Below are 40,467 nucleotides of genomic sequence, written 5' to 3'. Positions count from 1 at the left end.
TTAACCGTAACAAAGATTCACAGAAATCCCAGCTTATCGCCGCAGAGGCAGCTCCATAGAATTGCGCCGATCCCTGTAGGAGCTGCCGAAGGCTGCGATCTTTTGATGTTGTCTTTAAAAAGATCAAAAGATCGCAGCCTTCGGCAGCTCCTACACAAGTCCCCTCGATTGATCCCTCTCTCAGGAATTCGCAGCTGTGCCGCGTCGCATCAACAGAGCGCTTTTGCCGCTCAGTGTTCTGGCTTTAACCCTGGCTCTCGGCGGCTGCATCTCTACCCAAGGCATTGCCCCTCACGGCGAGGCACTCGCGGCCGATTCACTGGCCACCGACGCGGCCATTGCCGAGGCCGCCAAAGACGCCCATTGGCCCAGCGCCCAATGGTGGCAGGCGTTTGGTGACGCGCAACTTGATCGCTGGATCGACCTCGCCGTGCAAGGCAGCCCGAGCATGGCCATGGCCGCTGCGCGGGTGCGTCAGGCCAAGGCTATGGCCGGTGTTGCCGAAGCGGCTGAGGCGTTGCAGATCAATGGCGAATCGACCCTCAAGCGCCACAACTGGCCGACCGATCAGTTCTACGGCCCCGGCGATCTGGCCAACACCACCACATGGGACAACAACGCCGCGCTCGGCTTCAGCTACGCCCTCGATCTCTGGGGCCGCGAGCGCAATGCCAGTGAACGCGCAGTGGATCTGGCCCATGTGAGTGTGGCCGAGGCGCGCCTGGCGCAACTGGAACTGCAGAACAACATCGTCCGCGCCTACATCGAGCTGTCGCTGCATTACGCCCAGCGCGACATCGTTGCCGCAATGCTCAAACAGCAACAGCAGATTCTCGATCTGGCGCAGAAGCGTTTGAGCGGTGGCATCGGCACGCATTTCGAAGTCAGCCAGGCCGAAACGCCGTTGCCGGAAACCCATCGCCAACTCGATGCGCTGGACGAGGAAATTGCCCTGAGCCGCAACCAGATTGCTGCGCTGGCCGGTAAAGGCCCGGGCGCCGCTGCGCAACTGCAACGGCCGACGCTGTCCCTCGCGGCACCGTTGAAGTTGCCCTCGGCATTGCCCGCCGAACTGCTCGGCCAGCGTCCGGACGTGGTCGCCAGTCGCTGGCAAGTGGCGGCGCAGGCGCGCGGCATCGATGTCGCCCACGGCGGTTTCTACCCCAACGTCGATCTGGTCGGTAGCCTCGGCTACATGGCCACGGGCGGCGGCGCGCTGGAGTTTCTGACCGGCAAGAAACTCAACTATAACGTCGGCCCGGCGATCTCGTTGCCGATCTTCGACGGCGGTCGACTGCGTGGCGAATTGGGCGAAGCGGCGGCCGGTTATGACATCGCCGTGGCGCACTACAACCAGACCCTGATCAACGCGCTGAAGAACATTTCCGATCAGTTGATCCGCCGCGAGTCGATGGACAAGCAGCAGGACTTCGCTGCCGAGTCCGTTGCCGCAGCGCAGAAGACTTACGACATCGCGATGATCGCCTATCAACGCGGCCTCACCGATTACCTCAATGTGCTGAATGCGCAGACCTTGCTGTTCAAGCAACAGCAAGTGCAGCAGCAGGTCCAGGCGGCGCGCTTGAGTGCGCATGCCGAATTGGTGACGGCATTGGGTGGCGGCCTCGGTGCCGGTGATGACGTGCCGACAGCCGAGCAGACCCAAGCCCCGAAAACCCCGGCGCTGCTGCGGTGAACACAGCGTCCATTGTGGGAGCGAGCCTGCTCGCGAAGAGGGCGTATCAGTCAATGAACATGTTGCCTGACACGCTGCTTTCGCGAGCAGGCTCGCTCCCACAGGTTTCGAGTCCGCATTGCATGCCTGAGTATTTTCAATGACCTCCTTGCCCGCCCCTCTACGCTGGCTCCACTCCCTGGAATGGCGTCGCGGTTTTTTCGACTGGGCACGCAGCGATGGCGTGACCTGGGTGTATATCTTCAAGGTGTTGCTCGCCGCGTTTCTCACCCTGTGGCTGGCGATGCGTCTGGAACTTCCGCAACCGCGTACGGCGATGATCACGGTGTTTATCGTCATGCAGCCGCAGAGCGGTCAGGTGTTCGCCAAGAGTTTCTATCGCTTGCTCGGCACGCTGGCCGGGTCGGCGATGATGGTCACGCTGATCGCTTTGTTCGCGCAGAACACCGAATTGTTTCTCGGCTCGCTGGCGATCTGGGTCGGCATCTGCTCGGCCGGTGCCGCACGTTGCCGCAATTTTCGCGCCTACGGTTTTGTGCTCGCCGGTTACACCGCAGCGATGGTCGGTCTGCCGGCGCTGGCGCACCCGGACGGCGCCTTTATGGCGGCGGTGTGGCGGGTGCTGGAGATCTCGCTGGGGATTCTCTGTTCGACGCTGATCAGCGCGGCGATTCTGCCGCAGACCGCCAGCGCGGCGATGCGCAATGCCTTGTATCAGCGCTTCGGTGTGTTCGCCCTGTTCGTCACCGACGGCTTGCGCGGGCGCAGCAAAGCCGAGGCGTTCGAAGCCAGCAACGTGCGCTTCATTGCCGAAGCCGTCGGCCTGGAAGGGCTGCGCAGTGTGACCGTGTTCGAAGACCCGCACATGCGCCGGCGCAACGGTCGTCTGAGTCGTTTGAACAGCGAGTTCATGGGCATCACCACGCGCTTCAACGCCTTGCATCAGTTGCTTGAACGCCTGCGCGGCAATGGCGAAGAGCATGTCGTGGCGGCGATCAAACCGGGCTTGCAGGACCTCGCCGAAGTGCTCGACAGCTTCAGCGGTCGCGCCCTGACCAGTCCCGATGCGGCACGTTTGGCGACCGCGTTGGCCACCTACAAGGAAGGTCTGCCGGCACGTGTCCGAACCCTGCGCGGGATCTTTCAGGACACTGCTCCGAGCGAAGCCGAACAACTGGATTTCCACACCGCCTACGAATTGCTCTACCGCTTCGTCGATGACCTGCACAGCTATGCACAGACCCACGCGTCCCTGGCCGAGCACCGCCACGAACGCGAGCGCTGGGACGAGCCCTTCACCCCGCAAACCAACTGGTGGGCCGCAGCCGCGTCGGGAATTCGTGCCTCGTTCATCCTGATTGTGTTGGGCAGTTATTGGGTCGCCACCGCGTGGCCGAGCGGGGCGACCATGACCCTGATCGCCGCCGCCACCGTCGGCCTTTCCGCCGCCACACCGAACCCCAAACGCATGGCCTTTCAAATGGCCTGCGGCACGTTTCTCGGTGCACTGATCGGCTTCGTCGAGATGTTTTTCATCTTCCCGTTGATCGACGGTTTCCCCTTGCTCTGCGTGATGCTCGCGCCGGTGATCGTGCTCGGTTCGTTCCTCGCTTCACGACCGCAATACGCCGGTGTCGGCCTCGGGTTGTTGATCTTTTTCAGCACCGGTTCAGTGCCGGACAATCTCACGATTTACAACCCCTACACCTTCATCAACGACTACATCGCCATGGTCATGGGCATGCTCGTCTGTGCCGCAGCGGGGGCGATCATTCTGCCGCCGAACAGTCGCTGGCTGTGGCAGCGCCTGGAGCAGGACTTGCGTGGCCAAGTGGTCTACGCGATCAGCGGCAAACTCAAGGGCCTGGCCTCGCGTTTCGAGAGCCGCACCCGCGATCTGCTGCATCAGGCCTATGGCCTCGCGGCAGGGCAACCGAAAGTGCAAAAAAGCCTGCTGCGCTGGATGTTCGTGGTGCTCGAAGTCGGCCACGCGATCATCGAATTGCGCAAGGAACAGGCGATCCTGCCGGTGCACCCGGCGTATGCCGAATCGCAGCCGTGGCGCCAGGCAATCCGCGTGATGGGGCGTGCGCTGGTGCGCCTGTTTCTGCAGCCGAACGCGAGCAATCTCGAACGCGCACTGGTGGCCGTCGACCACGCGATCAGCCGCGTCGCCGCCACCGACGAGCCGTTCGCGCCGCACTTCGATACCTCCGCGTTGCGCCGGGTGAAAAGCTACCTGCACTTCATCCGCACCTCGCTGCTCGACCCGCAATCACCCCTCGCCGAATTCGCTACTGCCAGGCCCGAAGGACTCGCCCATGCCTCGTGAAATCGCCTTCCACGGCGTGTACATGCCGACCATGACCCTGATGTTTTTCATTGCTGCGGGACTGGCCTGGGCAGTTGACCGCTTCCTCTCGGGGTTCGACATGTACCGTTTTTTCTGGCACCCGGCGCTGCTGCGTCTGAGCCTGTTTACCTGTCTGTTCGGCGCCATGGCGCTGACTGTCTACCGTTGAGAACATCTTGATGAAAAAGTTTTTCAGCCTGCTCGCGACCCTGCTGGTTCTGGCCCTGGCGCTGTGGATCGGCCGCACGTTGTGGGAGCACTACATGAACACGCCGTGGACCCGCGATGGTCGCGTGCGTGCCGACATCATCAACGTCGCCGCCGACGTCACCGGCGAAGTGGTCGAAGTGCCGGTGCGCGACAACCAGTTGGTGAAGAAGGGCGATCTGCTGATGCGCATCGACCCCGAGCACTATCGCATCGCAGTCAAGCAGGCGCAGTCCCTGGTGGCTTCGCGCAAGTCGACCTGGGAAATGCGCAAGGTCAACGCGCACCGCCGCGCCGACCTCGACAATCTGGTGATCTCCAAAGAGAACCGCGACGACGCCAGCAACATCGCCGACGCTGCGCTGGCCGATTACCAACACGCCCAGGCGCAATTGGAAGCCGCCGAACTCAACCTCAAACGCACCGAAGTGCGTGCGGCGGTGGACGGCTACGTGACCAACCTCAATGTGCATCGCGGCGACTACGCGCGCATTGGCGAGGCGAAGATGGCCGTGGTCGACATGAATTCATTTTGGGTTTACGGCTTTTTCGAAGAAACCAAACTGCCTCACGTCAAAGTGGGTGACCAAGCCGACATGCAATTGATGAGCGGCGAAGTGCTCAAGGGCCATGTCGAAAGCATTTCGCGCGGGATTTACGACCGCGACAACCCTGAAAGCCGCGAGCTGATTGCCGATGTGAATCCGACGTTCAACTGGGTGCGGTTGGCTCAGCGGGTGCCGGTAAGGATTCACATTGATGAGGTGCCGGCGGGGGTGTTGCTGGCGGCGGGAATTACTTGCACGGTAGTGGTGAAGCAGGACCTGGCAGACAATTGATTGACCGGGTCGCCCTTGAACCGGGCGACGCGGTGATCCTGCCACCTACTGAGCAATGTTGTAGCGATACAGACAACCCAGAGGATTTTCTGGATTGATGTTGAGGGCAACAATCAATTTGCCAGGGTCCTGCTGATAATGAAGCCTGGAGAGAGAGTCGGTGGTCTCCTCGCGAGGGATGACGCCACCCGCGTCTGAAAAATCGGAGTTGTAGCCACCGCTGCGTGCTTTCACACAGGCAATATAATTGCCCTTCTCGTCTCCACCAGAAACTACGATGTTATCAGCGAAAGGAACATGGTCCGCCCAGTTGACTCGCCTGTCGCTGCCGAGATCTGCTGGAAGCGGCATGATATTCGGACTGCCGAAAACGTCGAAATCGGGCTTACCTTCTTCATCGAAGGCGATCAACATGCCGTATCGCTCACTCAAGGCGTTGCCCATGTTGGTGTAGCCGGATGCCGTGAACCTATTGGGGGCTCGCTGTCTCACAGTATTGAGTTCGGCACCCCTGGAGTTGTACCGGACTACCAGAACTCCGGGTCTTTCCGGGTGACCGAAATTCTCATGGGGCGCGCCACTGTCTGAATTCAACATCACGACGAGACCGTCCGTGTTCACGTCGGGCTCGTATTTTTCGTAGCCTGCAAATAACAACAGCCCATTGTCGAGCACGCAACCGTCGCTGAGTGAGGTCGATGCATGCCGCAGCCTGTGCTTTATTTCAACTCGGCCATCTGTGCCGAATGCCTTTACGGGTGCTCCCTGCGCATCGAACTTGTACAGGTGCGCCCTGAGCACGGCAGGCGTGTGGTAATCAACGCCGACAATCACGCTGCCGTCGGGTAACGCGAACACGAATGCCGGGCCTTTTTTCGTAAGCCGTTGTGTGTTTGGGGGATCGATGATGACTTGGCCATTGTCGCCAAAGCTGCTCACTCGATTGCCTTTGCTGTCGAGGCAGAGAATCGCGGGGCTAACCTCGCTCGACTTCCCATTGGTTGTGCTGCCCGCCATGAACAGCCGCCCATCGGCACCTTCTGCAATAGGCCCGCCAGAGGCCTGCTCATTGGCCAGGAACGAACCCATGACACGCCCTTCGACACCGAACGCCAGGTCTACGGCACCCAAGTGGTTCAGCTTGGAAATGAAGAAGGAGCTATTGTCGAAGGTACTGGTAACCAGCAACGATTTATCGCGCAGCAGCGTCGATCCGGTGAGGGGCCGGGACTTCGCCGGGTCGTCCTGAAATATATCGTCAAGTTGAAGTTTGCCTTCACCGCTTCCCCATGTAGCGTCGATTGTTGCCCTGATGTTCGTGGCCTTCTTAGCGGTTGTCATATACGTCCCTGCGCGGTTGTCGTGAGGTCGGTTTACTCGCCGGGCTTTAACTCAGCCTCAACACCGTTCACCTGGCTTGAACTCACGATAGGCCTTCCTTTAGAGGGCGCCTACTGTCAACTCTGACAGGTCGGGATACCGCTCGTCGCAACAACTGGGTATCAGAGCTTTGCGCGCAATCCGAAGCGCTTCATCAACGTCGATTCAAGCAAACCCTTCGGCAACAACGCCGCCAGCAACGGCAACGCCCGACTGCCGTTGCCGATGCGAACCAGCCGTGGCGGCTTGCTCTGCCGCACCGCTTTCAACAGCTCGGCAGCAAACTCACTGGCCGGGGTGGGTTTGTCCTGCGATGCCTTGGCCCGTGCCCGAATGCCTTCACGCAATGGAAACCACGGCGATTGCTCGTTGATCAATAGCTCGGCTTCATGTCCGGCATTCTTCGCAAAACTCGATTCGATCGCGCCGGGCTGGACTTCCATCACACGAATGCCAAACGGTGCCAGTTCCATGCGCAAGGCATCGCTCAACGCGTGTACCGCCGCTTTCGAAGCGCAGTAGGTGCCGGCAAATGGCGTGACCAGCACACCTGACACGCTGCCGATATTCACCACCAGCCCCCTGGCCCGACGCAGCAGCGGAAACAACGCGCGGGTGACGCCGACAATCGAAAACACGTTGGTCTCGAACTGGCGCTGCATCGCCTGCACGCCGCCGTCGAGCAGTGGCCCCATCGCGCCGTAACCGGCGTTGTTGATCAGTACATCAAGGCCGCCATGTTGCTGGTTCAGACGCTCGGCGAGTTGTTCCAGCGCGGCGCCATCGTTGACGTCCAGCTGAATCGCGGTGAAACCGGCGGCGCTGAGCGCAGCGACGTCTTCAGTCTTGCGCGCACTGGCCCAGACTTCGTAGCCGGCGGCTTTGAACGCGTCGGCGAGGGCGCGGCCGATGCCGCTGGAACAACCGGTAATCAACGCAACGGGCATGGCGCATTCCTTGTGCAAAAAAGTCGGGGGAGGGGATCAGTCGGCAAAACTACCCTGCAAATGCTCGGCGCGAAACTCCAGGGTTTGCGGGCGATAGCCGGAACGCAGCGGCGGCAAGGGCAAACAATCTTCCCAGGTCGCGCCGGCCTGCAGTTCGCCGGGGCCGCGATAGCGCGGGGCGGTGTATTGATTGTCGGCCAGATTGACCGTATCGCCCGGCGCGTACGCGGCGACGCGCCAACGCAGTTCGGTCAGCGGCACATCGTTACCGTTGTTCATTTTCAATTGCAGTGGACGGTCGGCCGGACATTGTTCGGGAGCATAGGCAATGCGCAGTTCCAGGCGCGCCAGTTGTTTGATCTCGCGGTTGTCCAGCCACACCACCCACATGGCTACGAAGCCCAGGCCGATGGCAGCGGCCACCGACACCGGCAAGGCCTTGGCCGGATAGCGCAGCAGCAGGATCAGCCAGGTAATGACCAGCAGGATGCCGATGAACATGCGGGAACGCTCCGTGAGTGAGTGAGCTTCATCCTACCGAAGGCGTCGCACAATGGATATTCGGAGCGGCAACAAGCCTGCCGTTGGTCGGGACTGTAATTTCTGACAGTAGGCATCCACGTCCGGGCTTGCTCTCATGAGCGAAGGGCACACTGGGACGTTGACGCACTATGGGCATCCACCGCAATACGCCAACGCTTGCCGTGAACGATCCGCGCGGTTTGGCCATCCTCAACGTCAACTACTGGCGCGCCGATGCGGCGCTGGCAAGTGAGCCCCGAATCGAGCGGACGTTGCGGGACGTTGCCGGGCGTGTAGTCAAACAATGGGATGCGCGATTGTGGGCGTTGCAGGTGATCGATCCGCGAGCGCCCGCCAGCCTCACCACCACCCATGCCTTGAACGATATCGCGCTGCGCTCGGACAGTAGCGATGCGGGAGTTCAGGTCCGGTTGCCGGGATTGGCCGGCCAGACGCTGTTCAACTGGGACAGCCGTGGCACATGCCGCGAGATTGCATACGATGACTTGCTGCGCCCTGTCGCGGTGTTCGAAGAAGGCACAGGCGTACCTCGCCGCTGCGCCGAGCGTTTTGCCTATGGCCGGCCCGGCTTTGGCGAGCCGCTGCGCAATCAGCTCGGTCAGTTGATCCGGCATGACGATCCGGCCGGTAGCGTCCTGTTCGAGCAATTCGCAATCACCGGCCAGTGTTGTGAAAACACCCGACACTTCGCGCTCGATCCGGTTGTGCCGGATTGGCCAGATGCTGACGTTGAGTGCAAGGTACCGCTGGAGTCCGAAGGGGCAACCACGCAATGGCGCTTTTCAGCGCAGGGCTCCGTGCTGGAACAGGTGGATGCCGCTGGTCATCGGCAGGTATTCGCGCTGACTCACGACGGACGATTACGCGGGGTTGATCTACGGCTCAGGTATCAGACTTCAGACCATCCTGTGGTCAGTGATATTCGGTACAACGCCGAAGGTCAGGTGACCCAGGAGCTGGCAGGTAACGGCGTTCTGACCACGCTGAGCTACCGCCCTGAAGACGGCCGTCTGCTCATGCGTCATGCTCAGGATCAAGAGGGCAACGTTTGGCAGGACCTGTTGTATGCCTATGACCCGATGGGCAATGTGCTGAGCATCGAAGACCAGGCATTGCCGGTGCGCTGGTTCGCCAACCAGCGCATCGAGCCGGTCAGTCGCTACCGCTATGACAGCCTTTGCCAGTTGACTCACGCCACTGGCTGGGAGGCCGGCGCTGCCGGTGGCGGGCCGACCGCTGTCGCCAACTACAGCCAGAGTTATCGTTATGACGCCGCCGGCAATTTGCTCGAGCTGACTCACGTTGGCCCACAGAATCCAGGTCATCAATTGCAGGCCGCGCGCTACAGCAATCGTTGCTTGCCATGGCATGACGGTAAGCCGCCATCTGAGTCCCAGATCGCTGAGGCGTTCGATGCGCGAGGCAATTTGCTGTTACTGGATCAAGGACGCCGGTTGCAGTGGAATCTGCGGAACCAGCTGAACTCGGTGGTGCTCGTGCTGCGCGTATCAGGCGCCGATGATTGTGAAAACTATCTCTACGACGGCGCCGGTCAGCGGGTATTGAAAACGCGTTCGTCACGCACGGCTGCGCGCAGTCTTCTTGCACAGGTGCGGTATCTGCCAGCGCTGGAGTTACGCACCGACACTGGCACCGGAGAAAGCCTGCAAGTGCTCACCGTGCAGACCGGACTCAACACCGTACGCGTCCTGCATTGGCAAAGCCCACCGCCGACCGGCCTGAATAATCTCTACCGATACAATTTCAAAGATCACCTGGGTTCGATCAGTGTTGAGCTGGACGCCGATGCGCGGCTGATCAGCCGCGAACATTTTTATCCGTTTGGCGCGACGGCGTGGGCCAAGGAGCCCGACGTCAGCTACAAGACCGCGCGCTATTCGGGAAAGGAACGTGATGCCACGGGGCTTTATTACTTTGGGTTTCGCTATTACGTGCCGTGGCTGCAACGCTGGTTGAATACCGATCCTGGCGGGGCGATCGACGGTCATAATCGCTATCGCGCGATGCGCAATAACCCAGTCACTTACAGAGACAGCGACGGGCGCAAGCCCGACAAGCATGCTCCCGATCGGGTGTACCACGATCTTGCCGACCAGAAACTGGTCAATCCCGTGCAAGCCGCCGGCATGCAGCCAGTGCGCCGTTACTTCGCGAATGACCCCAATCCCGACGTCCAGGCCTATCGCCGCGAAATACCGGTAGCGCTGGCAGAGCTGGGAGCCCGGGACAACTCCGTGCTCAACACACATCAGGCACATGTCATTGCCGCCGCGCGGACGCACACCGCGCCACCTTCGGGGGCCGTGCTGTACCACTCCGGTGAATTCGTTTCTTCGACAATGAATCGGGTGTTGGGGGAGGAGACCACCAGCCGGATCATGGGACCCATGTCCGTTGCGTTCAACAGCCCTGTCGAAGAACCGCAAGTGCTTGCAGCCAGGCGCGGTGCCGTGGCCAAAGGCTTCCAGATCGGCGGAAATCTGCTGATGCACGCCGCTAACCCCGCAGTTCAGTTGGTGGGCTCACTGAGTGTGGCAATGGGCAATGCCATGCAGGTTTCCGAGGCTCAGACGCGGATCCAGTACAAACTGCTCAGCACACCCGTTGCCGTGCCTCTTGCCATCTCCTCGAACAGTCCGGCGGTCGACTTGCAGTCCTTCAATCGATCGACCCGGCGGCAGCCGTTGTTTGCAGAACTGGAATCAACACCGACACCGTTGGCGCAGCAACTGTTTGCAGCCGCGTTTACACAGGGTCCCGCGGGGCTGGCGCAGGGGACGGAAGGCGAGTCGGTCGATGAAGATTCACCGCTGGCGAGACGCCGCAATTCAGTCTTCGGCTAGACAAAAAAAGCCCCCGCCCAGCCCGCTGCGGATAGGGAACGCAACGGGCTGGACGAGGGCTTCTCGTTTTAGTGATCGATTACTGCGCGATGGTCTTCACCGACACGCCGCGTTCGATCGGGGTGGAGCGGCCGTAGATATCTTCGAAACGTTCGATATCGTCTTCACCCAAGTACGAACCCGACTGCACTTCGATGATTTCCAGCGGGATCTTGCCCGGGTTGCGCAGGCGATGCACCGAGGCGATCGGGATGTAGGTCGACTGGTTTTCGGTGAGCAGGAACACGTTCTCGTCGCAGGTCACTTCGGCGGTGCCGCTGACCACGATCCAGTGTTCGGCGCGGTGGTGGTGCATCTGCAGCGACAGGCACGCGCCCGGCTTGACCGAGATGTGCTTGACCTGGAAACGCCCGCCCATGTCCACCGAGTCGTACGAGCCCCACGGACGATAGACTTCGCAGTGGTTCTGGGTTTCGCTGCGGCCCTGGGCATTGAGGGTGTTGACCATCTGCTTGACGCCCTGGACCTTGTCCTTGTGGGCAATCATCATCGCGTCCTTGGTTTCGACCACGACGATGTTTTCCAGACCGATCACCGAGACCAGTTTGCCGTTGCCGTGGATCATGCAGTTCTTGCTGTCCTGGATGACCACGTCGCCTTTGCTGACGTTGCCGTTGGCGTCTTTCTCGTTGACTTCCCACAGCGACGACCAGCAGCCGACATCGCTCCAGCCGGCGGTCAGCGGCACCACGCAGGCGCGCTGGGTTTTTTCCATCACCGAGTAGTCGATGGAGTTGTCCGGGCAGCAGGCGAAGGTGGCTTCGTCGAAGGTGATGGTGTCAGCGTCCTGCTGGCTGCGCTCAAGGGTCAGCAGGCAGGTGTCGTAGATGTCCGGATCGTGCTTTTTCAGTTCTTCGAGGAAGCGGCTGGCGCGGAACAGGAACATGCCGCTGTTCCAGTAGTAACCGCCGGATTCGACGTACTCGGTGGCGCGCTTGACGTCCGGTTTTTCGACGAAGTGCGAGACGCGGCTGACGCCTTCAGGCAGCAGCGAATCAGCGGTGGATTTGATGTAGCCGTAGCCGGTTTCCGGTTTGGTTGCCGGTACGCCGAACAGGACCATCTCGCCGTTCTCGGCTGCGACAGTCGCCAGGGCCAGCGCACGTTGCAGGGCTTTCTGGTCTTCCAGCACGTGGTCGGCCGGCAGCACCAGCATCAGTTCGTCGCGGCCTTCATTGACCAGCATCATCGCGGTCAGGGCCACGGCCGGCGACGTGTTGCGGCCGAACGGTTCCATCAGGATGCGCTGGCATTCCAGATTGCGCGCGGCCAGTTGCTCGTTGACGATGAAACGGTGCTCTTTGTTGCAGACCACGATCGGGGTGTCCATGCCTTCGAACACCAGACGCTCGAGGGTTTGCTGGAACAGTGTGTGTTCGCCGGTCAGGGCGAGGAATTGCTTGGGGAACTGCTTACGCGAAAGAGGCCACAGACGCGAACCGCTACCACCTGACAAGATCACCGGAATCATAGTGTTTACTCCATAAAATGCAGTTGAGAGCTGCAAGCTGCAAGTGGTGAGTTAGAAGCACTTCACTTGCAGCTTGAAGCTAGTAGCTGATAGCTCGAGCGATTAGCGAGTCGACACCGGGCGTTTCACCCAGACTGGCGACAGGTTGCTGCCGTTGCCGGTGACGTACAGCACGGCTGCCTCACCACGCTCCAGAGCGACCGGTTTCACGTCGCCGACTTTCTTGTCGCCTTCGTACAGCGCCAGGCTGACTTTCACCGGGTTGATTTCACGTTCGCCACGGCCCTTGGCTGCCACGTTCGGCACCACTTCGGTCTTGCCGTCGGCGGTTTTCAGGGTCAGCGGTTTGTCGCTGAGGTTCTGTACACGAACCAGGGATTTCTGCTTGTTCTTGAACGGCGGCTCTTCGATCAGTTGTGGCGCGCCGGAAGCGTTGTTGACCAGGGTGTAGTAGTGGTCACCTGCCAGTTTCACCGGCAGGGTCTGGCTGCCGACCTTGGCGCTGTAGTCGCCGCCCGGCATGAAGCTGAAATCGCTGCTGGCCAATGGCGCGATATCGCTCAGGTTGGTGCTGCCGACGGTCGCGCTGACCTCAGCGTTGCTGGCGTTGTAGACACGCACGAAGGTCGAGCCTTTCGGTGCGGTCGGGCCGTACAGCGCGGCGTCGCCGCCGGCGAAGGCTGGGACGGAAAGTACGCTGAGGCCAGCAACCAGTGCGAAGCTTTTAGCGAGACGACGAGGAGTAGTAGTGAAAGTCATGGTGTACCTCTCTTTCAGTTTTGCGCCCGATCGGGCGTCTCGGATTTAGTGTTGATGGCTACGTTTTGTTGGCGGGCGCCGGCTTGTTTAAGCTCTGCGACCCACTGCGGGTCGGCGTCGCCGATTTCGTTGTTCACAGGCAGATATCGTTCAGGAAACTCCCAGATCAGCACTTGTGGCGGGCTGTTCTTGAAGTCATCGCTTTTCAGGTAGCTGAGCATCGGCAGAATCGGGCCATGGCCGTCTTCGGCGTAGTTGACGACGTCGCTGTGCAGCGCTTGTTTGAGCGCACCGACGAAGTTCCAGTTGGGGTTGGCGCTGTAGCTGGTGCCGATCAGCGCGACCGGTACTTCGCTGTTGGCGAACAGGGCGTCGTCACCGGCAGGCTGCTCGGCGGCCACGGTGTTGCGTTTGAGCAACGGCTCAGGCGCCGGCATCATGTTTTCGAACAGCGGATCGAGCGGCAGGAACAGACGCAGATCGCCCTTGTGCGTGACCTTCTCTGCTGGCGTGGTAACGAAGCGCTGTGGCTCGCCGCTCAGCGGGAATTTCTCGGCAATGGTTTTCGCCAGCGTGTTGGCGGCGATCTCGGCGCCTTCCGGCGTCCAGTGGGTGTCGGTGCGCAGGAACACTTGCTCACCGTTCTGCTTGGCCTGTTGCAGCGGGCCGAGCAGGTCAGGGGCGAGGATCTTGTCGGCGGCGACACGGGCGTGGAAATCCTGATACAGGTTCTGGTGAATGCTCGAAGGCTTCACTTCATCCAGATGCTCCGGATACAGACGCACCTTGGCCGGGACGATCGCCATCACCAGTTTCACGCCTTTCTCTTTCAGGGTCTGGCGCACGCCTTCGACCAGCGCGTAGTTGCCTTGCAGGTTCTGCTGTTCGTTGACGATCGGGTTGAATTCCTCATCGCTGTACAACCACTGGTCGCGGCCGAGCACGACGCCCGGACGACCTTCGTTGAACAGTTTGAAATCCAGCGCGGCCCAGAGGTTGGTGCCCAGGCGCTTGATCGGGAATTCATCGTCGTAGTGGGTTTCCACCGCCTTGGTCCAGCGGCCATTGAGCACCGTCGCGTCGGCGTTGGTGCTGAAGCCGAAGAAGCTGCGAATCGACCACAGACCGAGGACCAACAGCGTCACCAGGAACAGGGCGATGTAGAAGATGCGTAATGAGCGGGTCATGTCAGATCCCTCAGAACTGGAAGTAAAGGAACGGCGAGAAGCTTTGCGCCGAGAGTTTGAGAATCGAGGCGATGAACAGCAGCAGGATCAGCCCGCGCATCACGTAGCGCGACCAGTCGGCGGTCCAGTAGGCCGGTTGCACCTGGGCTTCGACGCCGACGGTGTAGCCAGGTTCGTGGATGCTCGCCGGATTTTCCCCAGGCGCTGCCTTGATCATTCCCGGCGTCGCCGTGGCAGGGCCATCGGCCTCGACGTTGACTTCCGGTTTGGTCTTGGCTGGCGGCTGATTGGTGTACAGATCACGCAGGCCGAAGAACGCCAGGGTCACGTAAGCCACCACCAGAGTCGCCACTTGCAGACCGGTGAGGCTGGCCTGATTGAGTTCCGACAGCGACCAGTCGCCGAAGCTGAACATTGCACCGTACATGCGCCCGGCAACGTGCAGGTTCTCGGCACGGAAGATCACCCAGCCCATCACTACCAGCAGGAAAGTCAGTGCCCAGCGGATCGGGTTGAGGCTGCGCGGCGAAGTGTTCAGGCCGAGCATTTTTTCGATCGCCAGCCACATGCCGTGCCAGGCGCCCCAGATGATGTAAGTGATGTTCGCGCCGTGCCACAGACCGCCCAGAAGCATGGTCAGGAACAGGTTGCGATAGGTCATCAGCGTGCCTTTACGGTTACCGCCCAGGGTGATGTACAGGTAGTCACGCAGCCAGGTGGAGAGGCTGATGTGCCAGCGGCGCCAGAACTCGGTGATCGACTGGCTGATGTACGGCTGTTTGAAGTTTTCCATGAAGCGGAAACCCATCATCAAGCCCAGGCCGATGGCCATGTCGCTGTAACCGGAGAAGTCGAAATACAGCTGCGCGGTGTACGCCAGCGCACCGAGCCAGGCATCACCCGTGGTCGGGTTCTGCAGGGCGAAGCAATGGTCGGCGACCACGGCGAGGGTGTCGGCGATGAAGACCTTCTTGATGAAACCCTGCATGAACCGCGTGCAGCCCTCGGAGAACTTGTCGAGGGTGTGCGTGCGGTTGTTGAACTGATCGGCGAGGTCGCGGAAGCGCAGAACCGGGCCGGCAATCAGGTGCGGGAAGATCGCCACGAATGCCGCGAAGTCGATCAGGTTGCGCGTGGCCGGCGTGTCGCCACGGTACACGTCGATGATGTAGCTGATCGATTCGAAAATGTAGAACGAAATACCGATCGGCAGCAGCACGTGGGTGAGGATGAACGGCTCGAGACCGAACGAAGTCATGATCTCGTTGATGCTGTCGACACCGAAGTTGGCGTACTTGAAGTAGCCGAGGATGCACAGGTCGACGGCCACGCCGAGCAGCAGCCAGCGCTGCGCCGGTTTGGTTCGCACGCCGGCAGCACCGACCTTGAGGCCGATCCAGTAGTTCCACAGCGTGACCGCTGCGAACAGCGCGAGGAAGTCCACTCGCCACCAGGCGTAGAACACGTAGCTGGCGATCAGCAGCAGCAGGTTGCGATAGCGTTGCCCGCTCAGGTAGTACAAGCCGAGAAAGATCGGCAAGAACAGAAACAGGAACACGTTGGATGAAAATACCATCCCGATCTCTCCATGTTTGAACCAACAGTCAAGGGCCAAAGCCCCCCCAAACCCCCCGTGGTAGTGGAGGGGTGAAACAGTCCTGCGATCGTTCCCACGCTCTGCGTGGGAATGCCTCAATGGACGCTCTGCGTCCGCTTCGGCATGGGACGCGGAGCGTCCCGGGCTGCATTCCCACGCGGAGCGTGGGAACGATCAGCCATCAGTGTTTTCAGGAACCCTTGTTGCCCTTTTCATGCGACGGGTCGTAGACCTTGGTCAGGTCGCCGCCAAGACGGAAGGTCTTGAACGGTTGCATGTCGCGCTTCTTCTCGATCACATCCGGCGCACAGGTGTAGAGGGTGCAGAACGGTTCGAGCCAGGCGAATTTCATGTCCTCTTTCAGGTCAGTCATGTCCTGCTTTTTGCCGTTCTTTTCTTCGAACTCGTCAGGGTCCTTCACGCCGGCCAATACACGGTCACCGAGACGCTTCAGTGCGCCATTGTTTTCCTGACGCAGATCGACACCGTTGACCTGGGCGAAACTGGCGATCATCGCCAGCGGCGGCAGGGCGTAGTTGTGATAGGCGAGGGCGCGTTGCTGGCGCTTGAGCTCGTTGGGCAGGAAGCCGTCGGCATCGACTTGATTGACGCCGACCTTGTATTCCTTGACGGCCCAGTCGAACAGGTCGCGGCGGTTGGTGGCGACGGCGGTGGCCATCACCGACCAGGCGGCCCAGTACGAGTGGTTGTTGGTTTTTTCCAGCGGCAGGTTGTCCCAGTCGCTGACCACCTGATCAGCCATTTTGCTGAACCAGGCTTCGATCAACTGCGCTTCCTGCTGGTGCTGGGCCAGCGGATGCGAGTCGGAGAACTTCAGGCGAATGTACGAAGACGCCATGCTGCCCAGTGCCCATTTGCGCATCGACTTGCCGGTGTGGTTGAAGTCTTTGGACATCAACGCGTCAGCCTTGGCCCATGCGGTCAGCCAGTTGAGCGTGCATTCGAGCTGCTCCGGGCGACCGTCGCGCATGAACTGCATGACGCGCTTGGCGGTGCCGCGTTCCAGCGTGGTGATGTCTTTGGTGGTGTCGCGAAAGGCTTTTTCCGACTGCACGTTCAGCGTCGCGCGGGCCTTGTCCGAACCTTCGTACTTGCTGCGAAATTGCAGCGGACCGGTGTACGGCGCCGGCATCGCGTCACAGCCGTCGCTCTTGTCACCGGTCTTGAATTTATCCACCGGGGCGAAGTAGCCCTGCGGTGGACGCAATGGCGCGGCAGCCTGAGTTGCCCCGGCGAACATCGCCAGGCTCAGTAGTGTCGGTGCCAACAGGTTTTTCAGTTTCGGATTTCGCATAGCAGACCTCATTGCCCGAGCTGCGCGGTCTGTTGACCAGCGCCCGGGAATACGTTGCGTTTGCAGATTTTCGCTTCGACTTTTTGTGGCGCGGCGTCAGGTCCGGCTTCAGGACCCTGGACTTCGACCGCCAGCAGGTTTTGCGAGGCCCAGTCTTCGTCCGTGCGCAGCTCAAAGGCGAAACGACCGTCGGTGTCGGAGGTTTCCGGTTTCTCGATCTTGATGTCCTCGTGGCGACCGTTCATGTACCAGAGGGTGGCTTGCAGGGTTTTCACCGAGGTGTCGGCGAAGCGGATGTCGACCTGATGGTTGGCGTTCTGCAGGTTCAGGTTCTTGCTGTTGACCAGCAGTTCTTGCTTGCTGCCCGGCTTCAGCGTGGCACTGGCGGACATCTGCGCGTCCTTGCCTTCGCAACCGTTATCGAGCAGCGCCATCATCTGGCGATAGATGGTTTCCTGGTCGAGGCGATACAGCGGCGAGAATTCCCAGATGAGAATCTTCGGCGGGGTCTTCTGGAATTCCTCGCTGCCCAGGTATTGCAGCATCGAACCTTCGAAACCGCCGCCGGGGAAGGCCACGTTGAGGATGTCGGCGCCGATGGCTTCTTCGAGGAAACCGGCGAAGTTGTAGTTCTTGCCGCTGTGCGATGTACCGACCAGGGTGATCTGCGGAATGCCGGAATCGCCGAACAGGTCGCCGTCACCGGCCTCGCCTTTCGGCTCGGTAGTGAACTGGTCCATGTACTGGATCGCGTAGCTGGTGCCGCACAGTTGCCCGGCCATATTGTGCAGAGTGCCGGTCTTGCCCATGCGTCCGGAGCGCTTGGTCTCGAATTCACGCTTGGGAATGTCGGCGAAGGCCGGGATCTGCTTGACCTTTTCGGCGACGATTTTTGCCGTGCGCTGGGCACCGTAAGGTGTCCAGTGCTGGTCGCCACGGAAGTAGAAATCGTGGGCGGGCAGGGTGTCCGGCAGCGATTCGTTGGTCAGTGGCGACAGGTCCGGCACCACGTAGCCCATCTTGGCGAAACGGCCAAGCATGGTCTTGTAGTTGCCCAGCGCTTTCTCGTAATCGAACGCGGCTTTTTCCTGCGGGTTGAGCTTGTTGCGGTTCACCAGGCCACGGGTCGGCTGGTAAACGATCACCAGCTCGACGCCTTTGCTTTTGAACGCGTCGTGCAACTGTTGCAGACGCTTGTAGCCGGCCGGCGTGGTGTTGAACTCGGTGCGCAGGTCTTCCTGGGTACGGAACAGCCAGTCGCCCTGAGCCTGTACCAGGGTGGTGAAGTTCTGCTGATAACGCGTGGTGTAGTTCTTCGCGTCATGGGCCGCCGGGCACAGGTTGCAGCACGGCTCGGCGGTGAACTTCGGTGGCGTGACGCTTGCGCCGTCAGCGTCGGCGCGAGCGTTGCCGGCAGCGAGAATGCCGAGGGTCAGGGCCGAGAGGCTGAGCAGTTTGATCATGTGTGGGTGCATAAAAATTATCCTCAGTCCTGCAATTCGGTCTGGCGTTCGACAGGGTCGATCAGCACGGCTTTCTGCTGGCGCACCAACAGATCGAGAATCTCATCCTGGCGCTCGCCGAGGATGCCGTTGAAGCTGATCCCGCTGGACTTGGTCGGCGCCAGCATCGACACGCGATACAGCTCGACACTCAGCGGCGAGTCGATCGACAGCGGGCCGCTGCCATTGGCCGCCAGCTCGCCGCCGACGACGATCAGCGAGACCTGCGCGTCGAACGGGTCGAGCTTTATGTCACGGTCGGTGTCGGTCAGGTCCTTGATGTGGCCGTAGATACCGGTCAGGCCGTTGGTCATGGCAACGTTTTCGTAGAGGCGGATGTTCACGCTGTTACGGATACGAATGCCGTGACGGGTATTGCTGATGACCTTGTTGCCCCACAGCAGGTTGTCGGCGGACTCGTAGAGCGTGATGCCGTCGGTGTGGTTCTTGTAGATCTCGTTGTAGGCAATGATGTTGTTGACGCTGTTACGGTCGATCACCAGGCCCGACAACTTGTTGTCGAAACTCTTGTTGTTGAAGATGAAGCTGTCGTTGACCTCACGGGAAATAATGATCCCGTGCTTCTTCTTCGTGCCGTGAACGGTGTTCTCGGCAATGATCAGACGGTGCGAGCGGTCATGCGGGTCGATGCCGTAGACGATGTTGTCTTTGTAGGTGTTGCCCTTGACCACAAAGTCGCTGGTTTCGTAGCAGTAGAAGCCGTACCACATGTCCGAGAACTCCGAGCCGACGATCCAGCCGGTCGGTTCCGGGCGCTTGAGGACCTTGGCCATGTTCGGCGTGTACTGGGAAATACTCACCCCGTACGACTTACTGTTGGCGTAACCGAAACTGGCCATCTTGCTGTTGACGATGTAGGTCTCGGTGCCGCCCCAGGCGAGCAGGAACGGACGGAATTCCTTCGGCGAACGGAAGGTCGCCGGGCCGTTGTCCTTCTCGCGCCAGCCGGTGACTTTGGTGTCACGCACAAACAGTTTGCCGTCGTTGACCAGGAACGAACCGGCCTCTTGGGACAGGCGCAGTTCCTGGGTCTGACCATCGATTTCGAGGATGCCTTTCTCGCCGACCACGATCGGCAATTTGGCCAGGTACACGCCCGGGGACGTCTCGCTGAAATACTGCTTGGGCAGTTTTTTCGCCAGATCCTTGAGGTTCATGTAGCCGTCGTCGATGAAGATCGCCTGCGGGATGCCGTGCTGACGCACCACCCATTCGGCCATCTTGTTATCGCCGCCGATAAAGTCCTTCAGGGCGTTTTCCTGCATCATCCGGCGCACGCTGATCTTGCCCGGCTTGCTGCGCACGATCTTCGCCGCAGCGGCTTCGGCGGTGAAGCCGGAGAGGTCGGGCAGTGTCGGCTTGGCCAGTTTCAGTGCGTCGGTCGGCGCGCTGCTGACGGTGTAGGTCTTGGCCTGTTGCAGTTCTTTGGCCACGGTCGCAGGTTTCGCCGGTTCAACATTGGCGAAGGCGCCGGCGCTGGCCAGCAGCATCGCGCCGGCCAGCAGGCTGAGTGAGCCTGTTCTGGTGCTGATCATGTCGGGCACTCCCTTGGCGGTTTGCATCAGAAGCGCCAGATCACGTCAATGAATGCGCGGTGCATGTAGGAATCAACCTGGCTGCCATAGGCATCGCCCGGTTTGAACACACCGCCACGGAAACGCACCAGTGCCGAAGGCTCGTCAATCGACTGGCTCAACGCCGCCGGCAACAGGCCTTGCTTGAAGTACTTGGTGACGACCAGGTCCATTTCCTGACCCAGGTCCTTGTTGCCATCTTCAAGCGGCAAGGATGTGCTGGAGAGGATTGCGCCGGTGACGTCGTCGGTGTTGTTTTCCACCGCGTTGATGCCGTTGCTGCCGACCGGCTTGTTGCCGTCGACACGCCAGAACTTGTGGTAGATCAGGCTGGCGTCGTACTCGTCGTTGACCATCCACGAACCGAACAGGGTGGCGGTCTGCATGTTGTTCATTTCGCCACGGAACGCTTCGCCGAAACGGTGCACGCGCGAGCGGGTACCGGTGTAGTTGGAGCGGTTGCTCTCCAGACCGTTCTGTTCGTAATCGGCACTGGCGCGGGCGTATGCACCGCCGACTTGCCACTGCGGATCGAGGCGCAGACGCACGCCGACATCGGCTGCCCAGCCGCTGATGTCATCGCTGCGCTTGGCTTGTGTCGGGCGCGTGCCGTCGGCGTTCAGCGCGTTGACCGTGTCGCGGTCGCCGCTCATGCCGGTGATGCTGCCCCAGTAGTTGACGGTGTTGGTGTTGCGCCAGTTGTAGGCGTCACTGTCGGCAGTCAGGCCGATCCAGCTGATGTCGCCGTTCTCGGTCTTGTCCAGCGAGTCGCGCGGGACGCCCGGCTCGGCGTAATCGAGTTTGCCGTCATCGTGAGTGTGGTGGCCGCGAATGCCGACCCACTGGCCCGGTGTCCACTGGTAAGCAGCGTCGGCGTAGGCGTGCAGGCGATCCTTGTCTTTCGGCGCCAGCTCTTTCAAGTCGGTGCGGTATTCGCTGAAACGCTCGGCAACACCGGCGTTGGCGCGCAGCAGGGTGGTGTCGAAGGTCCAGTTCAGCGCTTCGATGTTGGTGTCGCGCCATTGGCCGTCGTCATTGCGCAGACGCTGACGACCGAACTTGAGGATCTCGCCAGGGTAGGGCGTGAAGCCGCTGTAGCCGACCCAGAATTCGCGCATCGCCAGGTAGTTTTTCTTGGTTTCGCGATCGCCGCTGTCGGTGGCCTGTTCGCCGTCCGATTGCTGCAGGGTGTCGGTCTCGATGATGTCGGTCGAGGTCACCGCCTGACCCATCGCATAGGCGCTCCACGCGCCGCTTTCGCCGTAGATCCACGGACGCAGGTCGAGGCCCACGCCATTGACGTCGCCGCCGCCGGCAGTGCCGAGGTCACGGTCGTCTTCGGACTGGCCGGTGAGTTTCACTTCCAGACCGAAGTTCTTGGTTTCAGTCATCGCAGCCAGTGTCGGGCAAGACCAGAGCAGCGCGAAGGTGAGGCCAATACCGGCCTTCACGAATGGGTTCAGCTTCATAGTTTTTCCTCGCCGTCTTCTTCTTGCAGGGCGTGCAGTTGCAGCGTGTTCGAGTTCAGGGCGCCACGGCTGGCCTGTTCCTGTTGCAACAGGCGGCGGGCTTCGGGCAGGCGCTCGGGCGGCAGTTGCGCCTCGAGGGTCGCTGCCAGTTCATCGGCTTGCGGGGTGTTCTGCGCCTTGGCCAATTGGCTGAACACGTAAGCGTTCAGCGGGTCGGGCTTGGTGCCCTTGCCTTGGGAAAACAACTGGGCGATGGCGAAGTCGGCACTGTTCTGGCCGTTGCGCGCAGCGGTCAGCAGATGGTCCAGAGCCTTCTGCGGATAGACCTTGCCCAGGTAGCCACGACGGTAGATCTGGCCGAGGTAGTAGTCGGCGGCGACTTCGCGGCCAACGGCTTTCTGGAAATGTTCCTCGGCGACTTTCGCGTCGGCCGGGACCATTTTGCCTTCGTAGTAGACCTTGCCCAGCAGCAGTTCGGCGCGCGGCTGGTCGGCAGCGCGGCCGTTGTCCAGGTACTTCATCATCTGGTCGACGTCGCCCAGTTCGGGGAAGTCGTAAAGCAGTTGGGCGAGGGTGACCCACGATGCCGGGTAGCCCGGAGCGATCGGCTCGAGCAGCGCCTGCGCGGTTTTTTCGTCAGTCTTGCCCAGGGTCGAATCGGCCAGCACGCGGGCTACGGAGTCGACACGCTGCGCGGTGACGGTGCCACGGCTGTAACCGGCCTGCATCTGCTTGATCAGCTCGGCCTGTTGCTCCGCCTGGCCACGTTTCTGGTAAACGGTAGCCAGTTCGACGTAGCAGATGTCGGTGGTGTTAAGCGCGGCCTTGCAGATTTTCTCCACGTCATCCAGGTGCTGGTCGTAAGTGCCCTGGGTGCGATACAGCAGCACCTGCGCCAGACCCGCTTCCGGGTAGCCCGACTTGCGCCACTGATCGATCTGCTGCTGCGCGTTGATGTTGGGGAAGCTGTGCGGGTATTGCAGGTAGAGCATCGCCAGCGGGATCAACGTGTTGCCTTCGCCATTGGCGGCGGCTTTTTTCAACAGGGTTTCGGCTTCGTGGTGCTCGGCTTCGGTGGAGCCCGGCTTGGCCACCAGCAGACGACCGAGACGTGCCTGGGCACGCGGCGACACGCTGGCCGCTGCGCGGTAAGTCGCCTCGGCCTGTTTCATCTGCGCCGGGTCACGGCTGTCGACCTGGATATCGGCCAGGCCGACTTGCGCCTCGCTGTAACCCAGATCGGCCAGTTGCTGGTAATTCTGCGCAGCGGTGGCGGTGTCGCCACGCTTGAGCGCTTCGTTGGCCAGACGCTGATCGGGCAGCCCGGCGCAACCGGCCAGACTCACCGCCAATGCCAGGGCACACAGTGATAGCGGTGTTCTGAGGATGGGTGGAGTAGTCACAGGCATGTCCTCGACTTAAAGACCGGCAGCCATGGCTTTGTCGATCAGCCAGTTCAGGTTCGGGCCACGGTCGCTGTTCACTTCCACCGGGCGGCCGGCCAGGCTGCTGTCGAGCGGCTCGTCTGGCTGGATCTGTACGCGAATGTCGGAGGACAGGTCGGCGCTCTTCAGGCTGGTGCTGCTGACGATCTTGCCGGTGCGGGTCTTGTCTTCGCCGGCGATCTGGAAGCTCACCGGAGTGCCTGGACGCACGTCGCCGAACTGGCGATAGGAGAAGCGTGCTTCAACGTTGGCCTGGGTGTTGCGCGGCACCAACTGGAAGATCACGTCGCCCTTGCTCGCATACTGACCGTCAGCCACCAGTTGCTGGGCCACGGTGCAGTCGCACGGCGAAGTCAGGGTGCCGGTCATTTGCTTCCCGAACAGTTCTTCGACCTTGGCTGGGGCCAGTTGGTCTTCGGCCAGATGGCCCTTGAGTACGTCGAGCATGCTGGTGCTGAAGGTCGCCAGCGGTGCGCCTTTGGCGGCAACGCCGTCGGACTTGACCAGACTCTGCACGGTGCCGTCACGCGGCATGGTGATGTTCATCCCCGGCACGCTGACCAGACCGGCCTGGGCGTGGCTGACGAAGTACATGCCGTACACCGACTTGAAGATGAAACCGGCAGCGACCAGGCCAACGGCGAAAATACCGGCGCTGAAGGTCACGGCTTTCAGACGGCCGAACGGGGTCATGCCGGTGTCGTTGGTCTTGTTCTTGCGCGCCTTGGTGAAGTTGTCACGCTGCAGGGTCGCCAGCACTTCGCCGATGCTGACGATGTCGCCGGCCAGGTGCGAAGTGATCAGGTGGCGCAGGGTGGAAATGTCCTGCGGCTCGAGGTTCTGGAACTGGCAGCCGGCGCGGCCGGTGGCGCGATCGAAAGAACGCACCTGCAGTTCAACGTCCATGGCCAGGCCGAGGTTGTCGATGACAAATTGCAGACGTGCCTTGTACACCTCGCCGATGGTCAGCGGCATCTGCCCGGCGTTGAACGCCAGACCGCCAGCCGACAGATCGAGGACCCGCGCTTCGAGCGGAGTCCGGTCAGGGCCGAAGAAACGCAGCTTGGCCGGGATTTTCACGCGAGCGTGCTGGCGCTGGGCTTCGGATTCATGCACTACGTTGACGTTGACGGCGGTATTCATAGGGGCGATTTCCTTGTTAATTCAATAGGAGCGGGTCAGACCATCATCAGCAGCACGGCGACAAAAATGCTGCCGGCGGAGAAGGTCATGGTCCGAGACGACCAGGTGTTGAACCAACGTTGAAAGCTGGCGAGATCACGGGTCAGGGAAGTGGGCTGGCGAGTCCAGGACTGTTGGTCGAGGCGGAAGAACACGTAGATCTTCACCAGGGCGCCAACGATCTGGTTGTAATACAGAATCGCCGGGTAAGCAGGGCCGATGCGGTGACCGGAACACGACAGCAACAGCGTCAGGATCAGGCGGGTGATACCGATCCACAGCAGGTACACGAGGATGAACGCGGTGCCGTACTTGAAGCTGGCGATCAGTGCGACGGTCAGGCCGAGCAGCGAAGTCCACATCGACACGCGCTGGTCGAACAGCACCACCGAGGTGAACGCGCCGAGGCGACGGATACCCAGGCCCAGTGCACGGGAGTTCTGGCGCAGGTTGTTGCCGTACCAGCGGAACATCAGCTTGCGGCTGGCCTTGATGAAGCTCTTTTCCGGCGGATGTTCAACGGTGTTGATCGCGGCGTCCGGCACGTAGAAGGTGTCGTAACCCAGGCGCATCAGGCTGAACCAGCTCGACTTGTCGTCACCGGTCAGGAACTTGAAGCGGCCCAGACGCCAGTGTTGCAGCGAGTCGCTTTCAACGTCGGCGATGAATTCCGGATTGGTCACCACGGAGGCTTTGAATACCGACATCCGACCGGTCATGGTCAGTACGCGCTTGGACAGGGCCATCGAGCACATGTTGATGTGGCGCTGGGCGAAACGCAGCTTGTGCCATTCGCTCATGATGTAGCCGCCGCGCACTTCGCAGAACTCGTTGGTGGTCAGGCCGCCGACATTGCCGAACAGCTGGAACCACGGCACGGTCTTGCGCACGACGCCTTCGCCGAGCACGGTGTCGCCGTCGATCACGGCCACCACGGCACGGTCGTCCGGCAGGTGACGGGAGATCGCGCGGAAACCGAAGGCCAGACCATCGCGCTTGCCGGTACCGGGAATGCGCACGAAGTCGAGCTTGACCCGTTCCGGCGGATTCATCCGCGCCCACAGCGCCTTGACCAGCAACTCGTCGGACATTTCCACGATCGAGCAGACAATGGTGGTTGGCAGTTCGCAGTCGATGGCTTCGCGGATCACCGAGCTGTAGACCTGCGCGGTGGTCAGCGCGTCAATACGAAAGCTGGTGACCATCAGAAACACATGCGACGGATCGGCCGCTTTACCCAGCTTGCGTACTTTGCGACGCAGGTGCGGGTAAACGATGTAGAGAAAAATCATGCCGCGCACAAAGTGCGTTGCACCCATCGAGTAGCGCCAGATACCCACGGCGCCAATCAGGAAAATGAAGTCCTTCGACTCGGAGTCGAATGTGGACGTGGGCAGCATCAAGGCCAGGCCCATCAACAAACTTAGGTAAAACAGCCAACCGGCGGCCTGAAGTAGGCCGTGTCTTAGCCTGTGCATAATCTGCATCCGTCTCTATCTCGGGCTGGGCCCGATGGGGTTAAGGCAGGCTCATCAATGGCCCACTGTAGGAGCTGCCGAAGGCTGCGATCTTTTGATCTTCTGGGTGTTCACTCACGACTCAAGTGAGCCCGGTAAAGATCGCAGCCTCGTTTCACTCGTCAGCTCCTACCACGGGTTCACACAGTCAGTGCGCGGCGACGCGGTATGCGGTGCCGCGCAATGTCTGCTTACCAGCAGATCCCTTCGGTGCGGCTACCGGCGCTGGTGGGCTTGGACATGAAGCCCACCAGGTCGATGACTTGCTTGCCCTGCGGCGCTTCCTGGGCCAGCGAACGGAATTTCTCGTCGCGGTTGCCGAGGATGATCACGTCGGAGTTGTCGATCACCGAGTCGAAGTCGGAGTTGAGCAGGGACGATACGTGCGGAATCTTCGATTCGATGTAGTCCTTGTTCGCACCGTGGACACGGGCGTATTCGACGTTGCTGTCGTAGATGCTCAGGTCGTAACCCTTGCCGATCAGCATTTCCGCCAGTTCGACCAGCGGGCTTTCGCGCAGGTCGTCGGTGCCGGCCTTGAAGCTCAGACCGAGCAGGGCGACTTTGCGTTTTTCATGGCTTTCAACGATGTCGAAAGCGTTCTGCACTTGCGATTCGTTACTGCGCATCAGCGAGTTGAGCAGCGGCGCTTCGACGTCCAGGGAACCGGCGCGGTAGGTCAGCGCACGCACGTCTTTGGGCAGGCACGAACCGCCGAAGGCGAAGCCCGGGCGCATATAGTATTGGGACAGGTTCAGGGTCTTGTCCTGGCAAACCACTTCCATCACTTCACGGCCATCGACGCCGACGGCTTTGGCGATGTTGCCGATCTCGTTGGCGAAGGTCACTTTGGTCGCGTGCCAGACGTTGCAGGTGTACTTGATCATCTCGGCAACGGCGATGTCCTTGCGGATGATCGGGGCGTCGAGTTCTTCGTACAGCGATTGCAGAACGTCGCCCGACGCGGTGTCGAACTCGCCGATAACGGTCATTGGTGGCTGATCGTAGTCAGCGATGGCGGTGGATTCGCGGAGGAATTCCGGGTTGACCGCTACGCCAAAATCGACGCCAGCCTTCTTGCCCGAGCAGTCTTCCAGAATCGGGATGACCACGTTGGCCACGGTGCCTGGCAACACGGTGCTGCGCACGACGATGGTGTGACGGGTGGTTTTTTCACGCAGGACAAAACCGATCTCGCGGCACACGGCCTCGATGTAGTTCAGTTCCAGGTCGCCGTTCTTCTTGCTTGGCGTGCCGACGCAGATCATCGACAGGTCGGTATCACGAATCGCCTCGGCGAAGTTGGTCGTGCCGCGCAGACGACCGGTCTGGATACCCTGCTGCAGCAGTTCGCCCAGGCCTGGTTCTACAATCGGCGATTTGCCGGCGTTAATCATGTCGATCTTGTCTTTGGCAACATCGACGCCAACTACGTCATGGCCCCGTGCAGACAGGCAACCGGCACATACTGCGCCAACGTAACCCAAACCAAATATGCTGATGCGCATCGCAATTACCTCTGTATATATCAGGCCTTAGAAGGCCGGAGTTAATGGTGTTCAGCGGTCACTAGTGCACTCGGAAGTGCGGCTTACAGGCGCCACAATGCCGTGTGCAGGCATACAAAGTTCCGAGTGTCTAATAAGTGCACTCAAGATGTGCGCAACTAGGCCTTGTTGTTATGACTTGCCCTGTTATGCAGCCGATCTTCCGTGCGGGAAGACTCTAGTGCAGTCGTGTAGCCTGCTCGACGTCCGGTAGGGAGCCGGTAAATCAAGCAGTTAGGTGCTCAGGCGAGCACGTTTATAGGGGCGCGGCCTTGGCCTTTGTAGGGGATATTAATGGTGCGTATCTCCTGTCCTTCGATTGTTTTGAGACTAGTTAGTCACTCAGGCAAGTTGCTGTGACAACTTGGTTACATGGCTATCAGCTCTGCGTAAGTTATCTCGTACAAACTCGGCGAGAATCGTTACCGGTGGTATGAGCAACGCATTTGGACATAGTTCCAGCCCACTCATCGTGCCAGCCGAAATTTTTTGAAATATTGATGAAGATGGCACTGGGTGCAAATTGATAGCACTAACGATTTCGCCCTTTAGTTATCGGGGCGAAACAGGGGCCGATAGTTTTGTGCCACTACGGGTAAAAAATTTAGGTGCCACTACTGAAAAAAAACTTCAGTGTCGAGTGAAACTAAAATTAGAAAATAGAGCGTGGTTTTATTGGCGCCATGAATTTGGCGATATGTCGCGGGGGGATTTTGACTTCGGGCGGACTGCACGACTCCTGACGAAAAGAGTCGTGCAAAGGGCATGCTTTATTCCGGGGCGTGGTCGCGCAAAAACACCAGATTGTCGGGTTTCGACTGCTCGGCGCTGTAGCGATAACCCTGTATATCGAATTGCTTGAGCTGAGCCGGGTCGTTGATGCGTTCCTGGATCACAAAACGGCTCATCAGACCGCGCGCTTTCTTCGCGTAGAAACTGATGATCTTGTACTGGCCGTTCTTCTGATCCTTGAACTCGGTGTTGATGATCCGCGCCTTCAACGCGCTGCGCTTGACCGCAGAAAAGTATTCGTTGGATGCAAGGTTGAGCAGTACGTCATCGCCTTGCTCGGCCAGCGCTTCGTTCAGCCACTCGCTGATGCGCGTGCCCCAGAACGCATACAGATCCTTGCCACGGGCGTTGGCCAGTTTGGTGCCCATTTCCAGGCGATAGGGTTGCATCAGGTCCAGCGGCCGCAGCAGGCCATATAGGCCGGAGAGCATGCGCAGGTGTTTTTGCGCGTAATCGAATTGCGCCTCGCTGAAGGATTGCGCGTCGAGGCCGGTGTACACATCACCCTTGAAGGCGAGCAGCGCCTGCTTGGCGTTCTCTGGGGTGAAGGCCGGCGTCCAACTGCCGAAACGCGCGGCGTTGAGGCCACCGATCTTGTCGGACACGTGCATCAACTCGCTGATCTGCGCCGGACTCAGCTCGCGCAGCTGCTGGATCAGTTCCTGGGAATGGTCGAGGTACTGCGGCTGGGTAAAGCGCTGGGTCGCCGGCGGTGTTTCGTAGTCGAGGGTCTTGGCGGGGGAAATCACCATCAGCATGAAGTCGTCTCCTTTAATCGTGGGGGCGATTCTAGGGGGTTGTCCGGGTTGACTCCAGCTATGAGCGTGATAGGTGATCGGTGGTGTATGGAACAAGATCGCAGCCTCGCCGGGGCTCGACAGCTCCTACAGATTGCGCACGGCATCAAACCGCAATGAATTCAATGCGGACAGGTAGGAGCTGCCGAAGGCTGCGATCTTTTGATCTTTGTTTTGATCCACCCGCGATATAGTGCCGCGCGGGTTTTGTTATGGAGACATCCCTTTGCGCATTGTTCTTATATTCACCGCGTGGCTGCTGAGCTTCGGCGCCATGGCGGCGCCCGGCGATGCGGCGACGCTGGATCGCACGGCCTGGCCGGAGCAGCTCAGCAATCCGACCCTGTTCGACGTCGCGTCGCGGGCGGAAATCCTCATGTTCGCTCGCGGCCTGCTCGGCACCGAGTCCATCGACGAGGCGGCACTGGCCCAGCGCCTGGGCCTGCGCACGGTCAATATCGATGCGGTCAATCAGCTGCGCCAGCGCCTCTGGCAGCGCTTGCTCGCCAACTACAACCACGCCCAGCAAAGCTGCGATCAGGACGCCTCTTTCTGCTTCCTCGTCGAAGACCTGCCGACGCTGCGCGAGCAGGCGGCCAAGTTCGTGGTCAGCGACGACAGTTATTACACCAAGTGGGCCGAGCCGAGCCGGATCTTCCATTTGCAGTACCTCGACGAGCTGATGCGCAAGGCGGCGCTGTCGCCGCAAACCAGTAACGAATTCGATCGTTTCGGCGACTACGAGCGCAACGGCGACGACATGCACGACCGGCTGTTTCTGCTGACTTTCGACAGCGCCGCCAACGTGCAACCGGACAATACCGACTGGCTGACCGAATACCTACGCAAGTCCAATCTGAGCGGAACGTTCTTTGTTCTGGGCAAGGATATTCAGGCGCGACTCGCCGGCCGTTCGGTCAGCAGCCTGCAGGCGAGTTTCTCCCGGCAGTGCGTGGGCGTGCAGGGCTGGGAGTTCCGCTCCCACAGCCATTGGCAGGACTGGCAGGATTCGGTGCGACGCAGCGCCGATCTGGTGAAGAACAAACTGCCGGAAAACTACGTGCCGCTATTCCGTCCGCCGGATGGCCAGCGCCGCAGTGATGCACAAGGTTTCTTCAACAGCCAGGGCCTGCAAGTGGCACTGTGGGACATCGATGCCCAGGACGGTGCCGGCAAGCTCAAGGGCCCGGCCAGCGCGCAGCGGGTGCTGACCCTGATGCTGTTGTGGCGGCACGGGGTGATCAATTTCAACATGAAACAGGATGCGGTGAAGACGTCGCTGCCGTGGCTGATCACCCAGACTGCGCAGAGCGGCATCGGCTGGGAAGACTGTCAGGACGCGTTTCGTTGAGAAACGACAAAAAGCCCGGAAACATTGGGCTTGGGGTAATTTTCAGGAGGAATTCGATGCAGGCGGACTTCCGACTTTAGCGGGGTACGGGGAGTCCGCCAAGGGCTTTTCGTCACTCTGCAAAATAAACTTAAAAAAACCGTCAAAGTGCTTTTTTATGTCATCGGTTTTGGAGTATTACGAAGACAGACCGCCGAAACCTGCAACACAGGTGGCGTCTTCCCAGACTCCTATTGTGTGCAGTTCATCCAGGCCCTCGTGGATGAATTCGGCAGTCACCTCGAGGCGCAGCACTGTCAAGGTATTGCGTCGAATGGCTCCCACAAAGGTGACCGAGTATGGATGATCACGGACGCAGCCCTTCCTCCAACCAGCCAATCCTGTATGTACTCGATACCAACGTATTGATTCACGATCCAAATGCCCTGCTGAATTTCGAAGAACACCACGTCGCCATCCCGATGACCGTGCTGGAAGAGCTGGACAAGCTCAAGAGCGGCCATCACAGCGTGGCCGCCGAATGCCGTCAGGCGATCCGCCTGATCGACAAGACCCTGGGCGATGCGTCCCCCGAGGACGTCGAACTGGGTGTGCCGATCCAGCGCGGCAAGGGCGGGCCGAAAGGCTTGCTGTCAATTCTGATGAGCAAACAGGCCGAGTCGAACCTGATTCTGCCCGAGCACCTGAACGACAACAAAATCATCAATCAACTGATTGATCTGCATACCCGCGATCCGCAAAAACCGGTGGTGCTGGTCACCAAAGACATCAACATGCGCCTCAAGGCGCGCGCCTGTGGCATCGACGCCGAGGACTACAGCACCGACCAGTTGGTCGATGACGTGTCCCTGCTGCCCAACGGCTACCACAACATGACCGGCTCCTTCTGGGACCGCGTGAGCAAGGTCGAAACCCGTCAGGACCACGGCCGCACCTGGCATCAGGTGCAACTGATCGACAACCTGCCGGCCGTGCACATCAATGAGTTCATCATCGACGAGCAGGGCTTTGTCGGCTGGATCAAGGAAATCCAGGAAGACCGCCTGCTGATCCTCGACCTGCACCAGGAACCGCTGCTGCATCAGGAGGCCTGGGGCCTGAAGCCGCGCGACATCTATCAGAGTCTGGCCCTGTATGCGTTGCTTGACCCGGACATTCATCTGGTCAACCTGTCTGGCGCCGCCGGTTCCGGTAAGACCATTCTGGCGCTGGCCGCTGCGATCGAGCAGACCATGGTCAGCAAACGTTATCGCCGCATCATCGCCACCCGCAGCGTGCAGGGCCTGGACCAGGAGATCGGCTTCCTGCCCGGCACCGAAGCGGAAAAAATGGAGCCTTGGCTGGGCGCCATCACCGACAACCTCGAAGCCTTGCACATGGATGACGAAAACACCCATGGCAGCGTCGACTACATCCTCAGCAAAGTGCCGTTACAGTTCAAATCGCTCAACTACATTCGCGGTCGCAGCTTCCAGCAAAGCCTGATCCTGATCGACGAATGCCAGAACCTCACGCCGCACCAGATGAAAACCATCATCACCCGTGCCGGCGCCGGTTCCAAAGTGGTGTGCCTGGGCAACCTGGCGCAGATCGACACCCCTTACCTGTCCGCGACCAGCTCCGGGCTGACCTACCTGACCGAACGCTTCAAGGATTTCCCCAACGGTGTGCACATCACCCTGCAAGGGGTGCCTCGCTCGATCCTGGCCGAATACGCCGAATCGCATCTCTAAGAGGAGCAGCTACAAGCTTCAAGCCGCAAGCTACAAGTGGTCCGAGTGAAATTCACTTGCCGCTTGAAGCTTGCGGCTTTCGGCTGTTTAAATGCGAGCTTTCCTGACGCCTGCCTACCGCGCTTTAACTTGCCGCTTGTAGCTTGCCGCTCGCAGCTGCCTCAAGGAGGCCCTCGTGCTGACTCATCTCGATTCCCAAGGTCGCGCCAACATGGTCGACGTCACTGAAAAAGCCGTGACGTTCCGTGAAGCGACCGCTCAAGCGCTGGTGCGCATGCTCCCTGAAACCCTGCAGATGATCGTCAGCGGCGGCCACCCCAAGGGCGATGTGTTCGCCGTGGCGCGCATTGCCGGAATTCAGGCGGCGAAGAAGACCAGCGATCTGATTCCCCTGTGCCACCCGCTGATGCTCACCGGCGTCAAAGTCGAACTCAGCGCCGAGGGTGAGGACAGCGTGCGTATCGTCGCGCGCTGCAAGTTGTCCGGGCAGACCGGTGTCGAGATGGAAGCGCTGACCGCCGCCAGCGTCGCCGCCCTGACCATTTACGACATGTGCAAAGCCGTCGACCGTGGCATGACCATCGAAAGCGTGCGGCTGCTGGAGAAAGTCGGCGGCAAGAGCGGCCACTTCCAGGCGGAGCAGCCATGAAACTGACCGTGAAATTTTTTGCCCGCTACCGTGAAGCGCTGGGCGTGGATTCGGTTGCGGTTGAAGGCGATTTCGCCACCGTCGATGACGTTCGCGCACTGTTGGCACAACGTGATGGCGCCGAAGTGCTGAGCGAGCAGAACCTGATGTGCGCACGTAACGAAGACCTCTGCCAGCTCGATGAGCCGGTGGTCGATGGCGACGAAGTGGCGTTTTTCCCCACCGTGACCGGAGGCTGAACATGGCGATTCGCGTGCAGGCCACGCCGTTCGATCCGGGCGCTGAAGTCAATGCGATGCACGCGGCCAATGTCGGCGTTGGCGCGGTGGTGAGCTTTGTCGGTTACGTGCGCGATTTCAACGACGGTCTCGACGTGGCCGGGATGTTCCTCGAGCATTATCCGGGCATGACCGAAAAAGCCCTCGGCAAGATCGCTGTCGAAGCTGAGCAGCGCTGGCCGCTGTTGAAACTGGAAGTGCTGCATCGCATCGGCGCGCTGGAGCCGGGCGAACCGATCGTCTTCGTCGGCGCCGCCAGCGCCCACCGCCAGGCCGCATTCGATGCCTGCGCCTTCGTCATGGACTACCTGAAAACCCGCGCGCCGTTCTGGAAAAAAGAGAACACCAGTGACGGCCCGCGTTGGGTCGAAGGGCGCGACAGTGATCATGCGGCTGCGGATCGCTGGAAGAAATAACTCCTGTAGCGCCCTCCAATCCGCCATCGCTGGCAAGCCAGCTCCCACAGGGTTTTGCGTCGTGCACATATTTTTTGTGCACCACTGAAACTGTGGGAGCTGGCTTGCCAGCGATGAGGCCATCTGCAACACCCAAAAACCTCGCAGACACTCTCTTCTCCCTGATTGACGGCTTGTACCTATGAGTCCAGTATGGATTTCCAAGTACAAAAAAAGCTTCTGTCTGGCAGCTGTCAGCTTGCCGCTTGTAGCTGCTCTTCTTCGCCAAACCAACAACAACCCGCGAGAGAACGAACATGAAGAAACTCCCCCTCATCACCGGCCTTGCCTTCAGCCTGCTGGCCTGTGCCAGCACCTTTGCCGCCGAGAAAACCTTGCGCATCGGCATCGAAGCGGCCTACCCGCCATTCGCGTCGAAAACCGACAAAGGTGAAATCGTCGGTTTCGACTACGACATCGGCAATGCCCTGTGTGCGCAGATGAAGGTCAAGTGCGTGTGGGTTGAAGGTGAGTTCGACGGGCTGATTCCTTCGCTCAAAGTAAAGAAGATCGACATGGCGCTGTCGTCGATGACCATCAATGAAGATCGCAAGAAGTCGGTGGATTTCAGCCACAAGTATTACTTCACTTCTTCGCGTCTGGTCATGAAGGAAGGCGCGACGGTGGATGATCAGTACGCCAGCCTCAAAGGCAAGAACGTCGGCGTGCAGCGCGCGACCACCACTGATCGTTACGCCACCGAGGTGTTCGAACCCAAGGGCATCAACGTCAAGCGCTACGGCAACAACGAAGAGATCTACATGGACCTGGCGGCGGGGCGCCTTGATGCGATTTTTGCCGACACCATTCCGCTCAATGACTTCCTGTCGATGCCGCGCGGTAAGGGTTACGCGTTTGTCGGGCCGGAGCTGAAGGATCCGAAGTACGTCGGCGAGGGCGCGGGGATTGCCGTGCGCAAGGGCAACGGTGAACTGGTCAGCCAGTTGAACAGCGCCATCGACGGGATTCGCGCGAGTGGCGAGTATCAGAAGATTTCCGAGAAGTATTTCAAGACTGATATCTACGGCGATTGACAGTCCGTTATCGCTGGCAAGCCAGCTCCCACAGGTTCGGCGGTCGCCATAAATTTTGTGTGTGACGCAATTACTGTGGGAGCTGGCTTGCCAGCGATCTGGCCGGACGAGTCACCGCAGAATTCAGCCCTTCAATTCCTTCAAATGCTTGTACACCGTCGCCCGCCCCATGTTCAGCACATTGGCCACGTAGTTCGAGGCGCTCTTGCCCTTGAACGCCCCCTCGGCGTGCAGCGCCAGCACCAGTTCGCGTTTGTGGTCACGGGTCAGCAGATTCAGGCTCAACTGCCGCTCGCGCAACCAGGCGTGGAGGAAGGTGTTGATGCGTTCCTGCCAGTCATCACGGAACAGCGAGTCCGGCTGCGGAATCAGTTTGCTCGGTGACAGGAACAGGTCCAGCGCCGCTTTGGCGTTCTCGAACATGGAAATATTCAGATTGATGCACAGCACCGCCAGCGGACGGCTTTCGCTGTCGCGCAGCACGGTGCTCAGGCTGCGAATTTTCTGACCGTCCCAGTTGAGCTTTTCGTACGGGCCAATGTTCCTGTCGCTGACATCCTCGCTGAGCATGTCTTCCAGCGACGAGTCGTCGCCGATCTCGCGCTTGGACAGGTTGTTGGCGATGTAGTCGACCTTCTGCGTGCGCAGGTCGTGCAGCACCACCTCGGCGTGGGGGAAGAACAGCGTGGCGATGGCGTCGGCGATGGCGCGGAAGTTATCCAGCGCCGGATCGAATTCGGGGGCAGTCATGACAGTGGAGCTCCAGGCAGCGTCAGCGCCCCTTGTGCCGGGGCGCTGCGAGTGTGCCGCAATCTTTTCGACGAGTCGATGCGATCAAGCCAGTCGGGCCGGGGAGAGCATGGCGCTGTCCAGACCGAATTCATGCAGGTGCTCGGGAAACGGCTCGCCGCGCACCAGTGCCGCACTGGCTTGGCCCATCGCCGGCGACGTCTGGATGCCGTAACCGCCCTGCGCGGCGACCCAGAACAGCCCCGGAACTTGCGGATCGAAGCCGCTGAGCAGATCACCGTCGGCAACAAAACTGCGCAGACCTGCCCACGTGCGGGTCGGGCGGCGGATGGTCAGCGTGGTGGCCTCTTCGATCTGATAAATGCCCATGGCGATGTCGAGTTCTTCCGGCTGCACATCGTGTGGTTCGACCGGATCGGCGTTGGCCGGCGAGCCGAGAAACATGCCGGCGTCGGGCTTCATGTAGAAGGATTCGTCGAGGCTGACCAGCATTGGCCAATGATGAGTGTCCACGCCTTCCGGGCCGGCAAATATAAACGCGGCGCGGCGTTTCGCTTGCAGCCCCAGCGGCTGCGCGCCGGCCAGCGCGCCGATCCGGTCGGCCCAGGCGCCGGCGGCATTGATAAGCGCCGGTGCGCTGAACGTTTCACCATTGGTCTGCACGATCCACAGGCCATCGGCATCGCGGCTCAAGCCGAGCACCTCGCAATCGGTGCGGACTTCGCCGTGATTGCGCCGAATGCCGCGCAGGTAGCCTTGATGCAGCGCGTCGGTGTCGATGTCGCAGGCCGATGGATCGTAGATCGCGCCGTGGACTTTTTCCCGGCGCAGGATCGGCAGACGCGCGCAGGCTTCGTCGGCGCTGAGCAGTTGCATCTGCGGCACCGTGGCTTTGGCGCTGAGGTATTGGTTGTTCAGTTCGGCGGGATCACCGATGAAGTCGACGGTCATTTCGCCGCGCGGGGTCAGCAGTGGGTGCTCGCAAAAACCGCTCGGAGGACTATCGAAAAACGCGCGGCTCGCCTGAGTCAGTGCGCGGACCTGTGCGGTGCCGTAGGCGGCGGTGTACAGCGCGGCGGAGCGACCGGTGGAGTGATAGCCGGGATGGGTTTCACGCTCGAGCACGATCACTTTGCCGTGCGGCGCCAGCCAGAACCCGGTAGAAGCGCCGGCAATCCCGCCGCCGATGATGATGAAATCTGCGTGGTTCATGAAAACTCCCAGGTAACGAGAACCCCGTAGGAGCTGCCGAGTGAAACGAGGCTGCGATCTTTTGATCTTGATCTTGATCTTGAAAAAACAGGATCAAAAGATCGCAGCCTTCGGCAGCTCCTACAGGGGATGTGTGGTGTCAGTGGTGCAGGTGATAAACCGCATTGGCCAAGGCAATGTCTTCCAGGCCCAGACCGATCGAACGGAAAAACACATGCCGCTGGTAATCCGGGCGCTGCACTTTTTCGCTGAGCAAGTCGGCGAGGTCGCCAACAATCGAATCCTTGCTCCAGCCATGCTGTTCGGCGGCAATCAGCATCTCACCTGCCGAACCCGGCGTGGTCAGACGATAGTCGCAGAACACCTGCATGTCGTTGAGGCTTTGCGGCGGTACTTCATGAGCGCGCGGGGCGTTGGTGCTGATCGAGGTGATCAGCGCCGGTTTGTGCAGTTGCGCCGGATCGATCACCGGCCCGGCAGACGAGGTGCAGAGCATGATCACGTCAGCATCGGAGATGGCGGTCTCGCGGCTGTTGGCAATCTTCAGTGACGGCGCGATGGACTTCAACACAGTCTGTGTTTCCGCATCTTCCAGCAGCGATGGCGAATACAGGCTGATGCTCTGCCAGTCGCGCAGCGCCTTGGCGTAATGCAGATGCGCCTGAGCGACCTTGCCGCTGCCGATGATTGCCAGTCGCTGGGCGTCCAACGGGGCGAGGGCGTCGACCGCCACTGCCGTGGTCGCGGCGGTGCGCGCGGTGGTCAGTTCGCCGGCATCACAGAGCAGCAGCGGCTGGCCGGTTTTCATCGACATCAACAATGTCCATGCCGTCACCAGCGCACCCTGCTCACGAACGATGTATGGCGAAGTCTTCACTCCATATACGCCGTCCTCGGCCAGCACGCCCAGATAATTGATGAAGTCGCCGGCGCCCTGCGGGAACTCGACCACTTGCTGCGTCGGCTGCACGGCGTTACCGGCCGCCAGATCGCGGAACAGCTTGCGCAGGATCTGCGGAACATCGATACGCGCCAATAGCTCATGGGCCTGGGCTTGATCGATCACATAGGGCGTACTGGACATTTCGCGCTCCAAAACTAAACTTATTTTTCCATTATGGACTTTTAGTTCTGGCGAGCAACCATCGGGCATAAAAAAAGCGCAGTCCGTTTCCGGCTGCGCTTTCTCATATAGCGGGGCTTACTGCGGACGCTTGCGCTCAACCGCGCGCAGCAGATGCGTCGGTGGGGTTTCGCAGCTGATCTTGCGACCGAGTTTTTCTTCGATGGACGGCAACTGGTAAGAGTCGTCCTCGCCGGCAAAGCTGATCGACACACCGTCAGCGCCTGCGCGACCGGTACGGCCAATGCGGTGCACGTAGTCGTCCGGCACTTCCGGCAGAGTGAAGTTGATCACGTGGCTGATGCCGTCGATGTGGATGCCGCGACCGGCGACATCGGTTGCGACCAGCACGCGAATCTTGCCTTCGCGGAAACCTTCCAGAGTCTTGATGCGCTTGTGCTGCGGTACGTCGCCGGACAGCTGCGCGGCGTTGATGCCGTCACGCACCAGGCGCTCTTCGATGCGGCGTACCTCGTCCTTGCGGTTGGCAAACACGATGACCCGCTCCCAACCGTTGTCGTTGACCAGGTTATAGAGCAGTTTGTATTTGTCGGCAGCGGCCACGGCGTAGATGTGCTGCTCGACGTTCTCGTTGGCGACGTTGGTGATTTCGATTTCGACGATGGCCGGGTCGGTGGTCCATTGCTTGGCCAGATTCATCACGTCTTCGGTGAAGGTTGCGGAGAACAGCAAAGTCTGGCGTTCGGACTTCGGCGGGGTCTGGCGAATGATCTGCCGTACCTGTGGGATGAAACCCATGTCGAGCATGCGGTCGGCTTCGTCCAGCACCATCACTTCAACCATGTCCAGATGCACATCGCCGCGCTGGTTGAAGTCGAGCAAGCGGCCAGGCGTGGCGACGAGGATGTCGCAATGACGTGCTTCGAGGTGCTTGAGCTGTTTGTCGAAGTCCATGCCGCCGACGAAGGTCATGACGTTGAGGCCGGTGTACTTGGTCAGGTCAGCGGCGTCCTTGGCGATCTGCACCACCAGCTCACGGGTCGGCGCGATGATCAGTGCGCGCGGTTCGCCCATGTAGCGCTCTTTCGGCGGCGGCGTCTGCAGCAACTGGGTGATGATCGAGATCAGGAACGCGGCGGTCTTGCCGGTGCCGGTCTGCGCGCGGCCAATGGCGTCTTTGCCGGCGAGGGTGAAACCCAGCACCTGCGCCTGGATCGGCGTGCAGTACGGAAAGCCCAGATCCTGGATGGCGTGCATCAGTTCCGGAGCAAGCTTGAAATCGTGAAAGCGGGTTTTGCCTTCCTGCGGCTCGACGACGAAGTCTTCGAGTTTCCATGGAATGACCGGTGCCTTGGGCTTCGGTTCGCGACGTGGCCTGGCCGGTTTCGGCGCTTCGCTGGGTGCAGGCTCTACGGCAATTGGCGCTGGCGCAGCGGGTATTTCTTCTGGCTTCGGTGCGGCTGCGGGAGCGGGGCGGTCGGCCTGGGGGGCATCGGTGCGATGACCGGGGGCGTGCGACGGCGCACTGGGAACTGGCGCGAGCTGCTCAGCCTCGCTTTTACCGAACATCTTCTTGAGTGCTTTGAGCACGGTCATCTCATCAGTTGGTTAAGGAATGTACGCCGGCCAGTGTAATGCAAGAATCGGGCGCGGCGTAGTAGGAGGGATCAATGGGCGGACATTGCTCGCGAATCAGCGCAGACGTTCGCTCAGCCAGACGCCGACGTCGCGAATCTCTTCAGGTAACACTTCGTGCTCCATTGGGTATTCCTGCCATGTCACGGTGACACCATGCTTCACCAAATGCTCATAGGCAGTGCGCCCCATCGAGTTCTGCACCACGCCATCGAACTGACCGTGCAGACACAGCACCGGAATACGCTGCTGACTGGCGGATAACTCCAGTTCATCGCTGAATGTCGGTGCGTACGTCGACAACGCCAGCACCCCGCCCAGCGGTCCCTGCCATTTAAGGAACGCGGTATGCAATACCACCGCGCCGCCTTGCGAAAACCCGGCAAGGAAAATCCGCGAGGCGTCTATTCCGCTGGCGCGCTGGTTTTCGATCAGCTCGATGATGCGCTCTGCCGACGCTTCCAGTTCGTCGCGATCGATCGCCCGGGCCGGGCTCATGGCCTTGATGTCGTACCAGCTGGGCATGGCATATCCGCCATTTATCGTCACTGGACGGGTCGGTGCCTGCGGCAGCACAAAGCGCGTGCTCAACAGACTTTCCTGCAATGCCTCGGCTACCGGCAGGAAGTCGTAACGGTCGGCGCCGAGGCCGTGCAGCCAGATCACGCAGGCGTCTGCGGGCTTAACAGGCTGAAGAATCAAGGGCTCGGTCATGTCTGCTCCAAAAATGTGCGGGCGCTCTCATTGAGTGCGTGATTGAAGTGCGCGCCCGGTTGATCCGTTAACAAGATGTCGCAAGGTTACAAGTTTAGCTATTGACGTGTCGCGCAATCACTTTCGCAAGCGGTGTGGTACGGCGTTTGCTATGGAGCTTTGCGTACGAAGCATCCGTTGCGCGGCGGTAACACTATCAGTGTCAGTCGCGTGATGGGATAGCAACGAATCCGGTGATGGATGTTCGCCAATGGCCGCAACGGGCTTAGCGAACGTGAAAGGGCTACAGCCCGTTCGGCCGATTGGTGAGAAGTGAGTGATCCATGATGTGGATTTTCTCCTACTAGACTCATAGCGAAGGTCTTACGTCGGTTGACCCCAAAAAAGCCAACACGGGTCAACAACGCCTCAAAAGGGTGCGACAGGACTCAAGCTCCGACACAACAAGAGCAAAACTGGAGGTTTGAATGAAGATGTTGAAATCCACTCTGGCGGTCGTGACTGCTGC

General features: G+C 60.2%; 33 protein-coding genes (1 of these 33 cut by a window edge). 12 read left to right on the top strand and 21 right to left on the bottom strand.

The genetic code is table 11. The annotated features are described in order from the left end of the window. Positions 1-196 precede the first annotated feature (196 nt). The 4 genes from D8U60_RS14975 (at position 197) to D8U60_RS14955 (ending at position 5,095) form a co-directional block, all read left to right on the top strand. Positions 197-1,696, top strand: coding sequence for an efflux transporter outer membrane subunit (locus tag D8U60_RS14975; protein ID WP_130900388.1), 1,500 nt, complete (start codon positions 197-199; stop codon positions 1,694-1,696). Positions 1,697-1,835: 139 nt separating this feature from the next. Continuing rightward, entirely contained in the window at positions 1,836-4,028 is a 2,193-nt protein-coding gene (locus tag D8U60_RS14965; RefSeq protein ID WP_130900387.1) for an FUSC family protein, read from the top strand. Beyond that, entirely contained in the window at positions 4,018-4,218 is a 201-nt protein-coding gene (locus D8U60_RS14960; protein WP_130900386.1) for a DUF1656 domain-containing protein, read from the top strand. The genes D8U60_RS14965 and D8U60_RS14960 overlap by 11 nt, the downstream gene beginning before the upstream one ends. Before the next feature lie 10 nt (positions 4,219-4,228). Then, the gene (locus tag D8U60_RS14955; protein ID WP_073473686.1) at positions 4,229-5,095 is read left to right on the top strand and encodes an HlyD family secretion protein; all 867 of its coding nucleotides are present in this window, start codon (positions 4,229-4,231) and stop codon (positions 5,093-5,095) included. A gap of 45 nt (positions 5,096-5,140) precedes the next feature. Here the strand turns inward: D8U60_RS14955 and D8U60_RS14950 are convergent, their stop codons facing one another. The 3 genes from D8U60_RS14950 to D8U60_RS14940 form a co-directional block, all read right to left on the bottom strand. Continuing rightward, on the bottom strand, positions 5,141-6,436 hold the full coding sequence (locus tag D8U60_RS14950; protein WP_130900385.1) for a hypothetical protein: 1,296 nt from the start codon (positions 6,434-6,436) through the stop codon (positions 5,141-5,143). A 161-nt stretch (positions 6,437-6,597) separates the two neighbouring features. Beyond that, entirely contained in the window at positions 6,598-7,422 is an 825-nt protein-coding gene (locus D8U60_RS14945; protein WP_130900384.1) for an SDR family oxidoreductase, read from the bottom strand. Between the two features lie 36 nt (positions 7,423-7,458). Beyond that, on the bottom strand, positions 7,459-7,923 hold the full coding sequence (locus tag D8U60_RS14940; protein WP_130900383.1) for a multidrug transporter: 465 nt from the start codon (positions 7,921-7,923) through the stop codon (positions 7,459-7,461). Positions 7,924-8,093: 170 nt separating this feature from the next. Here D8U60_RS14940 and D8U60_RS14935 point away from each other — a divergent pair, with 170 nt between their 5' ends. After that, complete coding sequence (locus tag D8U60_RS14935) at positions 8,094-10,829, top strand: RHS repeat protein (protein ID WP_177435471.1); 2,736 nt, start codon at positions 8,094-8,096, stop codon at positions 10,827-10,829. 79 nt (positions 10,830-10,908) lie between these two features. Here D8U60_RS14935 and D8U60_RS14930 read toward each other — a convergent pair whose 3' ends face one another. From D8U60_RS14930 to yaaA, 13 genes are all read right to left on the bottom strand, one after another. Further along, entirely contained in the window at positions 10,909-12,360 is a 1,452-nt protein-coding gene (locus D8U60_RS14930; RefSeq protein ID WP_024011673.1) for a mannose-1-phosphate guanylyltransferase/mannose-6-phosphate isomerase, read from the bottom strand. A 102-nt stretch (positions 12,361-12,462) separates the two neighbouring features. Then, on the bottom strand, positions 12,463-13,119 hold the full coding sequence (locus tag D8U60_RS14925) for an alginate O-acetyltransferase AlgF (RefSeq protein WP_016771605.1): 657 nt from the start codon (positions 13,117-13,119) through the stop codon (positions 12,463-12,465). Between the two features lie 14 nt (positions 13,120-13,133). Continuing rightward, complete coding sequence (locus D8U60_RS14920; protein WP_130900382.1) at positions 13,134-14,306, bottom strand: alginate O-acetyltransferase; 1,173 nt, start codon at positions 14,304-14,306, stop codon at positions 13,134-13,136. 10 nt (positions 14,307-14,316) lie between these two features. Further along, on the bottom strand, positions 14,317-15,882 hold the full coding sequence (locus tag D8U60_RS14915) for an MBOAT family protein (protein ID WP_024011674.1): 1,566 nt from the start codon (positions 15,880-15,882) through the stop codon (positions 14,317-14,319). 211 nt (positions 15,883-16,093) lie between these two features. Next, the gene (locus tag D8U60_RS14910) at positions 16,094-17,218 is read right to left on the bottom strand and encodes a mannuronate-specific alginate lyase (protein ID WP_024011675.1); all 1,125 of its coding nucleotides are present in this window, start codon (positions 17,216-17,218) and stop codon (positions 16,094-16,096) included. Positions 17,219-17,226: 8 nt separating this feature from the next. Beyond that, a complete protein-coding gene (locus tag D8U60_RS14905) occupies positions 17,227-18,693 on the bottom strand; it encodes an alginate O-acetyltransferase (protein ID WP_130900381.1) in 1,467 nt (488 codons plus the stop codon). Between the two features lie 11 nt (positions 18,694-18,704). Continuing rightward, the gene (algG, locus tag D8U60_RS14900; protein WP_051600606.1) at positions 18,705-20,276 is read right to left on the bottom strand and encodes a mannuronan 5-epimerase AlgG; all 1,572 of its coding nucleotides are present in this window, start codon (positions 20,274-20,276) and stop codon (positions 18,705-18,707) included. Positions 20,277-20,302: 26 nt separating this feature from the next. Next, entirely contained in the window at positions 20,303-21,784 is a 1,482-nt protein-coding gene (locus tag D8U60_RS14895; RefSeq protein ID WP_076565962.1) for an alginate export family protein, read from the bottom strand. Next, a complete protein-coding gene (algK, locus tag D8U60_RS14890) occupies positions 21,781-23,193 on the bottom strand; it encodes an alginate biosynthesis TPR repeat lipoprotein AlgK (RefSeq protein WP_130900380.1) in 1,413 nt (470 codons plus the stop codon). Before algK ends, D8U60_RS14895 begins: the two co-directional genes overlap by 4 nt. Before the next feature lie 9 nt (positions 23,194-23,202). Beyond that, positions 23,203-24,372: an alginate biosynthesis protein Alg44 gene (locus D8U60_RS14885; RefSeq protein ID WP_024011680.1), complete on the bottom strand. Its 1,170-nt coding sequence runs from the start codon at positions 24,370-24,372 to the stop codon at positions 23,203-23,205. A 35-nt stretch (positions 24,373-24,407) separates the two neighbouring features. Beyond that, positions 24,408-25,892 carry a mannuronan synthase gene (alg8, locus tag D8U60_RS14880; protein WP_177435472.1) on the bottom strand — a complete coding sequence of 495 codons (1,485 nt, stop codon included), beginning with the start codon at positions 25,890-25,892 and terminating at the stop codon, positions 24,408-24,410. A 227-nt stretch (positions 25,893-26,119) separates the two neighbouring features. Beyond that, a complete protein-coding gene (locus tag D8U60_RS14875) occupies positions 26,120-27,436 on the bottom strand; it encodes a UDP-glucose/GDP-mannose dehydrogenase family protein (protein WP_130900379.1) in 1,317 nt (438 codons plus the stop codon). Positions 27,437-28,245: 809 nt separating this feature from the next. Then, entirely contained in the window at positions 28,246-29,025 is a 780-nt protein-coding gene (gene yaaA, locus D8U60_RS14870; RefSeq protein WP_130900378.1) for a peroxide stress protein YaaA, read from the bottom strand. Positions 29,026-29,290: 265 nt separating this feature from the next. Between yaaA and D8U60_RS14865 the strand changes: the two genes are divergently transcribed. The 6 genes from D8U60_RS14865 (at position 29,291) to D8U60_RS14840 (ending at position 34,564) form a co-directional block, all read left to right on the top strand. Then, entirely contained in the window at positions 29,291-30,415 is a 1,125-nt protein-coding gene (locus tag D8U60_RS14865) for a polysaccharide deacetylase family protein (RefSeq protein ID WP_130900377.1), read from the top strand. A gap of 338 nt (positions 30,416-30,753) precedes the next feature. Beyond that, on the top strand, positions 30,754-32,148 hold the full coding sequence (locus D8U60_RS14860) for a PhoH family protein (RefSeq protein WP_024011685.1): 1,395 nt from the start codon (positions 30,754-30,756) through the stop codon (positions 32,146-32,148). Between the two features lie 175 nt (positions 32,149-32,323). Further along, positions 32,324-32,797 carry a cyclic pyranopterin monophosphate synthase MoaC gene (moaC, locus tag D8U60_RS14855; protein ID WP_008080206.1) on the top strand — a complete coding sequence of 158 codons (474 nt, stop codon included), beginning with the start codon at positions 32,324-32,326 and terminating at the stop codon, positions 32,795-32,797. Further along, on the top strand, positions 32,794-33,036 hold the full coding sequence (locus tag D8U60_RS14850; RefSeq protein ID WP_016771591.1) for a MoaD/ThiS family protein: 243 nt from the start codon (positions 32,794-32,796) through the stop codon (positions 33,034-33,036). Before moaC ends, D8U60_RS14850 begins: the two co-directional genes overlap by 4 nt. A gap of 2 nt (positions 33,037-33,038) precedes the next feature. Further along, positions 33,039-33,491, top strand: a complete 453-nt coding sequence (moaE, locus tag D8U60_RS14845; protein ID WP_016771590.1) for a molybdopterin synthase catalytic subunit MoaE — start codon at positions 33,039-33,041, stop codon at positions 33,489-33,491. Positions 33,492-33,787: 296 nt separating this feature from the next. Beyond that, on the top strand, positions 33,788-34,564 hold the full coding sequence (locus tag D8U60_RS14840) for an ABC transporter substrate-binding protein (protein ID WP_122699628.1): 777 nt from the start codon (positions 33,788-33,790) through the stop codon (positions 34,562-34,564). Between the two features lie 123 nt (positions 34,565-34,687). Here the strand turns inward: D8U60_RS14840 and D8U60_RS14835 are convergent, their stop codons facing one another. From D8U60_RS14835 to D8U60_RS14815, 5 genes are all read right to left on the bottom strand, one after another. Continuing rightward, positions 34,688-35,314 carry a transcriptional regulator gene (locus D8U60_RS14835; RefSeq protein WP_130900376.1) on the bottom strand — a complete coding sequence of 209 codons (627 nt, stop codon included), beginning with the start codon at positions 35,312-35,314 and terminating at the stop codon, positions 34,688-34,690. Between the two features lie 84 nt (positions 35,315-35,398). Beyond that, entirely contained in the window at positions 35,399-36,526 is a 1,128-nt protein-coding gene (locus D8U60_RS14830; RefSeq protein WP_130900375.1) for an FAD-binding oxidoreductase, read from the bottom strand. A gap of 139 nt (positions 36,527-36,665) precedes the next feature. After that, positions 36,666-37,610 (bottom strand): ornithine cyclodeaminase family protein, encoded by a 945-nt coding sequence (locus D8U60_RS14825; protein ID WP_130900374.1) that lies wholly within the window; start codon positions 37,608-37,610, stop codon positions 36,666-36,668. A 117-nt stretch (positions 37,611-37,727) separates the two neighbouring features. Next, a complete protein-coding gene (rhlB, locus tag D8U60_RS14820; RefSeq protein WP_016771585.1) occupies positions 37,728-39,206 on the bottom strand; it encodes an ATP-dependent RNA helicase RhlB in 1,479 nt (492 codons plus the stop codon). Positions 39,207-39,302: 96 nt separating this feature from the next. Beyond that, positions 39,303-39,959 (bottom strand): alpha/beta fold hydrolase, encoded by a 657-nt coding sequence (locus D8U60_RS14815; RefSeq protein WP_122747670.1) that lies wholly within the window; start codon positions 39,957-39,959, stop codon positions 39,303-39,305. Between the two features lie 467 nt (positions 39,960-40,426). Between D8U60_RS14815 and D8U60_RS14810 the strand changes: the two genes are divergently transcribed. Then, on the top strand, positions 40,427-40,467 hold the start of the coding sequence (locus D8U60_RS14810) for an amino acid ABC transporter substrate-binding protein (protein WP_016771583.1). The gene runs 991 nt beyond the window's last position; 41 of the gene's 1,032 nt are visible here — the first part of the coding sequence; it begins with the start codon at positions 40,427-40,429; its stop codon lies beyond the right edge, outside the window.

This window comes from Pseudomonas sp. Sample_11, from assembly GCF_004307505.1.
GTDB lineage: Bacteria > Pseudomonadota > Gammaproteobacteria > Pseudomonadales > Pseudomonadaceae > Aquipseudomonas > Aquipseudomonas atacamensis.
The sequence above is the reverse complement of the archived record's forward strand: the minus strand, read 5'-3'. Positions and strand labels throughout refer to the sequence as shown.

Coding starts and splice junctions, on each gene's coding strand:
- D8U60_RS14965 (WP_130900387.1), top strand. CDS start 1,836: ATGACCTCCTTGCCCGCCCCTCTACGCTGGCTCCACTCCCTGGAATGG.
- D8U60_RS14960 (WP_130900386.1), top strand. CDS start 4,018: ATGCCTCGTGAAATCGCCTTCCACGGCGTGTACATGCCGACCATGACC.
- D8U60_RS14955 (WP_073473686.1), top strand. CDS start 4,229: ATGAAAAAGTTTTTCAGCCTGCTCGCGACCCTGCTGGTTCTGGCCCTG.
- D8U60_RS14950 (WP_130900385.1), bottom strand. CDS start 6,436: ATGACAACCGCTAAGAAGGCCACGAACATCAGGGCAACAATCGACGCT.
- D8U60_RS14945 (WP_130900384.1), bottom strand. CDS start 7,422: ATGCCCGTTGCGTTGATTACCGGTTGTTCCAGCGGCATCGGCCGCGCC.
- D8U60_RS14940 (WP_130900383.1), bottom strand. CDS start 7,923: ATGTTCATCGGCATCCTGCTGGTCATTACCTGGCTGATCCTGCTGCTG.
- D8U60_RS14935 (WP_177435471.1), top strand. CDS start 8,094: ATGGGCATCCACCGCAATACGCCAACGCTTGCCGTGAACGATCCGCGC.
- D8U60_RS14930 (WP_024011673.1), bottom strand. CDS start 12,360: ATGATTCCGGTGATCTTGTCAGGTGGTAGCGGTTCGCGTCTGTGGCCT.
- D8U60_RS14925 (WP_016771605.1), bottom strand. CDS start 13,119: ATGACTTTCACTACTACTCCTCGTCGTCTCGCTAAAAGCTTCGCACTG.
- D8U60_RS14920 (WP_130900382.1), bottom strand. CDS start 14,306: ATGACCCGCTCATTACGCATCTTCTACATCGCCCTGTTCCTGGTGACG.
- D8U60_RS14915 (WP_024011674.1), bottom strand. CDS start 15,882: ATGGTATTTTCATCCAACGTGTTCCTGTTTCTGTTCTTGCCGATCTTT.
- D8U60_RS14910 (WP_024011675.1), bottom strand. CDS start 17,218: ATGCGAAATCCGAAACTGAAAAACCTGTTGGCACCGACACTACTGAGC.
- D8U60_RS14905 (WP_130900381.1), bottom strand. CDS start 18,693: ATGCACCCACACATGATCAAACTGCTCAGCCTCTCGGCCCTGACCCTC.
- algG (WP_051600606.1), bottom strand. CDS start 20,276: ATGATCAGCACCAGAACAGGCTCACTCAGCCTGCTGGCCGGCGCGATG.
- D8U60_RS14895 (WP_076565962.1), bottom strand. CDS start 21,784: ATGAAGCTGAACCCATTCGTGAAGGCCGGTATTGGCCTCACCTTCGCG.
- algK (WP_130900380.1), bottom strand. CDS start 23,193: ATGCCTGTGACTACTCCACCCATCCTCAGAACACCGCTATCACTGTGT.
- D8U60_RS14885 (WP_024011680.1), bottom strand. CDS start 24,372: ATGAATACCGCCGTCAACGTCAACGTAGTGCATGAATCCGAAGCCCAG.
- D8U60_RS14875 (WP_130900379.1), bottom strand. CDS start 27,436: ATGCGCATCAGCATATTTGGTTTGGGTTACGTTGGCGCAGTATGTGCC.
- yaaA (WP_130900378.1), bottom strand. CDS start 29,025: ATGCTGATGGTGATTTCCCCCGCCAAGACCCTCGACTACGAAACACCG.
- D8U60_RS14860 (WP_024011685.1), top strand. CDS start 30,754: ATGGATGATCACGGACGCAGCCCTTCCTCCAACCAGCCAATCCTGTAT.
- D8U60_RS14850 (WP_016771591.1), top strand. CDS start 32,794: ATGAAACTGACCGTGAAATTTTTTGCCCGCTACCGTGAAGCGCTGGGC.
- moaE (WP_016771590.1), top strand. CDS start 33,039: ATGGCGATTCGCGTGCAGGCCACGCCGTTCGATCCGGGCGCTGAAGTC.
- D8U60_RS14840 (WP_122699628.1), top strand. CDS start 33,788: ATGAAGAAACTCCCCCTCATCACCGGCCTTGCCTTCAGCCTGCTGGCC.
- D8U60_RS14835 (WP_130900376.1), bottom strand. CDS start 35,314: ATGACTGCCCCCGAATTCGATCCGGCGCTGGATAACTTCCGCGCCATC.
- D8U60_RS14830 (WP_130900375.1), bottom strand. CDS start 36,526: ATGAACCACGCAGATTTCATCATCATCGGCGGCGGGATTGCCGGCGCT.
- D8U60_RS14825 (WP_130900374.1), bottom strand. CDS start 37,610: ATGTCCAGTACGCCCTATGTGATCGATCAAGCCCAGGCCCATGAGCTA.
- rhlB (WP_016771585.1), bottom strand. CDS start 39,206: ATGACCGTGCTCAAAGCACTCAAGAAGATGTTCGGTAAAAGCGAGGCT.
- D8U60_RS14815 (WP_122747670.1), bottom strand. CDS start 39,959: ATGACCGAGCCCTTGATTCTTCAGCCTGTTAAGCCCGCAGACGCCTGC.